The sequence below is a fragment of the Streptomyces sp. NPDC021096 genome (assembly GCF_040641275.1).
Lineage (GTDB): Bacteria > Actinomycetota > Actinomycetes > Streptomycetales > Streptomycetaceae > Streptomyces.
Map to the genome: position 1 here is coordinate 1 of NZ_JBFADG010000018.1, position 57,671 is coordinate 57,671.

The 57,671-nt window shown below is 72.2% G+C and carries 48 protein-coding genes (1 of these 48 running past the window's edge); 18 read left to right on the forward strand and 30 right to left on the reverse strand.

Translation table 11 applies throughout. From position 1 onward, the window contains the following. The first annotated feature begins 114 nt into the window (after positions 1-114). Entirely contained in the window at positions 115-318 is a 204-nt protein-coding gene (locus AB0G59_RS21195; protein WP_360913746.1) for a hypothetical protein, read from the forward strand. A 187-nt stretch (positions 319-505) separates the two neighbouring features. Here the strand turns inward: AB0G59_RS21195 and AB0G59_RS21200 are convergent, their stop codons facing one another. Beyond that, the gene (locus tag AB0G59_RS21200; protein ID WP_360913748.1) at positions 506-1,435 is read right to left on the reverse strand and encodes a hypothetical protein; all 930 of its coding nucleotides are present in this window, start codon (positions 1,433-1,435) and stop codon (positions 506-508) included. Positions 1,436-1,677: 242 nt separating this feature from the next. Between AB0G59_RS21200 and AB0G59_RS21205 the strand changes: the two genes are divergently transcribed. The 3 genes from AB0G59_RS21205 (at position 1,678) to AB0G59_RS21215 (ending at position 7,429) form a co-directional block, all read left to right on the forward strand. Beyond that, the gene (locus AB0G59_RS21205) at positions 1,678-4,074 is read left to right on the forward strand and encodes a phosphoketolase family protein (RefSeq protein ID WP_360913750.1); all 2,397 of its coding nucleotides are present in this window, start codon (positions 1,678-1,680) and stop codon (positions 4,072-4,074) included. Positions 4,075-4,230: 156 nt separating this feature from the next. Then, on the forward strand, positions 4,231-5,172 hold the full coding sequence (locus tag AB0G59_RS21210; protein WP_360913752.1) for a hypothetical protein: 942 nt from the start codon (positions 4,231-4,233) through the stop codon (positions 5,170-5,172). Positions 5,173-5,416: 244 nt separating this feature from the next. Then, entirely contained in the window at positions 5,417-7,429 is a 2,013-nt protein-coding gene (locus tag AB0G59_RS21215; RefSeq protein WP_360913754.1) for a TerD family protein, read from the forward strand. Positions 7,430-7,485: 56 nt separating this feature from the next. Here AB0G59_RS21215 and AB0G59_RS21220 read toward each other — a convergent pair whose 3' ends face one another. From AB0G59_RS21220 to AB0G59_RS21285, 14 genes are all read right to left on the reverse strand, one after another. After that, a complete protein-coding gene (locus AB0G59_RS21220; RefSeq protein ID WP_360913756.1) occupies positions 7,486-8,292 on the reverse strand; it encodes a hypothetical protein in 807 nt (268 codons plus the stop codon). A 53-nt stretch (positions 8,293-8,345) separates the two neighbouring features. Further along, the gene (locus tag AB0G59_RS21225; protein ID WP_071966284.1) at positions 8,346-9,353 is read right to left on the reverse strand and encodes a glutathione synthase; all 1,008 of its coding nucleotides are present in this window, start codon (positions 9,351-9,353) and stop codon (positions 8,346-8,348) included. A 44-nt stretch (positions 9,354-9,397) separates the two neighbouring features. After that, positions 9,398-10,579 carry a hypothetical protein gene (locus tag AB0G59_RS21230; protein WP_360913759.1) on the reverse strand — a complete coding sequence of 394 codons (1,182 nt, stop codon included), beginning with the start codon at positions 10,577-10,579 and terminating at the stop codon, positions 9,398-9,400. Between the two features lie 61 nt (positions 10,580-10,640). Further along, on the reverse strand, positions 10,641-11,660 hold the full coding sequence (locus tag AB0G59_RS21235) for a TauD/TfdA family dioxygenase (RefSeq protein ID WP_360913761.1): 1,020 nt from the start codon (positions 11,658-11,660) through the stop codon (positions 10,641-10,643). A gap of 19 nt (positions 11,661-11,679) precedes the next feature. Continuing rightward, positions 11,680-12,795, reverse strand: a complete 1,116-nt coding sequence (locus tag AB0G59_RS21240) for an aspartate kinase (protein WP_360913763.1) — start codon at positions 12,793-12,795, stop codon at positions 11,680-11,682. Continuing rightward, positions 12,792-13,835: an aspartate-semialdehyde dehydrogenase gene (locus tag AB0G59_RS21245; RefSeq protein ID WP_360913765.1), complete on the reverse strand. Its 1,044-nt coding sequence runs from the start codon at positions 13,833-13,835 to the stop codon at positions 12,792-12,794. The genes AB0G59_RS21240 and AB0G59_RS21245 overlap by 4 nt, the downstream gene beginning before the upstream one ends. Before the next feature lie 70 nt (positions 13,836-13,905). After that, positions 13,906-14,601: an HAD-IA family hydrolase gene (locus tag AB0G59_RS21250; protein WP_360913767.1), complete on the reverse strand. Its 696-nt coding sequence runs from the start codon at positions 14,599-14,601 to the stop codon at positions 13,906-13,908. Positions 14,602-14,662: 61 nt separating this feature from the next. After that, positions 14,663-15,889, reverse strand: a complete 1,227-nt coding sequence (locus AB0G59_RS21255; RefSeq protein WP_360913770.1) for an MFS transporter — start codon at positions 15,887-15,889, stop codon at positions 14,663-14,665. Between the two features lie 4 nt (positions 15,890-15,893). Then, on the reverse strand, positions 15,894-17,324 hold the full coding sequence (locus tag AB0G59_RS21260) for a diaminobutyrate--2-oxoglutarate transaminase family protein (protein WP_360913773.1): 1,431 nt from the start codon (positions 17,322-17,324) through the stop codon (positions 15,894-15,896). Continuing rightward, on the reverse strand, positions 17,321-18,565 hold the full coding sequence (locus AB0G59_RS21265) for an MFS transporter (protein WP_360913775.1): 1,245 nt from the start codon (positions 18,563-18,565) through the stop codon (positions 17,321-17,323). The genes AB0G59_RS21260 and AB0G59_RS21265 overlap by 4 nt, the downstream gene beginning before the upstream one ends. Then, positions 18,543-19,793, reverse strand: coding sequence for an ATP-grasp domain-containing protein (locus AB0G59_RS21270; protein ID WP_360913777.1), 1,251 nt, complete (start codon positions 19,791-19,793; stop codon positions 18,543-18,545). Before AB0G59_RS21270 ends, AB0G59_RS21265 begins: the two co-directional genes overlap by 23 nt. Then, positions 19,786-21,024 (reverse strand): ATP-grasp domain-containing protein, encoded by a 1,239-nt coding sequence (locus tag AB0G59_RS21275; RefSeq protein WP_360913779.1) that lies wholly within the window; start codon positions 21,022-21,024, stop codon positions 19,786-19,788. Before AB0G59_RS21275 ends, AB0G59_RS21270 begins: the two co-directional genes overlap by 8 nt. Continuing rightward, the gene (locus tag AB0G59_RS21280) at positions 21,021-22,049 is read right to left on the reverse strand and encodes a pyridoxal-phosphate dependent enzyme (RefSeq protein ID WP_360913781.1); all 1,029 of its coding nucleotides are present in this window, start codon (positions 22,047-22,049) and stop codon (positions 21,021-21,023) included. Before AB0G59_RS21280 ends, AB0G59_RS21275 begins: the two co-directional genes overlap by 4 nt. A 210-nt stretch (positions 22,050-22,259) precedes the next feature. Continuing rightward, entirely contained in the window at positions 22,260-23,402 is a 1,143-nt protein-coding gene (locus AB0G59_RS21285; RefSeq protein WP_360913783.1) for a hypothetical protein, read from the reverse strand. A gap of 256 nt (positions 23,403-23,658) precedes the next feature. On the opposite strand from AB0G59_RS21285, the gene AB0G59_RS21290 reads away from it, so the two are divergent. The 5 genes from AB0G59_RS21290 to AB0G59_RS21310 all read left to right on the forward strand — a co-directional run bounded on the left by AB0G59_RS21290 (position 23,659) and on the right by AB0G59_RS21310 (position 29,463). Then, positions 23,659-24,156: a cobalamin-dependent protein gene (locus tag AB0G59_RS21290; protein ID WP_360913785.1), complete on the forward strand. Its 498-nt coding sequence runs from the start codon at positions 23,659-23,661 to the stop codon at positions 24,154-24,156. Then, on the forward strand, positions 24,153-25,433 hold the full coding sequence (locus tag AB0G59_RS21295) for a methylaspartate mutase (protein ID WP_360913787.1): 1,281 nt from the start codon (positions 24,153-24,155) through the stop codon (positions 25,431-25,433). The genes AB0G59_RS21290 and AB0G59_RS21295 overlap by 4 nt, the downstream gene beginning before the upstream one ends. Positions 25,434-25,517: 84 nt before the next feature. Continuing rightward, complete coding sequence (locus tag AB0G59_RS21300) at positions 25,518-27,512, forward strand: FAD/NAD(P)-binding protein (protein ID WP_360913789.1); 1,995 nt, start codon at positions 25,518-25,520, stop codon at positions 27,510-27,512. 36 nt (positions 27,513-27,548) lie between these two features. Further along, on the forward strand, positions 27,549-29,303 hold the full coding sequence (locus AB0G59_RS21305) for an AMP-binding protein (RefSeq protein ID WP_360913791.1): 1,755 nt from the start codon (positions 27,549-27,551) through the stop codon (positions 29,301-29,303). Then, the gene (locus tag AB0G59_RS21310) at positions 29,245-29,463 is read left to right on the forward strand and encodes a (2Fe-2S)-binding protein (protein WP_360913792.1); all 219 of its coding nucleotides are present in this window, start codon (positions 29,245-29,247) and stop codon (positions 29,461-29,463) included. The genes AB0G59_RS21305 and AB0G59_RS21310 overlap by 59 nt, the downstream gene beginning before the upstream one ends. Positions 29,464-29,520: 57 nt before the next feature. Here AB0G59_RS21310 and AB0G59_RS21315 read toward each other — a convergent pair whose 3' ends face one another. From AB0G59_RS21315 to AB0G59_RS21325, 3 genes are all read right to left on the reverse strand, one after another. Next, positions 29,521-30,468 carry a DMT family transporter gene (locus tag AB0G59_RS21315; protein ID WP_360913794.1) on the reverse strand — a complete coding sequence of 316 codons (948 nt, stop codon included), beginning with the start codon at positions 30,466-30,468 and terminating at the stop codon, positions 29,521-29,523. Positions 30,469-30,627: 159 nt separating this feature from the next. Continuing rightward, the gene (locus AB0G59_RS21320) at positions 30,628-31,224 is read right to left on the reverse strand and encodes an XRE family transcriptional regulator (RefSeq protein ID WP_071966272.1); all 597 of its coding nucleotides are present in this window, start codon (positions 31,222-31,224) and stop codon (positions 30,628-30,630) included. Positions 31,225-31,269: 45 nt separating this feature from the next. Further along, on the reverse strand, positions 31,270-32,292 hold the full coding sequence (locus AB0G59_RS21325; RefSeq protein WP_360913797.1) for a LuxR C-terminal-related transcriptional regulator: 1,023 nt from the start codon (positions 32,290-32,292) through the stop codon (positions 31,270-31,272). Positions 32,293-32,624: 332 nt separating this feature from the next. On the opposite strand from AB0G59_RS21325, the gene AB0G59_RS21330 reads away from it, so the two are divergent. After that, the gene (locus AB0G59_RS21330) at positions 32,625-33,500 is read left to right on the forward strand and encodes a DUF3626 domain-containing protein (RefSeq protein ID WP_360913799.1); all 876 of its coding nucleotides are present in this window, start codon (positions 32,625-32,627) and stop codon (positions 33,498-33,500) included. On the opposite strand, the gene AB0G59_RS21335 is transcribed toward AB0G59_RS21330, so the two are convergent. The 9 genes from AB0G59_RS21335 to AB0G59_RS21375 form a co-directional block, all read right to left on the reverse strand. Beyond that, on the reverse strand, positions 33,407-35,644 hold the full coding sequence (locus AB0G59_RS21335; RefSeq protein WP_360913801.1) for a peptidase domain-containing ABC transporter: 2,238 nt from the start codon (positions 35,642-35,644) through the stop codon (positions 33,407-33,409). The genes AB0G59_RS21330 and AB0G59_RS21335 overlap by 94 nt on opposite strands. A gap of 6 nt (positions 35,645-35,650) precedes the next feature. Then, on the reverse strand, positions 35,651-36,172 hold the full coding sequence (locus AB0G59_RS21340) for a hypothetical protein (protein ID WP_360913803.1): 522 nt from the start codon (positions 36,170-36,172) through the stop codon (positions 35,651-35,653). Further along, complete coding sequence (locus AB0G59_RS21345) at positions 36,169-39,435, reverse strand: type 2 lanthipeptide synthetase LanM family protein (protein WP_360913805.1); 3,267 nt, start codon at positions 39,433-39,435, stop codon at positions 36,169-36,171. Before AB0G59_RS21345 ends, AB0G59_RS21340 begins: the two co-directional genes overlap by 4 nt. A gap of 85 nt (positions 39,436-39,520) precedes the next feature. Then, positions 39,521-39,784, reverse strand: coding sequence for a mersacidin/lichenicidin family type 2 lantibiotic (locus tag AB0G59_RS21350; protein ID WP_360913807.1), 264 nt, complete (start codon positions 39,782-39,784; stop codon positions 39,521-39,523). A gap of 21 nt (positions 39,785-39,805) precedes the next feature. Further along, on the reverse strand, positions 39,806-40,072 hold the full coding sequence (locus AB0G59_RS21355) for a mersacidin/lichenicidin family type 2 lantibiotic (protein WP_360913809.1): 267 nt from the start codon (positions 40,070-40,072) through the stop codon (positions 39,806-39,808). A gap of 210 nt (positions 40,073-40,282) precedes the next feature. After that, positions 40,283-41,743 carry an ATP-binding cassette domain-containing protein gene (locus AB0G59_RS21360; protein WP_360913811.1) on the reverse strand — a complete coding sequence of 487 codons (1,461 nt, stop codon included), beginning with the start codon at positions 41,741-41,743 and terminating at the stop codon, positions 40,283-40,285. A gap of 65 nt (positions 41,744-41,808) precedes the next feature. Next, positions 41,809-42,654, reverse strand: coding sequence for an ABC transporter permease subunit (locus AB0G59_RS21365; RefSeq protein ID WP_360913813.1), 846 nt, complete (start codon positions 42,652-42,654; stop codon positions 41,809-41,811). After that, positions 42,651-43,541, reverse strand: coding sequence for an ABC transporter permease (locus tag AB0G59_RS21370; protein WP_360913917.1), 891 nt, complete (start codon positions 43,539-43,541; stop codon positions 42,651-42,653). The genes AB0G59_RS21365 and AB0G59_RS21370 overlap by 4 nt, the downstream gene beginning before the upstream one ends. A 119-nt stretch (positions 43,542-43,660) precedes the next feature. Next, the gene (locus AB0G59_RS21375; RefSeq protein WP_360913815.1) at positions 43,661-45,211 is read right to left on the reverse strand and encodes an ABC transporter substrate-binding protein; all 1,551 of its coding nucleotides are present in this window, start codon (positions 45,209-45,211) and stop codon (positions 43,661-43,663) included. A gap of 425 nt (positions 45,212-45,636) precedes the next feature. On the opposite strand from AB0G59_RS21375, the gene AB0G59_RS21380 reads away from it, so the two are divergent. From AB0G59_RS21380 to AB0G59_RS21410, 7 genes are all read left to right on the forward strand, one after another. Beyond that, positions 45,637-46,725, forward strand: a complete 1,089-nt coding sequence (locus AB0G59_RS21380) for a TauD/TfdA family dioxygenase (RefSeq protein WP_360913817.1) — start codon at positions 45,637-45,639, stop codon at positions 46,723-46,725. After that, positions 46,722-47,747, forward strand: a complete 1,026-nt coding sequence (locus tag AB0G59_RS21385; protein ID WP_360913819.1) for an ornithine cyclodeaminase family protein — start codon at positions 46,722-46,724, stop codon at positions 47,745-47,747. Before AB0G59_RS21380 ends, AB0G59_RS21385 begins: the two co-directional genes overlap by 4 nt. Beyond that, positions 47,738-49,111: a Y4yA family PLP-dependent enzyme gene (locus tag AB0G59_RS21390; RefSeq protein ID WP_360913821.1), complete on the forward strand. Its 1,374-nt coding sequence runs from the start codon at positions 47,738-47,740 to the stop codon at positions 49,109-49,111. The genes AB0G59_RS21385 and AB0G59_RS21390 overlap by 10 nt, the downstream gene beginning before the upstream one ends. A gap of 43 nt (positions 49,112-49,154) precedes the next feature. Further along, positions 49,155-50,180 carry a cysteine synthase family protein gene (locus AB0G59_RS21395; protein WP_360913823.1) on the forward strand — a complete coding sequence of 342 codons (1,026 nt, stop codon included), beginning with the start codon at positions 49,155-49,157 and terminating at the stop codon, positions 50,178-50,180. Next, positions 50,180-51,583: an MATE family efflux transporter gene (locus AB0G59_RS21400; protein ID WP_360913825.1), complete on the forward strand. Its 1,404-nt coding sequence runs from the start codon at positions 50,180-50,182 to the stop codon at positions 51,581-51,583. The genes AB0G59_RS21395 and AB0G59_RS21400 overlap by 1 nt, the downstream gene beginning before the upstream one ends. Before the next feature lie 78 nt (positions 51,584-51,661). Then, a complete protein-coding gene (locus tag AB0G59_RS21405) occupies positions 51,662-52,597 on the forward strand; it encodes a hypothetical protein (RefSeq protein WP_360913827.1) in 936 nt (311 codons plus the stop codon). A gap of 54 nt (positions 52,598-52,651) precedes the next feature. Further along, positions 52,652-53,143: a DUF6328 family protein gene (locus AB0G59_RS21410; RefSeq protein WP_360913829.1), complete on the forward strand. Its 492-nt coding sequence runs from the start codon at positions 52,652-52,654 to the stop codon at positions 53,141-53,143. A 29-nt stretch (positions 53,144-53,172) separates the two neighbouring features. On the opposite strand, the gene AB0G59_RS21415 is transcribed toward AB0G59_RS21410, so the two are convergent. The 3 genes from AB0G59_RS21415 to AB0G59_RS21425 all read right to left on the reverse strand — a co-directional run bounded on the left by AB0G59_RS21415 (position 53,173) and on the right by AB0G59_RS21425 (position 55,932). After that, complete coding sequence (locus tag AB0G59_RS21415) at positions 53,173-53,607, reverse strand: hypothetical protein (protein WP_360913831.1); 435 nt, start codon at positions 53,605-53,607, stop codon at positions 53,173-53,175. A 297-nt stretch (positions 53,608-53,904) separates the two neighbouring features. After that, positions 53,905-54,528 carry a PAS domain-containing protein gene (locus AB0G59_RS21420; protein WP_360913919.1) on the reverse strand — a complete coding sequence of 208 codons (624 nt, stop codon included), beginning with the start codon at positions 54,526-54,528 and terminating at the stop codon, positions 53,905-53,907. Positions 54,529-54,897: 369 nt separating this feature from the next. Then, positions 54,898-55,932: a GDP-mannose 4,6-dehydratase gene (locus tag AB0G59_RS21425; RefSeq protein ID WP_360913833.1), complete on the reverse strand. Its 1,035-nt coding sequence runs from the start codon at positions 55,930-55,932 to the stop codon at positions 54,898-54,900. A 206-nt stretch (positions 55,933-56,138) separates the two neighbouring features. On the opposite strand from AB0G59_RS21425, the gene AB0G59_RS21430 reads away from it, so the two are divergent. Next, positions 56,139-57,671, forward strand: partial view of an ABC transporter ATP-binding protein gene (locus AB0G59_RS21430; RefSeq protein ID WP_360913835.1) — the 5' portion only. 210 nt of this gene lie beyond the right edge of the window; the window shows 1,533 of its 1,743 coding nt (coding positions 1-1,533); the start codon lies at positions 56,139-56,141; its stop codon lies beyond the right edge, outside the window.

A 57,671-nucleotide genomic window follows, 5' to 3' on the forward strand; every position in this document is an offset into this window, starting at 1 on the left:
CCGAGCAGGCACGACCTGGCGACGCCGCGGGAGGCTGCGACTACGGCCGACCGGCGGGTCTTGGCTCACTCCGGGGGCTCTCCGGTACCGCGTCCGTTCCCGAAGGGAGCCCCCGTGATCGCTGTCGCCCTCCTCCTGCCCCCCGCGCTGCTGTGCCTGGTGCTCGCGCTGGACCAGTACGAGGAGCGCCTACTGAAGAAAGGATCCGGCAGGCCACGGCACGCGCTGCCCGTCCGGCACCTGCGTGCCGTGCCCGGCCCGCCGTCGCGCGAGCCGCCCCCGCCCGGCGACTCGGGCCGTGACGCCGATGCGGCCTGAGCCGGCGCCGCGAATTTCAGCCCGTCCGGCGCTTGAGGACCGGGGTCCGGGGCGGAGCCCCGGGAAACTGGGGGCACCTCCCAGCGGTAGCTGGGGGAGAAAGGGCGGGGCCGGGGCTCACTTCTCCCCGCGCGGCGGCCACGGGCGGCACTGATCCGCCGGACACGGCCCGGCCGGGGGCACCGGCTCAGCCCCCGTCGTCGTCCGCCTCCGCCGCGGCCCTGGCCTCCGCCTCCGCCGTCTCGGCCGCGCGCCGTGCCGCCTGCCACGCACGGTCCGCCCCGCGCAGCCGGACGTGGACCTCGCGCACGGCCTCGCGGGCGGCACGCCCGCGGTCCTCGGCGGCGGCCACCTCGGCGGCCAGTTCCTCCAGCCGCTGCCGCGCCGCGCCCTCGGCTTCCTCCGCCCGTTCCGCCTCCGCCCTGACGCGGGTCAGTTCCTCCTCGCGGGCGCGCAGTTCCTCACCGGCCCGCTCCGCCTTCCGTCGCGCACGGTCGAGGCCTTCCCGCCGCTGTTCGCGCCGACGGCGTTCGCGGGCCTCGGCCAGATCGGTGACACGTGCCCCGCCGCCCCGCTCGCGCGCCGGCCCGGGTGCGGAGGGCGTGGGCGGCGCCGCGAGGCGGTCCGCGGCGTCCGGGGCCAGCCCGGGGAAACCGGTCACCGCCGCCAGTGGTCTGGTCAGCCGGCCGGTGGCCCACTCCTGTGCCGCACCGGGATCCGCCAGGACGGCGTGGAGGGTCTCCTCGACCTCGCGCAGCACGTCCTCGCCGACGGGGTGCCCGGCCTCGTCCGCGAGCAGGCCGGCCTGCCGGGAGAGGGAGGCCACGAGGGTCCTCTGTGCGCGGCCGAGCTCACGCAGCCGACCGCCGTCCAGGGTCCGGTGGGCGTCCCGCAGCCCCTCGCCGAGGCTGATCAGCGCACCGGCCTCGTCCGGTCTCTCCCGTGCCAGGAGATTGCTCACCCACGCCGCGAGCGTGGGCCGGCGCAGCGCCTTGACGCGGCGGGCCAGTTCCCGGTCGCCGGCCCGTACGGCCTCGGCCGCCCGCCGGTCGCGGGCGGCCGTGAACTCCTCCGGCCGCAGCCGGAAGAGCTCGTCGGTCACGCTCTCCAGGTCCATGGCCCTTCCATCGGGTCCGTCCGGGCCCCGTACCGCCCGGCACCGACGAGTCTCCCGCCCCCGCCCCGCCCGCGCACGACGGCCGGGGCCCATCGGTCCCCCGTCGGGCCCCGTCGGTCCCCTGGCGGCGGGACCACGGCCGGGGCAGGCTGGGGTGAAGCGACGGCCAGCGGGAAGGCGTGGTGACTGCGGAGCCGCGCATCAGGTCGCGGAAACGGTCCCCGAGCGTTGCGGAGGCAGTCATGCGGGACGTCACGACACCGGCCCGGGCCTCGGCCACCGGTCTCACCGACGAGGAGCTGCGGGAGCTGGACGCCCACTGGCGTGCCGCGAACTACTTGGCCGTGGGGCAGATCTACCTGCTCGCCAACCCCCTGCTGACGCAGCCGCTCCACCCCGAGCACATCAAGCCCCGCCTGCTCGGCCACTGGGGCACCTCGCCCGGCCTCAACCTCGTCCACACCCACCTCAACCGGGTCATCAAGGCGCGGGGGCTGGACGCCCTGTGCGTCTGGGGTCCCGGGCACGGCGGGCCGGCGGTGCTGGCGAACTCCTGGCTGGAGGGGTCGTACTCCGAGACGTACCCCGACGTCAGCAGGGACGCGGCGGGCATGGAGCGGCTGTTCCGGCAGTTCTCCTTCCCCGGCGGCGTGCCCAGCCACGTCGCTCCCGAGACGCCCGGCTCGATCCACGAGGGCGGGGAGCTGGGCTACTCCCTCTCCCACGCCTACGGGGCCGCCTTCGACAACCCCGGCCTCCTCGTCGCCTGCGTCGTCGGCGACGGAGAGGCCGAGACCGGTCCGCTGGCGACGTCCTGGCACTCCAACAAGTTCCTCGACCCGGTCCACGACGGCGCCGTCCTGCCGATCCTCCACCTCAACGGCTACAAGATCGCCAACCCGGCGGTCCTCGCCCGCCTCCCCGAGGCCGAGCTGGACGAGCTGCTGCGCGGCTACGGCCACGAACCCCTGCACGTGACGGGCGACGACCCGGGAACCGTCCACCGGGCGATGGCCGCCGCCCTGGACACGGCCCTGGACCGCATCGCCGGCATCCAGCGCGCCGCCCGGCGGGCCGATGTCACCGAGCGCCCGCGCTGGCCCGTGATCGTGCTGCGTACGCCCAAAGGCTGGACCGGGCCCCGAGAGGTCGACGGTCTCCCGGTCGAGGGCACGTGGCGCGCCCATCAGGTGCCGCTGGCGGCCGTGCGCGACAATCCCGAGCACCTGCGCCAGCTGGAGGCGTGGCTGCGCTCGTACCGGCCGGAAGGGCTCTTCGACGAGCAGGGCCGGCCGCGGCCCGAGGTGCTGGCCTGCGTTCCGGACGGCGCCCGCAGGCTGGGGGCGACGCCGCACGCCAACGGCGGTCTGCTGCTGCGCGACCTGCCGCTTCCGCCGCTGGAGCGCTTCGCCGTGCCGGTCGACAAGCCCGGCGCGAGCCTGCACGAGCCCACCGCCGTCCTGGGCGGGCTGCTCGAGAACGTCATGGAGGCGACCGGCGAGCGCCGCGACTTCCGGCTCGTCGGCCCGGACGAGACCGCCTCCAACCGCCTCCAGGCCGTCTACCGGGCCAGCGGCAAGGCCTGGCAGGCCACGACCCTCACCACCGACGAGCACCTCGACCGGCACGGACGCGTCATGGAGATCCTCTCCGAGCACACCTGCCAGGGCTGGCTGGAGGGATACCTCCTCACCGGCCGGCACGGCCTGTTCTCCTGCTACGAGGCGTTCGTGCACATCGTCGACTCCATGGTCAACCAGCACGTCAAATGGCTGCGCGTCTCCCGCCGGCTGCCCTGGCGCCGTCCCATCGCCTCCCTCAACTACCTCCTCACCTCCCACGTCTGGCGTCAGGACCACAACGGCTTCTCCCACCAGGACCCCGGCTTCATCGACCACATCCTCAACAAGAGCCCCGAAGCCGTACGGGTCTATCTGCCGCCGGACGCCAACACCCTGCTGTCCGTCGCCGACCACGCGCTGCGCAGCCGCGACTACGTCAACGTCATCGTCGCCGGCAAGCAGCCCTGCTTCGACTGGCTCGACCTGGACCGGGCCCGCGCCCACTGCGCCCGCGGCGCCGGCATCTGGCCCTGGGCCGGCACCGAGAACGGCGGCCGGGAACCCGACGTCGTCCTCGCCTGCGCGGGCGACGTCCCCACCCAGGAGGTCCTGGCCGCCGCCCAGCTCGTCCGCCGGCACCTGCCGGACCTCACCCTGCGCGTCGTCAACGTCGTCGACCTGGCCCGGCTCCTGCCGGCCGGCGAACACCCCCATGGCATGACCGACGCCGAATACGACGCCCTGTTCACCCCCGACAAGCCGGTGATCTTCGCCTACCACGGCTACCCCTGGCTCATCCACCGCCTCGCCTACCGCCGCACCGGCCACGCCCACCTGCACGTACGCGGCTACAAGGAGATCGGCACCACGACCACGCCCTTCGACATGGTCGTCCGCAACGACCTCGACCGCTACCGCCTCGTCATGGACGTCATCGACCGCGTCCCCACCCTCGCCGTCCGCGCCGCGCCCGTACGCCAGGCCATGGAGGACGCCCGCACCCGCCACCACGCCTGGATCCGGGAGCACGGCACCGACATGCCGGAGGTAGCGGACTGGTCGTGGGCCGGCACATGAACTCCTGACGGCGGCTGGCCGGAACCGATCGGCATTGTTCCGAACATGTCTGCGTTTCGTCTCGGACCGGCAACGGGCTGAGTCCACCGACGACCGGTCGCCGTACCCCCTGGCGACCGTCCCGGCCGACCGGGACCGAATGACCTGGGGGAAACCATGTTTCACAAGCGCGTTGCCGTAGTGGCCGCCCTCGCCGCGGCCGGCGCCCTCACGCTGACGGCGTGCGGCTCGAACGACGACGCCGCAGGCAGTGGCGGTGCCACCTCGTCGCCCGCCGCGTCCGGCCCCGGCGCCAAGGCCGTCGCCGGGGAGGGCGACCGGGCGGGCGTGGGCGACCTGACCTTCCTCAGCGGCTCCGCCAAGCAGCACGGCGCCCAGGCCGGCACCGGCGACTGGGCCACCGCCGCGGGCGCACAGGCCTCGACGCCCGCGGCCCGCTCATGGGTCCAGCTCTCCGCGTCGAAGGCGGGCGCGCTGAACCCCGTCGTCGTCAACGGGGCCGGGTTCACCCTCTACCGCTTCGACAAGGACACCGCCTCACCCTCGAAGTCCACCTGCGACGGCGCCTGCGCGACCACGTGGCCGCCGGTGCTCGTCGCGCCCGGCAGCAAGATCTTCACCGAGGGGGTGAAGAAGTCCGCGGTGGGCGTGATCAAGCGGGCCGACGGTACGCACCAGGTCACCGTAGGGGGCTGGCCGGTCTACCGGTTCAGCAAGGACACCAGGCCCGGTGACACCAACGGCCAGGGCGTCGGCGGCACATGGTTCGGCGTGACACCCGACGGCAAGAAGGCCGGCCAGGGCTCCGCCAACCGCCCGCCCGCCTCCGAGGCCGGCCGCCCGCCGGCGTCACCGGCCAGCAGCGTGGTCCTCTTCGACGACAAGAACTTCGCGGACAACGGCGCCCAGGGCCTGGCGGGCAAGGGCTGCCAGAACGTCTTCCGCGACGACGTCGCCTCCTCCCTCACCACCACCGGAACCCTCAAGATCTGGTCCGAGGCCAATTGCAAGGGCAAGTCCAAGGTCGTCAACGGCGACGTCGCGGACCTGGCCACCATCGGCTTCGACAACACCATCTCGTCGGTCTTCTTCGGCTGACCCCAACCCAGACCACCCGCCGAGCACCCGGCCGGTGAGGCCTGGGGCCCACACGCCCCTCCCCCACCGGCCACGCCCGCGCGCTTGACCGGCACTTTCTTCAAGCGTTCCGGCCGCTGGCACCCCCTGCGACGCTAGGGTTCCCCTCATGCGGACGGACTAGCGCCGCATCTCAGTTCATCACGTGACAGCCGCCCGCCCGCGCGCCGAGGCGGCTGCGCATCTGGGGGGATCCATGCATGAGATGACCAAGGGAGCCAACGTCGGCCTGGCAGCGCTGAGCGAGGACGCCGGAGCCGTGATCGTGAGCCTGAGTTGGAGCAGCGCGGACGGGGACGGCGACGCGGACGTGTCGGTGCTGCTGCTGGACGACAACGGCAAGGTACGCGGCGACGAGGACTTCTTCTTCTACAACAACCCGGCCTCGCCCGACGGCAGCGTCCAGCTTCTGGGCAAGACGCCGACCGCCAACGGCAGCGAAGACCGGATCAGCCTCGACCTGACCGCCGTGCCGCAGGATGTGGAGCGCATCGTCATAGCGGCGAGCCAGTACGGCGGTGCCCGCTTCGGCGATTTGGACGACCTGCGGATGACGATCGCCGACCGGACCGGCGAGACGTTGCTCGGCTTCTCCATCCACGACGCCGGCGCGGAGACCGCCTTCATTTTCGGCGAGCTCTACCGCAGGGCCGCGGAGTGGAAGTTCCGGGCGGTCGGGCAGGGGTATCGCAGCGGCCTGGCGGGCCTGGCGACGGACTTCGGCATCAACGTCGTCGAGGAGAGCGACGAGCAAGTCGCCGACGACCTCACGGCGCAGCCCACACCGCAAGAGGCCGAGGCGAAGCAGCTCCTGGCGGCGGACGCCGCACCGGCACAGGCCGCTTCCGAACCGGCAGCTGGTCAGGACGCCGGGACCGCACCGACAACACCACGGGCCCGCGGCCCCCGTACGGCCAAGAAGAAGATCACGCTGCCGAAGGCGGCCAAGAAGACACTCGCCGAGAACGACTCCTGGAAGGAAGCCCGGCTCTTCCCCGTTCCGTCGCTCAAGAGCGACCGGGAACGCGAGATGCGGGCCACCTCCGTCCTCCTGTCGGTGATGGCACAGGTACCGGAGTTCGGACGCCGGCTCACCGCGGCCTTCGGCGCACCCGCAGGCCGCATGCAGACGTTCACCGAGGTCTCGCTGCCGCACGGCGACTCCCCCCTGCGTCCGGACGGTGTGATCCGGGTGGAGCGTGCGGGCAAGCTGTGGACGGCGCTGGTCGAGACGAAGACGAACGGCAACGCGCTCAAGTCCGAGCAGATCCAGGGCTACATGGACATAGCCGCCCGACGGGGCTACGAAGCCGTCATCACCTTGTCCAACGACGTGGCCCTGGAGGGCAGTCCGCTGGTCGAGGTGAAGATCGACGGCCGCCGCAAGCACAAGGTCACGCTGTGGCACCTGTCCTGGGTGGAAGTGGCCCACCAGGCGCAAATGCTGATACGGCACGAGGGCGTCGGCAATGCCACGCATGCCTGGTTGCTGCAGGAGTTGCTCCATTACCTCCAGCACGAGAACTCCGGCTGCCACGGCTTCCAGAACATGGGCCCCGCCTGGGTGCCGGTGCGCAACAGCATCGACGCGGAAACGCTCTGCCAGGGTGACCAGCGGGCGGTGGATGTCGTCGAAAGCTGGGAACGGCTCATCCGGCAGGTCTGCCTGCGGCTGGGCGGTGAGATCGGCCAGAAGGTCCTGCCCGTCCAGCGCGCCAAGCGCGGCACCGACCCGCACTCCCGACGCGCCGAGCTCGCCGACCGGCTGTGCGAGGAGGGCCGGCTGTCCGCCGCGCTGCGTATCGACGGCACGCCCGGCGTCCTCGCCGTCACCGCCGACCTGCGCACGGGAAGGCTGCGGACGTCGGTCGAGGTGCCGGCACCCGAGCAGGGCTATCCCCTCGCCTGGGCCAAGCGCCTGATCCGTCAGCTCGCCGAAGCACCGGCTGATCTCCACGTCGAAACCCTGGTCGAGGGCGCGAGCGGACCGCGCGGCACCCTGGAACGGCTGCGTCCCGAACCGGCCGACCTCCTGCCTAAGGACGGCGCCCGGATAGCCGGCTTCCGGCTGTCGCTGTTCAAGAGCATGGGAAGCACGCGGGGCAGCGCCGAGTCCGGCTTCATCCGCAGCGTCGACGACGCCGTGGACCGCTTCTACGCGGCCGTGGTCACCCATCTGACGCAGCTCGAGCGCCGCCCGCGTTCCGCCGTGTCATGACTCCGTCGGCCGGGTGCCCCAGCGGGTCATCCGGCCGAACGCGCCGACGCGGGTCGCTACCCCTCCGCCTCCCCGAACCGTGCCAACGCCAGCGCCCCCGCGATCGAGGCCGCGAAGCCCGTGGCGGCCAGGGGGGCGAAGCCGGGGCGGGTGGTGTCGCCGAGCCAGAGGACGCCGAAGAGGGCGGGCCAGACGGTTTCGCCGATCACCATGGCCGCCGTGGCCGCCGTGACCGAGCCGGAGCGCAGGGCCTCGATCAGCAGGAGGTAGCCGCCGAGGCCGGAGACGACCACGGCGTAGGTGGTCGGGGCGGTGAGGATCGCGGGGAGGGCGAGGTCCGGCAGGAGGCGGACGGCTACGGCGACCAGGCCGAAGCTCAGGCCCGCCAGGCCGCCCAGGAGGGCCGCGCGGTGGTGGTGGACGCGGTGGGTGGCCGCCCGGCCCAGCAGGGCCAGGGCGAGGGAGGCGCCGAGGGCGACCAGGCGCAGCTGTTCGTCGCCGGTGCCCCTGCCCTCGCGGCCCGCGGCGATCGCCAGGAGGGCGAGGCCGGCGCAGACCGCGGCGACGGCGCACCACTCCGCGGGGCGCAGTCTGATGCCCAGGACGGCCGCCCCGACCACCGCGGTGACCGCCAGGGACGAGGCCAGCGCCGCCTCCACCACGAACAGCGGTACCGAGCGCAGGGCCGCCAGCTCGGCCACGAAGCCCAGGGTGTCCAGGGCGACGCCGGCCAGGAACGGCCACTGGCGCAGGGCCGGCATCAGCGCTCCGGCGGCGGTCCTGCGGGCCCCCATCGCCTGCAGAACCGTCGCCGCGCCCATGCAGATCGCCGCACAGAACGCCAGCACCACGCCCGAGACCATGCGCCCACCGTAAGGGCCGGGCCCCGCGTTTCCCGGGATTTGCCTGCGGGCCCCTACCGCAGCTTTCCGGCGGTGCGCAGGGCGGCCAGTACCGTATTGACGGCCTCGGAGGACCGGTCCTCTCCGGTGGCGCGCTGGTGGTAGTTCAGGCCGCCCGGATTCTCCATGTTGACCTCGATCACGTACGGGAAGGCGAGGTCGATGCCCACGTAGAAAATGCCGTAGCCCATCATCTGCTTTCCGAGGCGGCGGACGAACTCGTCCTCCTCCGGGGTGAGTTCGAGCGGCTCGTACCGGGCGCCGACGGTGGCGTTGGCGCGGTTGTCGTTCTCGCGGGGGAAGCGGAGAAAGCCGGACACGGGAGTGTCGCCCGCGAGGATCACGCGCTTCTCGTTGGTGCGGATGTTGGGGATGTACTCCTGGACCGCGGCGTAGCGCTTGGCCATGCCGATGATGTCGCGGCCGTAACTGACGTAGCGGGAGTTGGCGTTGCCGGTCGCGGAGCTCAGCAGCGCCGAGCTGTTGCGGTCCTTTCCGTTGACGACGTAGACGTCCGCGCCGCAGCCCTCGTTGGTCGGCTTGACGACCCAGGAGCGGTCGGTGTCGGACTCGACGAGCCCGTTCAGGACGTCGTAGTCGTTCGAGACGTACGACACGGGCAGGTGCTCGGCAGGCACGATGGCACCGAGGTTGATCTTCGAATTGAGGTAGAACAGCGCGGAGGCGTCGTTGACGAACGGCACCCGCTGGTTGAGCAGCCACAGCAGCTGGAAGTAGTCGGTCTTCGCCTCGGGGTGCGTGCCCGCCAGCGCCCACACCAGGTCGAAGTCCTCGGCGGAGGCATAGGACTCGCTCAGCGTCGGGAAGTCGCCGCCGGCGGTGAATTCCTCGGACAGCTTCATCCGGTCGCACACGACGACGGAGTCGTGCACGCAGAGCGTGTCGATGTCGCCGATGTACACCTCATGGCCCTCGCGGTACAGGGCGCTGGGGATGATCGAGTGGTTGTCGAGCTTGAATTTGTACGCTTCCGACACCAGGACCAGGATTTTGTAGGGCAACGAACTCACCTTTCTCAGTCAAAGAAGGGGCGTCAGAAGGGGCGTCAGGAGGCCGGGATCTCTTCCAGGTTCTCCATGAGCCAGGCCTCCGCCTCGTACAGGCGCTCCTCCACCTGTGCGCTGTCGGCGCCGCGCACGATGACGAAGCACAGGTGCGACGCGCTGTAGAACGTCACCGCGTCGGGCGCGAGCTGCTCGTTCACCTCGTAGTGGTGCACCCAGTCGAACGGCGGCCTGCCGGGCGCCCGCACCGGGCGGCCCTGCGGCAGGATGGAGACCGAGCCGTGCACCTCGGCCGGGGGCTCGGCCGGCGGCGGGTCGACGGGCAGGCCGCACGACTGGCGCAGCACGGCGGTGTGCAGGTCCACGCCATAGGTGGCGCGGGTGAGGGCGGGGATGCGGTCGCCGCCGACGCGCGAGGCGATCTCGCACAGCACCAGCTCGTCCTCGGGGGTGTGGAACACCTCGAGGTGGTACGCGCTGGCCTCGGGGGTGTCGAAGGCTTCGAGGACGCGGTCGAAGAACTCCTCGAGCCTGCGGGCGAACTTCTCCTCCGGCCGCAGCTGCAGGGAGCCGTTGTTGTGGCCGGAGAAGACCCCGAGGCAGCTGCGCAGATAGCGGGAGGAGGCCACGAAGCGGTAGCCGTCGGCCAGCACCGCGTCGACGTGGTACATCTGCCCCTCGATGAACTCCTCGACCATGAGGTCCTCGCGCCAGAGCCGGCGGCTGAAGGCGAGGAGGTCGTCCTCGCCCCGCAGGACGACGATGTCGCGCGAACCGCCCTGCTTCACCGGCTTGACGACGACCGGGTAGTCGCATTCCTCGATGAAGTCGGTGAGGTCGGTGAACGCCTCGAGGCGGGCGAAGCGGGCCGTGGCGACGGTGCGGCTCGCGACCTCCTTCATGACCACCTTGTCGCGGAAGGACAGGGCGCTGGCCGAGGACTGGCCGGGGATGCCGAGGTCCTCCCGCATGCGGGCGCAGCGTTCGAGGTCGTACTCGTTGTCCGTGATGATGTGGGTGAACGGCTTCTCGCGCGCCAGCCGGCGGATCATCAGTTCGGCGTACGGGACGGCCTCGCAGTCCTTGACGTATTCGTATCGGCCCAGGCCTTCGGTGTTCCGCAGCTCGTGGTGGCTGAAGACCTGCAGGTGCCCGGCCGCGTCGGGGAACATGGCGGGGTAGTCGAGCTTGGGGCCGTAGTTGATCACTGCGACGTTGGTCATGGGCGTCGGCCTCGCATGGGGGTGAAGGGGGGGTCGTAGGGGGACTGCCAGGACGTGGAGGTCAGTGGAGGCGCCGGATGCCGGGGGTGGCCCGGTAGCGGATGTCCCACTGGTTGCGGCGCACATAGGTCCGCTGCAGCCAGCGATCCTGCCCGTCGTAGCGCGCGGTGAACCGCGAACGGGCGTGCAGGCCCTTGCGGTTGTTGATCAGCAGTGCCTCTCCGGGGCGCAGGAACACCTCGTGGGCGACTTCCCGGCAGGCGGCCTGGAGGCGGTCGAGGGCGGACCGCGCCTCGTCGGTCATCGCGTGGACGCCGTTGGCGGCCGCGGAGACCTCGGGGCAGGCCTCGGGGCCGCTGATCATGGGTACGGGCTCGGAGAGCACCTCGGCCCCGCCCGCGACGTCACGGACGTAGCTGCCGGGGGCGTTCATGCGGAAGACGGGGCTGCGCAGCGTGCGCAGGGTCCGCTCGTCGACGGCGCGGCAGATGTCACGGGCGTCGGCGTAGTACGTGCCGGCCACTCCGTCGTGGTCGGCGCGCAGGCAGCTGAGGACGAGGAAGTCGGGGCTGGCGAGGTCGTAGCGGCCCCGCTCGTCGTGGACGATGTCGTTGTGGAAGTTGAGGAAGACGGAGGACCCCTGGTTGGTCTGGGTCATGGCGCCGCCCTCGACGGGGATGACGTCGTGCACCAGCCGGCCGTTCTTCTCGGTGGTGAAGCCGACCGGCTCCCCGAGCAGGCCGCTCAGTCCGAGCAGCACTCCCTCGGCCACGAAGGTCTTCTTGTCCGGGCTGGGGTTGCCGTCGCCCGGGGTCGCGGGCAGGTGCTCGTCGACGGGCGCGTTGCGGACGTAGCCGACGCCGGGGGTGTCGGGGTGCCGGCCGAAGTCCAGGATCCGCTGGAGGGTCCCGGTGGGCAGCTGGGCGAAGATCTGCAGGTAGCGGGCCATCGACCAGTCGATGTCGCGCGCCGGGTCGGGGGCGGCGGCCAGTTCCGCGCCGAGGCGGTCGCGGACGTCGTCCGGCAGGTCGATCCCGATGAGGGTGGGGTCCGCGGCAACCGCGGAGGCGGAGGCAGTCACGTGCGTACTCCTGCTGCAGTCAGAGGGTCGAAAGGGCGGTGGTGGAGGCGGGGACGGCGAGGTTGTCGTGGAGCTTCTGGGCGAGCCGTACCGCCTCGTCCTCGTCGGCGGCGATGTGGACGACCGGGCGGCCGCCCCTGATCTCGGTCACGGGGATGCCGACGGCCCGTCCGGGGACGAGGCCGTGGCGGCGCTGGGTCTCCTCCTGGTCCACGTAGCCGCCGATGACCGCGACGTGCGGGCCGTCCTCCAGCCGGACGGCGTCCACTCCGTCGGCGCGGAAGGCCTGGTGGGCCCGGTCGGCCGCCGTGTGGTCGGGGTAGCCGAGCACGGTGGAGCGGAGGTTGAGGACCACCGCGTCGGCCCGGGCGCCCGTGCCGCCGATGAGGGTGCCGGTGGTGAACGGCTCCTTGTTGTGCCGGCAGACGATGGTGACGCCGTGCTGTTCGGCGAGGCGTACGGAACGGCGGTGCAGCACCTTGGCGCCCTGCCGGGACATGGTGGCGGCGTCCTCGTAGGAGACGTGCTCCAGCAACCGGGTGCCGGTGACCTTGTTGGGGTCGCAGCTGTGGATGCCCTCGACGTCGGAGTGGATCTCGCAGTGGCCGGCGCCGAGGGCGACGGCCACGGCGACCGCCGACAGGTCGGAGCTGTTCTTGCCGAGCCAGGTGGGCCGGCCGCGGCCGTCGACGGCCTGCCCGCCGGGGACGACGACCACGTCGTGCCGGGCGAGCGCGTACCACAGGGGGTCGGGGTCGATGTGCTCCAGCCGGGCCCACATGAAGGTCTCGTCGGTGGTGAATCCGCTCTCGTGCCCGGCCAGCACGGTGGCGGACCGGCCGAGGCGGTGCAGGGCCGCGGTGAGCAGGTGGGCGCTGACGGTGTCGGCGAGGGTGAGCAGGCCGGCCACGCGGTCGTCCGAGGGGTGGGGGTCGACCTCGTGCAGCCGTCCGCGCAGCTTCTCGGTCTCCCCCGGCATGGCGCTGACCACGACGGCCAGCGGCCGTCCCTCGGCCTCGACGCGCGCGGACAGGGACCGGGCCAGCTCCCCGTAGGCGTCGGGAGAGGCGAAGCTCGAACCGCCGAACTTCAGCACGGCGGGCACGGCCGGGACGGCGGGTACGGCGCGGCTCACAGCACCCCCCGCTCGGTGAGGGCTTCGGCGATCTGGATGGCGTTCAGGGCCGCGCCGATGCGCAGGTTGTCGGAGACGAGCCACAGCCAGAAGCCGCGGGGGTTGTGCGGGGCGACGCGGATGCGGCCGACGTGGACGTGGTCGGGGTCGCCGGCGGTGCGCGGGGTGGGAAAGCCGCCGATGGCGTCCCGGTCGTGGACGGTGACCTCGCTCTGCGCGGCGAGCAGCCGGACGAGCTCGTCGCGGTCGACGACGTCGGCGCACTCGATCCAGGCGGCTTCGGAGTGGCTGTTGACCACGGGGACGCGGACGCAGGTGGTGGTCACGTCGAGGTGGGGAACGCCGAGGATCTTGCGGGACTCCTGGAGCATCTTCTGCTCCTCCAGGGTGAATCCGCTCTCCAGCAGCTCGTCGATGAAGGGGATGACGTTGAAGGCGAGGGTGGGGGTGAACTCCTCGGCGGGGGCCTGGCCCCCGGGGTTGTCCAGGGTGACGCGGCTGGCCTCGTGCAGCTCGGCTATGCCCGAGTGGCCGCGTCCGGAGGCGGCCTGATAGGTGCTCACCACGGCCTGCCGGATGCCCCACCGGTCCTCGATGGGCCGCAGGAGCCGTACCAGGGGGATGGTGGAGCAGTTGGGGTTGGCGATGATGCCGCTGTCCGGGCGCCGGTCGAGTTCGTGCGCGTTGACCTGCGGGACGACCAGGGGCGTGGCGGGGTCCATCCGGAAGGCGTTGGTGTTGTCGATGACCAGGGCCCCCTGCGCCACGGCCGAGGGCGCCCACTTCCTGCTGACCGAGCCGCCCGCGGAGAAGAAGGCGAGGTCGACGGTGGAGAAGTCGAAGGTGTCCAGGGCCGCCACCGTGCAGGAGCGGCCGTCGACGGTCAGTTCGCGGCCGGCCGAGCGTGCGGAGGCGACGAGGTGGATCTCCCGGTAGGGGAAGCCGCGCTCCTCGATGAGCTCGATCAAGGTGGTGCCGACGGCACCGGTGGCGCCGACCAGGGCGATGCGGGGGGCGGTCTCGCTGGGGGTGAGGGGCATGTCCTTCTTTCCCATCCGTTCTGGTGGTGGCCCGGGGGTCCGGGGCGGGTGCGGGCGGGCACCCGCTCTGTCACAGCAGGTGCGGCAGGAGCCGGCGCAGGGCGTCGGGCCGCTCGGTGACGGGCAGGGGGTCCACGAAGTGGACGGGCGAGCCCAGGGCGGCCGCGCCGGCGTCGGCCACGCGGTCGTCGCCGACCATCGCCACGTCCGCGCCGCTGAGGCCCAGGTGGTCGTAGGCGATCCGGAACAGGCGCGGGTCGGGCTTTTGGATCTCGTGCTCGAAGGAGAGCACGAAGGCGTCGACGTAGGCGTCCATGCCGTGGTGGCGGAAGATGGGCCGCAGGTCGTAGCCGATGTTGCTCACGACGACCACGCCCACGCCGTTGCCGTGGAGCGTGCTCAGCACCTCCCGGGTGTCCGGGTAGGGCTGCCAGGCGGGGGCGGTCATGTGGCGCTCGTAGAGGGCGTCGATCAGCTCGGGCCAGGGCAGCCCGGCGGCGCGCAGGAGTCCGGTGTACGCGGCCCGGTGCCGTACGACGTCCAGGTCCCGCTCCTGCCACAGGCGCATCAGCTCGGGGCCGGCGTCCGTGGGGGCGGGGCCGCCGGGGACGGCGCCGAAGTCCCGCAGCCGCCCGGCCCACAGGAGCACGTCGTCCTCGCCGACGGCCAGGTGGGCGTCCCCGGCGACGGCGCGCAGCCAGCTCTCCGCGTCCTCGAGGTGGAAGAGCGTGCTGGAGAAGTCGAACATGCATCCTTTGACGGCCATGCGGCCTCCTTCGTTCGTGGCGCGGTGTGCGTCGCGCTCGCGTGGGCGGGGTGCCGGGCGGTCAGGCCGCGGCCCGGGTCCGGCCGCGGTGGATCAGGTGGCCGAGCAGCGCCGCGACGGCGGCCAGCGCGGCGATCGTGGTCAGGGCCGTCGGCAGCCCGAAGCCCTCGGTGAGGAACCCGATGGACGGCGGGCCGAGCAGGATGCCGGTGTAGCCGAGGGTCGAGGCCACCGCGACGCCCTGGGAGCCGCCGAGGGAACCGGCGCTGCCGACCGCGATGGGGAAGACGTTGGCCAGTCCCAGTCCGGTCAGCCCGTAGCCCAGGAAGACCAGCCACAGGTTCGGGGCCAGGGCGCCCAGCAGCATGCCCGCCGCCGCGAGGAGGCCGCCGGCGACCAGGACGGGGGTGTCGCCGAGGCGTTCCAGGAGCCAGGTGCCCGACGCCCGGGTGAGGGTCATCAGCAGGGCGAACATGGCGTACCCGGCCGCGGCCACGCCCGGTCCGGTGTGGAGGTCCTCGCTCAGGTGCAGCGAGCCCCAGTCGGCCAGTGCGCCCTCGCCGTAGGCCGTGCACAGCGTGATCAGTCCGTAGACGGTGACGAACAGCCGCACCCGGCCCGCCGGCGGCCGGCCGCGGCCCGGCGCCGCGCCTGCCCGGTCGCGGTGCGGGCCGCCGCCGGCCGTGGGTGCGGGCGTGCGCAGCAGTACGCGGCCCGCGCCGGCGGTGACGAGGAGTCCGATCGCCGTCAGGAGCAGCAGGTGCGGCAGTGGGCCCAGGTGCGGGGCGAGGATTCCGCCGAGGCCGGCGCCCACCAGTCCGCCCGCGCTGAAGGCGGCGTGGAACGAGGGGAGGATCGGGCGGCGGACGGCCTCGGCCAGGTCCACGGCCGCCGCGTTGAAGGCGACGTTGAGCCCTCCGTAGGCGGCGCCGAAGAGCAGGAGGACGAGGCCGAGTTGCAGGGCGGAGTGGGTCAGCGGGGGCAGGGCGATCGACAGCGACAGCAGGGCCGCCGTCACCACCGTCACCGGGTGGTTGCCGTAGCGCCGGCACAGCCGCCCGGTCAGCAGCATCGTGGTGACCGAGCCCACCGACACCCCCAGCAGGGCCAGCCCGAGCGCCCCGGCCGAGGCGTCGATCTGTTCCTTGATGGCGGGGATGCGCACGACCCATCCGGCGAACAGGAAGCCGTCGAGGGCGAAGAAGAGGCTGATCGCCAGGCGCAGCCCGGCCACGGGCGGGGGGTTGGTGGCCGGGCTTGTCCGGCCGGTGTCCGTGAGCTGGTCCATGGGCTCAGCCGTTTCCGTGGGGCGTTTCGGTGGTGAGGGCGGCGGCGAGGGCCTGGTGCAGGATCCGTCCGGCGATGTCGATCTCTTCGGCGGTGCAGTTCAGGGGCGGCAGCAGGCGCACCACGCCGTCGTCGCGGCCGCCCAGCTCGAGGATCAGCCCGCGCCGCAGGGCCTCTTTCTGGACGCGCAGGGCCAGGGCGCAGGCGGGGCGGCCGGTGGCGGGGTCGGCGAGCTCCACGCCGGCCATGAGGCCCAGGCCGCGGACGTCCAGGACGCGGTCGGTCACCTCGCGCAGGCCCTGGAGGTGGCGCATGAGCTGTTCGGCGCGGGCGCGTACGTTGGCCAGGACGCCGTCGCGCCGGACGACCTTCATGGTCGCCACGCCGGCGGCGAACGCGGCCTGGTTGCCGCGGAAGGTGCCGCTGTGCGATCCGGGCAGCCAGACGTCCAGCCGCTCGTCGTAGAGGATGACCGCGGCCGGCAGGCCCAGGCCGGACAGGGCCTTGGAGGCGACGACGACGTCGGGCTCGATGCCGTACTGCTCGAAGGCGAACCAGGTTCCGGTGCGGCCGCAGCCGCTCTGGACCTCGTCGACGATCAGCGGGATGTCCAGGGCGCGGGTGATCTCGCGCAGGCGCCGGACGAACTCCTTGTCGGCCGGAATCACTCCGCCTTCGCCCTGGACGAGTTCCAGGATGACCGCGGCCGGGAGCGGGATGCCGCCGTTGGGGTCGGTGAGGGAACGCTCGAGGTAGCCGGCGCAGTTGACGGCGCACGAGCCCCGTTCCATGCCCAGCGGGCAGCGGTGGCAGCTGGAGTACGGGAAGAAGTGCACCCCGGGCATGCGGCCGCGGACGGGGGCCTTCTGCTCGACGAGTCCGGTCACGGAGAGGGTGGCCAGGGTGCTGCCGTGGAAGCCGCCCTGGAAGGAGATCACCTCTTCGCGGCCGGTGGCCGTCTTGCACAGCTTCAGGGCCGCCTCGACGGCGTTGGCCCCGGTCGGCCCACAGAAGTGGATCTTCGTGCGGTCGCGCATCGCGTCGGGGAGCATGCCGAGCGTCAGGTCGGTGAACTCGTCCTTGACCGGCGTGGGGAAGTCCAGGCCGTGGACGAGTTCGTCGAGCTGGCGGTGGGCCGCGGCGAGCGGCTCGGGCGGGTTGTGGCCCAGCGAGAGGACCCCGGCCCCGGTGAGGAAGTCCAGGAAGACGTTGCCGTCGAGGTCCTCGACGAAGCTGCCCGCCCCGCGCCGGATGGCGATGGGCAGCTTGCGCGGGTAGGTGCGGGCGTTGGACTCGCGCCGGCTCTGCCGGTCGAGGAGTTCGGCGCTGCGCGGCCCGGGGAGGGGGCCGCTGACGGAGGGTTCCCGGTAGGCGGGGGCCGCGTCGGGGTGGCCGGCCCGGGGGGCGGTCACGGGGAGGTCGGCGGTCTGGGTCACGGTCCACTCCACTCGGACGGGGTTTCGGTGAGCGCCGGGACGGCGGCCCGGCGGCGGGCCGGGCGGGCGCGGGTCACCAGGACGACGAGGGCCGCGGCGAGCAGGCCCTGCAGGGCGGCGTAGAGCCAGAAGTCCTCGGCACCGCCGTCGGACTGGGCGAACGCGTACAGCTGGCCGCCGACGACTCCGCTGGTGAAGGAGCCGATGCCCAGCGCCAGGCGCTGGCTGCCGATGGCGAGCGTCGGGCGGCCGGGGACGGCCCGGAGGGCCTCGAGCTCGTTCTTGAGGAAGATGACGCCCTCGCCGACGCTGATGAGCACTGTGCCCACGAGGATGAAGAGCACCCCGGGCTGGGAGAAGGCCAGCAGCCCGAGGACGAGGGCGGGGAAGGCGATGAGGGCGGCGGTGGAGTAGCGCACCTGGCCGATCCACCGCGCGGCCGGGGGCTGTCCGAGGATGACCAGCGCGCTGTTGAGCACGAGGGCCAGGCTGTAGACGAACGTCGGGTGGCCGGAGGTGATGAAGACGCCCAGGTAGTTCTGGAAGAACCAGAAGATGTAGGCGGTCATCAGGGCGACCAGGGCGGGCGGGGTGAGGAACGCCTTCACCCAGTCGCCCTTGCGGTCCTCGCCGGTGGGTGCGGCGGCGCCGTCCCGCGGCAGCATCACCGCGTGCATCAGCGTCAGCGCCGTGAACATCACGGTCACCACCGCGAACACCAGGAACGGCATCCGCACGATGAGCAGCCCGGAGACCAGGGTGCCCAGGGCCATCCCGGTGCTCAGGGCCGAGTTGTTCACCGACAGCAGCACCGGTCGGTGTTCGTCGGCCACTTGGCCCACGAGGTAGGCCTTGTTGGCGGGCGAGTACAGGGCGTCGCCGCAGGCGGTGAGCAGCACCGCGGCGACGGCCAGCTTCGGCGCGGACAGGCCCGCCGTGAACAGGGCGAAGCCGCCGGTACGGATGGTGAGCCCGATGAGCATGGCCTTCTTGAGGCCGATCCGCTCGGCGACGAGGCCGCCGCCGAGGGCACCGGAGAACTGCAGGATGGACGTCGCGCCCAGCAGCAGCCCGACGAAGCCCATCGACATCCCCAGGCGCTCGTGCAGCAGGATGGCCAGGAAGGGCAGGACCATGAAGCTGGCGAGCGGCATGAAGAAGGAGGTGGCGAGCAGGAAGCGCAGGCTCAGGGGGAGGCCGGCCAGCCCCGCCCAGAGCTCAGAACGACGGGTGCCAGACATCGCCGTCCTCGAACTCGACCCAGTACGTGCGCGTGATCTCCCGCTTCGTCCGCTCCGCCGCGGCGTGGTCCGCCACGCGCAGCCAGATCAGCCCGGGCCGCTTGGTGTTGGCGGCGACGGGCAGCGGTATCTCGCCGGGCCGGATGGCGATCTCGAAGTCCTCCACTCCCTCGACGGCGCGCAGGAGTTCGGCGTCGGCGGTGCGGCGGACCCGCTTCGACGGCGGGATGAGCGAGACGACCATGCCCACCGCGGTGGTCGGCGGCAGGTGGGGCGAGGTCACGCTCTCGCCCCCGGGCAGCAGGCTGCGCAGGACGGTGGCGATCTCGTCGACGCCGCCGGCGTGTTCGACCATCTTGAAGATGCGGTAGCCGCCGATGCGGGTCTGGGACTCGATGATCACCGGTCGCCCGTCGGGGGCCACCTTGACCTCGGTGTGGGTCAGTCCCCAGGTGTGCCCGATGGCGTCGAGGAAGGCCCGTACCGTGCGGCTGATGTTCTCGGTGTGGCGGTCGTAGGGGGCCGGCGGCGGCACCGTGATCTCGGTGATCGCGATGTTGGGGTGGCGGGCGAGGCGGCACAGCGAGATCCCGGCGATGGCGTGCCGGCCGTCGAGGGTCACGGTCTCGACGCTGTAGAGCTCGTCGCCCTCGACGAGCTCCTCGGCCAGGTAGGAGCCCTGGAGCCAGAAGCGGGCGTCGTCGAGCGTGTGCCGCAGTTCGTCGGGGGTGGTGAGCTGGCGTACGCCGACGCTTCCGGAGCCGGCGACGGGCTTGACGATCAGCGGGAGCCCGTAGCGGGCGTGGAACTTCTCCAGGTCCTCGGCGCTCTCGACCCGGGCCCAGCCGAGCGCGAGGTGCGGGTGGTCGGCGAGGATGTCGCGCATCCGGTCCTTGTAACGGGTGGCCGCGACGGAGGCCAGGGGGATGCCCCGGATGCCGAGGGCGTCGGCGATGACGGCGGAGCTCTCCATGCCGAACTCGCCGAACGAGATGCTGGCGTCGAGCGGATGCCGGTCGTGGATGTGGTGGGCGGCCTCCAGGCAGGCGACGACCTGCTCGGCGGGGATCGCCCGCACGTACCGGCAGCGGCCGAGGACGTCCATGTCCTGCGGGGAGAAGTCGGCGGTGTTGCCGATGAAGCTGACGTCGAAGCCCAGGGACAGGGCCGTCTCCACGACTCCGGCCCAGCCGCTGAGGACGAGGAGGTGGGGGGCGCGCTCAGACACGGTCGCCCTCCATCCGTACGCGCAGTTCGCCGGCGGCGGACAGCACGTTCTGCAGGGCGAGTTCGGAGGTGGCGCCCGTGGCGAACACCACGGCGACGCAGCCGTCCTGGTGGGTGACGGTGCGCACGGTGGCGCCGGGGGGCATCGCCGCGTAGAGGGCGGGGGCGCCCGGGTGGCCGGCCAGCATCTCCTGTCCCCGGCACTCGAGGAAGACGCCCGTGCGCGGGGCGTAGAGCCGTGCGTGGGCGGCGGCGTGGCGGGGGGTGAGCGGGGCGTCCATGAGGGCGGGGCGCCGGCGCAGCGCGAGGTCGACGAACGTCTCGTAGAGGTTGACGCCCATGGTCCGCGAGATCTCCTCGCCGACCAGGCCGCCGCCGAGCCGGGGGTTGATCTCGACGACCTCGAAGCCGTCGTCGGTCAGGATGAACTCGGTGTGGGCGAAGCCCTCGGTGTACCCGACGGCCTTGAGGACCTGCTCGATCCACTGCTCGGCGTCCGCCGCCAGGGCCGGGGGCAGCGCGACGGGGAAGGCGAGCGCCTCCTCGCGGAAGACGGGGGGCGCGGAGAGGACGCGGCTGCTGACGCCGAGCACCCGGGTGCGGCCCTCCCAGGTGAGGGTCTCGACGCTGTAGAGCGGTCCCAGGAAGTAGGGCTCGACGGTCAGTTGTCCGCGCAGCGTGGAGCGCCGGGCCTCGTGCAGCACGGTGGTGAGCTCGTCGGGGGTACAGGCCATCCAGACGTGCTTGCTGCCCGTGCCGGCGCCGTCCTTGACGATCAGGGGCAGGCCGACCCGGGCGGCGACGGCGGCGGCGTCGTCCCCGGCGGCGAGGGGGGAGCCGTCGGCGCGGGAGAGCCCGTGCTCGTACAGGCGCCGGCGCAGCCGGGTCTTGTCGCGGACCAGGCGTACGCAGGCGGGGTCCTGTCCGGCGAGGCCCAGTTCCTCGCGGACGGCGAGGGAGACCAGGCTCCAGGTGTCGGTGGTGCTGATCAGGCCCGCCACGTCGCCGATCCCCCGGATCGTGGCGACGACCTCCGCCACGTCGTGGGTGTTCACGTCGTGGACGACCAGGTGGGGGCTGTCCAGCGTGGACATCTCGTGCGTGTACTCCGGCCGGTCACAGGTCAGGAGGTGGACGGTCAGTCCCTCTTCCGCGGCCGCGGTCACGAGCCGGCCCAGTCCGAACTGCAGCCACTCCAGGGCGATGAGGTTCCGGCCCGAGGGCGTGTTCACGAGGGGTTCTCCTTGCTGACGGGGTGGAAGGGCCGGCGGCCCCAGTCCATGACCGACCAGGGGAAGGCCAGTTGGTCCAGGGAGTCGATGCACCGGGGCGCCAGTTCCTCGACGCGCGCCTCGCCCTGGGGCCGGGAGTAGACGGTGTCGGTGTAGCGGTGTCCGGTGTCCGCGGCGATGAAGAGGCAGGGGCGGCCGGGGTCGCGGGCGGCCTCCCAGCGGGCGGCGAGGTAGTTGCAGCCCGAGGACATCCCGGCGTAGAGGGCGTGCCGGCGGAACAGGTCGGTCGTGGCGGTGACCGCGCTGTCGTAGCCGACCCAGTGCACCCGGTCGTAGAGCTCGTAGCGCACGTTGCGCATGACGATGGGGCTGCCGATGCCGGAGATGCTGGCGACCGGGTCCTCGACGGGGTCGCTGCCGAAGGTGACGCTCTCGAAGGGCTGGACGCCCACGAGTTCGACGTCGTCGTTGAGTTCGCGCAGGTAGGTGGTCAGGCCGCCGGTGGAGGCGCCGGTGCCGACGCCGCCGACGAGGGTGAGGGGCTCGCCGCCGAACTCCTTCTGCAGCATCTCGGCGCACTCGCGGTAGCCGAGGTAGTGCACCTCGTCGTGGTACTGCTGCATCCAGTGGACGTTGTGCTCGGTGTCGAGGATCTGGGCGACGCGCCTGAGCCGGGCGCCCTGGTCCATCTTGTCGACCATCGGCCCCGGGGGGATCTCGACCCGGTCGACCTGGGCGCCGAGCATCTCGAACTGCCGGCGCACGTGGTCGTCGAGCTTGGTCGAGCAGACGATGCGGCACTTCATGCCGTACTTGTGGCAGGCCAGTGCGAGCGAGTATCCGTAGGTGCCGCTGGAGCTGTCCATGAGCGTGTCGCCGGGCTGGACGACGCCGGTCGCCAGGAGGTGCCGGACGGCTTCGAGCGCCGAGTAGATCTTCATCATCTCGAAGCGCAGGACATACATGTTGCGGTCCAGCCGGACCACATCCGGCTGCTTCATCGCGTCCGCGATGTGATCAAACACGTCCCCATCCTGTTCTGTCGAAAAAGCACTGACCGACGTTTCCCGGAAAACACGGAAGCGGAATTCACCATGGATTCCGCCGGACCGTGCACAAGAGAAAATGGGGGTCTCCCGTGCACGGTTCCGGGGAATTCACCCCGTTCGCACGGGGCGGTGACGCGGCCGGCGCCGGGGGAACGCCGGCCGCGCCCGCTTTAAAGGGGCCGCCGGTCAGGCGGCCGCGGGAACCGCGGCGGATTCGGCGGCGATTCCGAAGGTACGGTGCGCGGTACGGGTGGTGAGGAAACGGATGTCCTCGTCGGACAGGCCGTTGGCCTTGGCGTTGGCGATGTGCAGGGCCAGCGGCTGCGAGCCGGCGGCTACGACGCCGTTCTCCTCGTACCACAGGCCGTTGTCGCCGGTGTGGTGCAGCGGACGGCCGCCGAGCCGGGCGGAGTCGCACCGGTCGGTCATGATCATCGCGTTGCGCGGGCCCATCAGCTGGACGGCGCGGGTGGCCAGGGCCAGGTCCACGTGCTCGCCGTCGAAGTTGATGCAGGCGGCGATGCGGCAGTTGACCGCCTGCCGGATGATGGCGCCGGGCACGGGGCCGGCCATCTCGCTGATGTTGTCGAGCGTCCAGTTGGGCACGTCGTAGGACTCGATGATCCGGTCGCGCTCCTTGCGGGCCCGCTCCGTGCGGAAGGCGTGCCGTATGTTCAGCGGCATGTCGTTGAAGAGGTGGTCGGTCGTCACCCGCACCCCGGTGCCGTTCCACTCCGACCGGTAGGCCGTCTCCACGATCGCGTCGACGGTGTCCGCGCTGCGCTGCGGGTCGTCGCGGGTGAAGTGGCCGAGCGCCGGGCGCACTCCGTGGGCCAGCAGCGTCGGCACGATCCAGGAGAAGTCGCTGGTGCGCAGGTTCGCATCATCCTGCAGGACGGACTCCGGGGAGTAGGCGTCGGGCGAGACGACCGTGTAGACCAGGCCGTGGTCGCCCAGGGCCGCCAGCCGCTCCCACTCCTGCCGGCTCGGCGCCCACACGGTGGAGGTGGGGGTGCCGCCGCGGTGCGACAGGAGCGGGCCCTCGAGCGCCACTCCCGGCACGTGCGCAAGCAGCCCGTCCTTGCGCATGCTCGCGTAGCGGCGCATGAAGTCCTCGAACTCGGCGAGGCGGTCGCGGTGCAGGTACATCGTCGGCAGGGCGAGCACGCCCTCGCTCTCACACCACTTGTCGAGGCGGGTCAGGTCCACGCGGGTGAAGTCGGAGAAGTCCACGTCCCCGAATCCATGGCAGTGCACCTCCACCGGACGCATGCCGTTCGCGTCCGCCTCGAACGGCTTCACACCGGGTGCTGCTTCTGTCGAACTCATCGTTCAAAGCTCCCTCTTCGGTCGGTGTCGACTCGATTCTGAGCCGCCCGCGGGTTCCGTATCCAGACCGGATCATGGTCATGAAGCTGCATTGCAGCTTGCTGAAGGAGCGGAGAGCAGGGGCTTCGGGCATATCCTCACGTTGCCGGACCACGGGATTTGCCCAGCGGTGAACTCACCGCCCGCCCGGGGCACTTCGGCCACTCATCCGCACGCAGCACCGCCTACCCCCTTCATTCCACGGGAGCGAACCTGCATGTCTTCTTCTGCGGTCATATCCGACCGGGAATTCACCCTGTCCAGCCGGGGGCTCCGCGTCCTCGTCTCGAGCGTTTCCTCCGATTCCCACACCTGGAATCTGGTGTACCTCCAGCTGCTGCTGGAGGAGATGGGCCACCAGGTGCACAACGTCGGCGCCTGTGTGCCGGACGACCTCCTGATGCGGGAGTGCCGCCGCCACCGCCCCGATCTGGTGGTCGTCAGCAGCGTCAACGGCCACGGCTTCCTCGACGGGCGCCGCCTGGTCACCCGGCTGCGCCGGGAGGCGGACCTCGCCGACCTGCCCGTCGTCATCGGCGGCAAGCTCGGCACCGAGGGCGCGGCCGGCGGAACGTACGGGCCCGAACTCCTGGCCGCCGGCTTCACCGCCGTCTTCGAGGGCGACGCGGCCATCGAGGACTTCCGGGCGTACGTGGGCCCGCGGGGCCCGCTCGCGCCGGCGGCGCCGCCGGCCCTGGCGGGAGCGGCCGCGTGAGAAGCGCCCCTGTCGGCGAGAGGGCCTTCGTGCCGGCCGCGCCGCCCTTCGGCGCGGCGGTCGCGGCGGCCAAGGCGGCGGGCGAACTGGTCGTACAGCCCCGGATGGGCTTTCCCACCCGGCCGGCCATGCGGCGCGGCCTGGAGGCCGTCCGGGACGTGCCGGTGCGCACCGTCGGCACCGTCACGCTGGACAGCTACACCAGGGTCGGCGACCACGACTCCGCGCGGCGCGCGCTCGAGGGCGGCGAGAGCCTCAACGGCTACCCCCTCGTCGCGCACGGGCCCGACGCCAACCGGGAGTTGACCGCCGGCCTGGGCGGGCGGCACTTCGCCGTCCAGGTGCGGCACGGCTCCTCGCTGCCGCTGGACATCTTCCACGTCCTGCTCGACTCCGGGCTCGACGCCACCGAGGGCGGCCCGGTCTCGTACTGCCTGCCCTACAGCCGCACGCCGCTGGCACGGTCGGTGGACGCCTGGGCGCGCTGCTGCGAACTGCTGGCCGCCCGCTCGCCGTCCGCCCACCTCGAGAGCTTCGGCGGCTGTCTGCTCGGCCAGCTGTGCCCGCCGGGCCTGCTGGTGGCGATGACCGTGCTGGAAGGCATGTTCTTCGAGCAGCACGGGCTGCGCGACATCTCCCTCAGCTACGCCCAGCAGACCGACTTCGACCAGGACGTGGCGGCCGTCGCGGCGCTGCGCCGGCTGGCCGGGGAACTGCTGACCGAGTCCTCCTGGCACATCGTCCTCTACACCTACATGGGCGTCTTCCCCCGGACCGAGGAGGGCGCGCTGGGCCTGCTGCGGCACAGCGCCTCGCTGGCCGCCCGCACCGGTGTGGAGCGCCTGATCGTCAAGACCCCCGCGGAGGCCCACCGGATCCCCACCGTCGAGGACAACGTCCTGGCGCTGCGGGAGGCGGCCCGGGCCGCGCGGCAGGCCGGCGCACCGTCGGGCGAGGCGCCCGACGACGGGGTGTACGAGGAGGCCCGGACGCTGGTGGAGGCGGTGCTCGAGCTCCACCCGGACGTGGGGCGGGCGCTCACCACGGCCTTCGCCCGCGGCTATCTGGACGTCCCGTACTGCCTGCACGCGGACAACGCCCAGCGCTCGCGCAGCTACATCGACGGCGACGGCCGGCTGCGGTGGTTCTCGGTGGGCTCCATGCCGATCCGTGCCGCGGCGCCGCCCGGCAGCTCCCGGCTCCGCGCGGACGACCTCCTCGCCATGCTCTCCCACGTCCAGTCGGCGTTCGACTGCGCCGCGCTCGCCTGCGCCTGAGGCGGCCGTGCGCGCGTTCCCCTCCCTCCTCACCCCCCTCTCCTCTTGGTTCCCCCCATCGCACGTGGCACAAGGAGAATCGCAGTGAACATCCCCATACAGCCGCGCATCCCCTACACCGTGGCCGTGGTCGGCACGGGACCGCGGGGCATCTCCGTGCTGGAGCGCCTCGCCGTCCTCCTGCGCGACGGCGGCGGCGACCCGCACCCGGTCCACATCTACGCCGTCGACGCCGTGGAGGTCGGGGCCGGCCGCGTCTGGCGGACCGACCAGGACGACTGGTACACGATGAACACCGTCATCGGCCAGGTCACCATGTTCTCCGGCGAGCCCGACGGCGGCCGCCCGCGGCCCGGCGCCGGCCCCTCGCTCGGCCAGTGGCTGGAGGACTACGCGCCGGCCGACGAGCGCCGGCCGGAGCTCGGCCCCGACGACTTCGCCTCCCGCCGCGACTACGGGCGCTATCTGCGGTTCGTCTACCGCACCATCACCGACGAGCTGCCCTCCCACGTCCGTCTGATCCCCGTGCGGGCGCAGGTCACCGCGGTCCGGCCGGGGCCGCTGGGCGACTACGAGGTGACCCTGGACGACTCCCGCACGCTCACCGCGGACAAGGTCGTGCTGGCGACCGGGCATCCCCGCAACGAACCCGGGGACTTCGACCGGGCCATGCTGCGCTTCGCCGAGGGCCGGCCCACGGTGCGCTACCTGGGCGGCGACTCGGCCGCGGACATGGACCTCGAGGGCGCCGTGCGCCCCGGAGCCACCGTCGCGATCCGCGGGCTGGGGCTCTCCTTCTACGACGTCCTGCTGTCGCTGACCGTCGGCCGCGGCGGCGAGTTCGTCCGCGGCGAGGACGGCCGGCTGCGGTACGTGCCCGGCGGCCGCGAGCCCCGCGTCGTCGCCGGTTCCCGCAGCGGCCTGCCGATCCCGGTGCGCGGGCGCAACCAGAAGGACCCCGGCTACGTCCACCCGGCGCTGTTCCTGACCCAGGAGGCCGTCGCGGCGGCCCGCGCCCGTCGTCTGTCGGCCACCGGCAGCGCACTGCTCGACTTCGCCGAGGACATCCTCCCGCTGCTGCTCAAGGAGGTCGAGCACGTCTACCGCACCACCCATGTGCGGGCGCGCGCCGGGGCCGCGGCGGCAGAGGAGTTCGCCCGTCAGCACGCCGGGATGCTGGCGTGCGACGACGACACCTCCGTCCTGCTGAAGGAGGCGGGGCTCGAGGACGTCCCGGCGCTGGACCTGCGGGCGCTGGCCCGCCCCTTCACCGGCGAGGCCTTCCCCAGCCACGAGGCCTGGCACGAGCGCCTCTTCGCCGTCATGCGGCGCGACCTCGACGAGGCCGTGCTGGGCACGCTGGACGGCCCGCTAAAGGCGGCGCTGGACGCCCTGCGGGACCTGCGCGGCGTGGTGCGGTCGGCCATCGACTACGGCGGGCTGCTGCCCGAGTCCCACCGCGACGCGTTCCTGCGCGACTACGCGCCCGTCAACGCCCTGCTCTCCGCGGGCCCGCCGATGGTCCGTACCGAGCAGCTCATGGCGCTCATGGAGCAGGGCCTGGTCGAGATCGTGGGCCCGGACACCCGCTTCGCCGCCGACGGGGCGAGCGGCCGCTTCGTGGTCCACTCCCCCCAGGTGGCGGGCTCCGAGCGCACGGCCGAGGTGCTCATCGACGCGCGCATCCCCACCCCGGCGCTGCCGCGCGACAGCTCTCCCCTGACCCGTCAGCTCCTGGACGAGAAGGTGATCCGCGAGTTCGTCAACTCCGACGCCGCGTCCGGCACCGAGTACGCCACCGGCGGGCTCGACATCGTCCAGGGCTCCTTCCGGGTCCGCGACGGCGCGGGACGGGCGCACCCGGGCCTGTACGCGCTGGGCATTCCCACCGAGCACGTGCGCTGGTTCACCCAGATCGGCAACGGCCGCCCGGGCGTGGCCACCGACTTCATGAAGGTGGCGGACACCGTCGCCCGGGAGCTTCTCGCCCCGCTCGCCGCCGGGCAGGGCCCCCAGGAGCGCCGCACGCTCGCCGCGGAGGCCGTCCTCGTGGGCCACGACGCCCGTTCGCACGGCTAGACCGCACACCGTTCCCCACGAAAGGCACCACCTGCGATGACTGTCCATGACACCGATGCCACGCGCGCGTTCCGGGAGGCGCGCGACGTCCTGCTGAACCACCGCGACGACCTGGACGCGGCGCGCGGCGCCTTCCGGTGGCCGCGCCTGGAGCGCTTCAACTGGGCGCTCGACTGGTTCGACGTGGTGGCCCGCGGCAACTCCCGTCCCGCGCTGCGGGTCGTGGGACCCCAGGGCGACACGGACTTCTCCTACGACACCATGGCCCGCCGCAGCGACCAGGTCGCGTCCTGGCTCCAGGGGCTGGGCGTGCGCCGCAAGGACCCCCTGCTGCTCCTGCTCGACAACCGGGTCGAGCTGTGGGAGGTGATGCTCGCCGCCATCAAGCTGGGGGCGGTGATCGTCCCGACGTACACCACGACCACCCCGGCCGATCTCGCCGACCGCGTCGAACGGGCGGGCATCCGGCACGTCGTGGCCGCCGCCGATCTGGTGGAGCGCTTCGACGGAATCGCCGGCGACTTCACGCGCATCGCGGTCGGCGCGGAGCGGGCCGGCTGGCTGCCGTACACCGACTCCCTCGGTGCCGCACAGGAGTTCGTCCCGCAGGGGTGGTCGCTGGCCGAGGACCCGCTGTTCTGCTACTTCACCTCCGGCACCACCTCCCGGCCGAAGATGGTGGCGCACACCCACCTCAGCTACCCGGTCGGCCACCTGTCGGGGATGTACTGGAACGGGGTGCGCCCCGGCGACCTCCATCTGAACGTCTCGGCGCCGGGCTGGGCCAAGCACGCCTGGAGCTCGTTCTTCGTGCCGTGGAACGCCGAGGCCACGGTGGTGGCCCTGGCCGACCCGCGCCCGGGTCCCGCCACGGTCCTCCACGCGCTGCGCACCAGGGAGATCACCACGCTCTGCGCGCCGCCGACCGTGTGGCGCGGCATGGTCCAGCAGGGCCTGGGCGAGCGGCCCGAGCGGCTGAGGGAGGCCGCGGCCGTCGGCGAGTCGCTGGAGCCGGCGCTGTTCCACGCCGTGCACCGGGCCTGGGGCATGCCGGTCCGGGACGGCTTCGGCCAGACCGAGACGACCGCCCAGATCGGCAACCCCCCGGGCCGGGAGATCCGGCCGGGGCGCATGGGGTGGGCCCTGCCGGGCTACGACCTGGTGCTGATCGACCGGGAGACGGGGCTGGAGGTGCCCGACGGCACCCCCGGCGAGCTGTGCGTCCGGCTGTCGCCACGCCCCGCCGGCATGATGACGGGCTACGCGGGCGACGCCGAGCGCACCGCCCGGGCCTTCGAGAACGGCGTCTACCACACGGGCGACCTGGTGGTGCGCAACGACGACGGCAGCTTCAGCTACATCAGCCGCACCGACGACATGTTCAAGTCGTTCGACCACCGGATCTCGCCGCTGGAGCTCGAACGCGCCCTGCTGCACAGTCCGTTGGTCGCCGACGCCGCGGTCGTGGCGATCCCGCACCCGGTGGGGCTGTGGGAGCCGAAGGCGTTCGTCGTGCCGGCCCAGGACCATGCGCCGGACGCCGTCGGCGCCGAGGCCGTCTTCCGCTGTGCGGTCGAGGAGCTGCCCCGCGAGAAGTGGGTGCGCGTCCTGGAGTTCGTCGACGACCTGCCGCTGACGCCCTCCGGCAAGATCCGCCGGGCCGAGCTCCGGGACCGCCCGGAGACGCCGGGCATGGTCCACCGGCTGCCGAACACCTGGGAAGGGGACAGTGATGGAGAAGCACATGGAGGAGTCGGGCCCGCTGCTGTGCCTGTGCGCGCGGGTCACTGAGGGCGAGGTCGTCGCGGCTGTCGAGCGCGGCGCGCTCGACCTGCCGGCCGTTCGCGAGGCCACCGGTGCGAACACCGGGTGCGGCGACTGCGCCGACGACGTCGAGGACGTGATAGCCGACCACCAGGAGCGGACCGCCCTGCGCACCGCGCCCCACTGATCGCGGTCGGCATGACGGGAAGGGAGAGCCGGGCCGAAGGCCCGGCTCTCCGGGCGTTCAGCGGCGGACACGGTTGGCGAGGAGGGTGCCGGCCGTGGCCAGGACGAGCCCGCCGAGGGTGAGCGGGCCGAGGTGCTGCCCCAGCACCAGGGCACCGAGCCCGGCCGTGCTCATCGGGACCAGGTAGAATAGGCTGCTGACCTGGCTCGTGCCGTGACGCTGCAACAGGTGGTAGAGCAGGCCCACTCCGACGATGGAGTTGATCAGCGCGCTCCACAGCAGCACCGGCCAGTAGGAGGCGGTGAGCTCCACGTCCCAGCCCTCGGCGAGGAGGGCGGGTACGAGCACCACCGCCGAGGCGGCCAGCAGTTGGACGGCGTTGCCGATCACCGGCTCCATCTGTCCGCAGAACCGTTTCTGGTAGACGGTGCCGACGGAGATGCCCAGCAGCCCCAGGGCGAGGAAGCCCAGGCCCAGCAGATAGCCGCCGGACAGCTCGATCCCCTCGGCGACCGCCAGGGCCACACCGCCGAGGCCGAGGACGAGGCCGAGGTACTGGCCCGCCGTGACCCGCTCGTGCAGCAGCGGGACGGCCAGCAGCGAAGCGGTCAGCGGGTAGAGGGCGATGATCAGGGCCGCGAGCCCGGAGGGCACGCCGAGGTCCATGCCCACGTAGATGCTGGAGAACTGCACGCCCTGGACGAGCACTCCGGCGACGGCCAGGTGCGCCAGCCGGCGCCCCCTGGGCAGCCGTTCGCGGCGCAGGGCGGCGATGGCCAGCAGGACCAGGCCCGCGATGGCGAAGCGTAACGCCGCGAAGGTGTAGGGCGCCGCGTGGCGCAGGCCGAGCTTGCCGGAGATGAAGCCCGAGCTCCAGACCACCACGAGCGCCACGCGCGCGGGCAGATCGGCCGCGCGCGCCGCGGGCTTTCCTGCGGGGACCGGCGTGCCGCTGGGGGCCGCGGGCCGCTGGGAACTCTTGACGGGCGGGTTCGGACTCGTCACCGGTGACACTCCCCTTCGTGTTCAATAAAAAGCACTGTAGAGCAAAATATCGTTCAGAGCGAGAGTCTCCGGCCCGGGAAGCGGGACCCGGAGGCGGACAGCGAAAAGCCCCACGGACCGTTGTCCGTGGGGCAGTTGGAAGGTCGGATGCCGAGGCGGTCAGTAGAGGGAGGAGAACAGGATGGCCACCAGCTGGGCCGGCTCGTCGGTGTCGTTGCGGAAGCTGTGCGGGTGGCCGGCCGACCACTGGATGCAGTCCCCGGTGCGCAGCACGTGGTCCAGCCCGTTGTAACGGGCCACCAGCGTGCCCCGGGTCACCATGATGAGGTCGGAGCCCTCGTGCTGAAGGTCCTCGGAGAGGCCGCAGTGCGGTTCGAAGTCCCCGGTGACCACCTGGTATCCGAACTGCGGCGAGCGCAGCACGCGGTAGACGACGCCCGGGGCCCGGTTGAGGACCTCCTGCTTCTCCCGGGGGAAGAGCGAGGGGGTGGCGCGCCCCCGGGAGAAGCCCAGGAACGAGCCGACGTCATGGTCGAAGACCTTGGCGAGGCGGCCGAGCCGCTCCAGGGCGATGTCGGTCTCACCCCGCTCCAGCGCGGCCAGGAAGGACACCGACAGCCCGCACTCCGCGGCCACTTGGCGCAGGGACATGCCCTTGTGCGTCCGCAGCCGGTGCAGCACTTCGCCCGGTGGCGGGAAACCGAGTTCCGGATCCCGCGAGACAGTGGTATCGGTGGAGGGGTCCGGGTCAGCCATGACCGCATCCTAGATGCTGGCGCCCACCCCTCCAACGCGGGCCCACTACCCTTGCCCGAGGAGGCCGGACTGGGCGATGAGGACGCCCAGCTGGCACCGGCTGCGCGCCCCGAGCTCCTGGTAGATCTTGGCGACGTGGCTGCGGCAGGTGCGCACGCTCACCCCGATGCGGCGGGCGATGGCCTCGTCGGTCTCCCCCTCCGCGAGGAGCTGGATGATCGACATCCGGACACTGGAGATCAACTCGCTGACGTCGGCGGCGCGGTTGTGGCTCTCGAACGGCCTGGCGTTCACCCAGGCGCGCTCGAAGACCCCCAGCAGGAAGCCGACGACGCCGGGCTGACGGATGACCACCGCCACGTCGCGATTGCCGTCGGCGGGGATGATGGCGACCTCGCGGTCAAAGATGATCATTTGCTCGAAGGAGTCGCCGAGCGTCCGCACCTCTCCCCCGGCGGCCACGATCCGCTCGACGTGCTTCCTGGTGGGGCCGTCGAAGCGGGTGGCGTGCTGGAACAGGGTCCGCGTCCTGACGCGGCGGGCGAGCATCGACTCGGGCGGCTCCCATGCGATCTGCAGGACGTCGGCGGCGCTGCGGCCGCCTCCGGGGCGCGCGATCAGCACCTCGGAGCGGCAGTCCTCCGAGGCCGCGGCGATTTCGGCGGCGATGGCGTCGGCGCCGGCGATCGTCTGGAACGGCTCCGCGAGGCGCGCCTCGCGCAGCGCCTGCTCGTGCAGCTCCTGAAAGACCGCCAGCTCCGCACGGATCTCCTCCGACTCCCGCTCCATCCGCGCGATCTGCGAGTGCAGCGGCGCCAGCCTGCGGGAGGCCGCCGTGCGGGGCGCGACGGGCACGAGCGCGTTGGGGTCGCCGGCCAGGGGCCGCAGCAACTCCCCCTCCACCAGCAGCCGCACCGCCCGGGCCATCCGGGAGTCGTCCCAGTCGAGCTTTTCGGCCGCCTGCGACACGCACAGGACCTGGAACCGTATCGCTAACTGGTAGAGCTCTTCGAGATCCTCGGTCTCCCGTAACGGGTCGGGGCACCGGGTCTTGAGATCTGCCTGCATCAATCCCCCTTTTAACATCCAACGGCATTCCTGCGCGGGGCAAGCGCTCCGCGCGACGCTCAAGGAAAGGGCCGCCCCGCCCGCCGCAGGGCCGGACCACTGGGCCGTTACTTATACTGGCCGATCGTCCGTAATATCGCACAGTACTGACCGGCCAGTCAACGGTGGCGAACGGGGGCGCCAGGAAGGGGGGTTGCCTGTTCATTCTGGCGGACGCTCGTTTCGGCGGCGTTCAACTGCCGTCCCACTTCGGGCAGTTGATCCGGCGTTTTCGCAGGACGGGGCAAGACCCGCCGGAAGGGCCGCCGGCAAGCCACTAACATGCACATGCCATGGAACGAGCCCTGCGGCATGTCGCCTCGCTGTCGTCCGGCGCCCCGGTGGACCCGGCGCTGCGCGTCACCCTCAACTTCCACCCCGACCGGCACGTGCGCGGCACACCGATCCTGCGGGCGCTGGCCGAGGACGGCGTCTACCGCTCGCAGTTCGTCACGGGGACGGGCAACGGCGGGCTGACCGCACACCCCGGCGGTGACCGGTGGCGCTGGGAGAGCCGGATCTTCGCCGGCGCCTACGACACCGCGCCCGCCCACGAGCGGCCCGTCTACGGTGCGCTGAACTTCCGCCGCAAGCCGGCCGGCGGGGCGCCGCGGTTCGGCTCCGCGCACTTCCGGCTGGCCGCGGGGGCGCTCGCCCGGACGACGTTCTGCTACCCGGACAGCGTCTTCGAGCCGTCGGCCTTCGGCGTCGCGGACCGCATGTCCCTCGTCGAGCTCGCCCGGGCCGACGACAAGGACGCCCTGGACGACTACATCGAGGCGCAGGTGCACGGGCCGGTCGTGCTGGGCCGCGACGTGGAGGCCCTGGTCCTGGACCCGAGCCATCGCGGCACGGCCGTGGAGGCCGCCGCCCGCCGCCTGCCCTGCCCCGTGGAATGGCACCCCGGCTTCCGCCTCACCGTCGAGGAGCTCCGGCGGCACCCGGACTACCGCGGCCGGGAGTACGTCGCCCTGGGCGCGGAGATGGCCCGGGACGGTCACCTCGATCCCCGGATCGTCGGCGACGCCGCGCGCAGCGGACTGCACGACCCCCAGGCCGTGAAGCGGGTGTGGCACTACGTGGCGCGCTTCGGGGCACCACCCGACGACACGGCGGGGACAGCACCGGTCGACGGTGCCGGGAGCTGTCCTTCGACCAGCTCGGCGTAGTGGCCGCGCAGGGCCAGCAGTTCCGCGTGCGTTCCCGTCTCGGCGACGGCCCCGTCCTCAAGCACCACGATGAGGTCCGCGTTGATGACGGTGCTCAGCCGGTGGGCGATGACCACCCGGGTGCAGTCCAGGCGCGACAGCACATCGTCGACCCGCTGTTCCGTGACGGCGTCGAGATGGCTGGTGGCCTCGTCCAGGACCAGCAGCGCCGGCTCGCGCACCAGCGCCCTGGCCAGCGCCAGGCGCTGGCGCTGGCCGCCCGACAGCCCGCCGCCGCCTTCCGTCAGGACCGTTTCATAGCCCATGGGCATGGCCGTGATCTCGTCGTGGATCCGGGCGTGCCGGGCGGCCCGGACGATGTCCTCGAGGGAGGCTTCCTCATGGCCGAAGGCGATGTTCTCCCGTACGGAGCAGGCGAACAGCGCGGGCTCCTGGGTGACCACGCCGCACTGCCGGCGCAGCCCGCCGTAGTCGAGCTCGACGAGCGGTCGCCCGTCGAAGCGCACCTCTCCCTCGGTGGGTACGTGCAGTCCGAGGACCAGCCGGGCCAGAGTGGTCTTCCCCGAGCCCGTGCGTCCCACGAGCGCCACCTTCGCACCGGCCGGCAGGGTGAGGTTCACGTCGCGGACCGCCCAGGGGCCGTCCCCGCCGTAGCGCAGACCGGCACCGGCCAGCTCCACCCTTCCCGTGATCCGTCCCGGTGAACGCACCGCCGTCCTGTCCTGCTCGACCTCTTCGTCGAGGACGTCCCGGAGCCGGTCGACGGTGACGGCCACGGACTGCAGTTGGCGGGCCGCACCGATCAGGGTGGCCATCGGGCCGAGCAAGGAGTTCGTCAGCGCGTTGAGGGCGAGCATCGAGCCGACGGACATCCGCCCCGCCATGACCTCGCGAACGCCGATCAGCAGCAGGAGGATCGGCGCACCGATCCGGAACGTGCCCATGGTGGCTTCCAGGACGGAGTCGAGCCGGCGGCGCCGGAAGGCGGCCCGGAGCTGCCGTTCGAACAGGGCCGACCATCGTGCGTACGCCTGCCGCTCCACACCCATGGCCTTGACCGTCTCGATGCCGGCCAGGACCTCGACCGCACAGCTCTGCGCCTCCGCCTGCGCGCCGATGTCGCGTTGCGCCAGGCCGCGCAGCGTGCGGAAGTTCGCCAGCATGATCAAGAGCTGGGCGAGGCCGAGGCCGAGCACCACCCAGCCGTACAGCGGGGCGACGATCAGGAACAGGGTGACGTACGCGAACACGAACGCGCCGTCCAGGACGAAGGAGACGGTCTGCCCGGTGACGACCTCGCGGATGAGGGCGTTGCTGGAGAGTCTCATGAGCAGGTCGCCGCTGCCGCGCAGCACGAAGTACCGGTAGGGCAGGTCCAGCAGGTGGCCGAAGAACCGCCGCATGAGAGCGCCGTCCATGCGGTTCTCGAAGTGGTTGAGCACGGTCCCGCGCGTGTACGTGGCCGTCGCGTGGGTCAGCAGGAACAACAGGCTGCCCGCGACGACCGCGCCGAGCAGGTCGTCCTGGCCGTAGCCGAGCACCTCGTCCACCAGGAATTTGGTGACGGCCGAGGGGATGAGCAGCAGGACCTGCAGAAGGAGTGAAGCGAGCAGGACGGCGCACAGCATGCCGCGGGAGACCGACAGCAGGCTGCGGGCGAAGCGGAACGACTCGGTCCGACGGTGGGAGCGGCGCGGCCGGAAGTCCTCGGCCGGGGCGAACTCGAGGACGACGCCGGTGAAGCCCTCCGAGAACTCCTCCAGCGGGACGACCCTGCGCCCGGAAGCCGGGTCGACCACCACGGCCCTCGTGCCGTCCCAGTGCTCGAGCACGAGGTAGTGGTTGAAGTTCCAGTGGACGATCGCCGGCCCGCGCACCTCCTTCAAGGCGTCGAGGTCGACGCTGAGCGCCCGCACCCGCATCCCCCACCGGCGGGCGAGCCGCACGAGCTGCAGCGCGTTCGCGCCGTCCCGGCCGACGTGCAGCGCTTCCCGGCATTCGGCGACCTTGGTGTGGCGTCCATGGGCGCTCAGGATCATCGCCAGACAGGCGGCGCCGCATTCCGCCGCACTCATCTGCAGCAGTACCGGTACCCGGGGGCGGGTCTTCGTTCCGTGCGACGGGCGCAGGCCGGACAGCCGCACCGGCAATCACTCCCCACGACTCAGCAGGACGGTCAGCAAGGGCGGGTGCGAGGTCTCGATCGCCACGCGCTCCACCGGGGAACGGCCGGGGTCCGCGGCCGTCGCGGGGGGCCTCCCGCGGTCCAGCACCACCACGACCACCGGAGTCGGGGTGTCCGGCGGGATTCCCCGCTCGGCCAGAGCCCCGGCGGTCTCGACGCGCTCGGCCGCGGTGACCGTCGGCTTCCCGGTCGTGTGGTGTCCCCGCACGATCCTGGCCGGCCGCCCGAGCAGGCGCCGTGCCGGCACCGAGGCCGGCACCAGGCAGCGGATGGTCCTCGCGTCCGCCGCCACCACGGTCGCGTTCACATGGCGGGGCACCCGGACCGTGGCCGCGGCGAGGGCCACGGCCACCGCGAGGACGGTCAGCGCGATCGCGGGCCAGCGGGGGACGCGCAGCGGCCCGCCCGTGGCAGGATGCCGCCGGCCGCCGGCATGGGCCGCGAGTGCCTCCGCCCGGAAGCGCACGCGTGAGGCGCCCTCCGTCACGGCCGCTCCGGGCCTTCGAGCAGCAGTACCGAGGGCACCGCGCCGGGCTTCGCGAACCGCAGCAGGTTGTAGCCGATGCCGGCCAGCCCTGCCATCAGGCCGGGGGTCTCCACGCCCAGGGGGACACCGCACAGCGGGCCCTCCTGGGCGATGCCGGCCAGCAGACCCGCCGCGAGCAGGTCCACCTGTCCCGCGAGGGAGGCGTCACCGGTCACCTGCGCCGCCAGCAGCAGGGTTTCGAGGTTGCCGAGGTCTCCGTGACAGATGCTGTGGTTGCCCCGGCCGGTGAGCTTCTCGCCGGTGAAGCCGGCACCGAGCGTCGCCCGCACCGCATGGTCCAGGTCCTCGCGGAGCGGCGCGTCGTCGGGGAAGTGCCGGTGCAGCGCGGCACGCGCCATGCCGATGCCGGCCGCGCCGTGGCACCAGGCGACCATCGAATCGCCGGGGGCGGAGAGGTTCCGCAGATCGGGCCAGCTCCCCCCGGCCGGATCGAAGGTGGCCCTCTCGAAGCGCAAGGCGCCCCGGATCACGTCGGCGTGGTCGTTCCGGCCGGTCACCGCGTCGAGCCGGGCCAGGGCGACGGCGATTCCCGACGCCCCGTGGGAGAAGCCGGTCAGCGGCCCGTCCGGATTGATCGAGCAGGGCCATGCGATGCCGTCGCCCACCCTCTCGCCGGCCCCCACCAGGTGTCCGGCGAGGAGGCGGGCCACTTCGAGCGTCTCCCGGTCCGGCCGCACGGAGTGCAGGGCCAGCACCGACAGCAGGGCGCCGGCCGAGCCGGAGACGATGTCCAGGGCCCGGTCGGCGGGGGCGAGCGTGCGCAGGTGCGGGATCGCCAGGGCGGCGGTGTCCAGCAGGTCCGGCCGGTTCCAGAGCGCACCGAGGTGGCTCAGCGCGTACACCGGACCGCCCAGCTCCGCGCACGCCCCCATGCCGAGCAGGCGGATCGTGTCCTCGTCCATCTCCCGGAGCCGGGCGAACTGCTCGGCCAGCACCCGGGCGCCGGCCTCGGCGGCCGCGCGGTACCCCGCCTCGCCGGTGTGCTCGGCCAAGTGGGCCAGGAACAGGGAGATCCCGGAGATCCCGTTGTACAGGTCGACGGACGCCGGCCCGACCTGCCACATCTTCTCCTGCACCAGGGTCAGGCCCAGCCAGCAGATCCTGTCCTCGTCCACGACCGCCAGCTCCAGGAGCCGGTCGCCGATGCGGCGGGCGGCGTCGGTGAACGCCTCCTCGGGCGCGGGAGCGGTCGCGGCGGCCACTTCGTAGCCGGGCCAGTGCGCACCGGTGGTGCCCATGGCGAGCCCGGTGAGCGAGGCCCGCAGGAACCAGGTCTGCCGCGCCAGGTGTTCCTCCGAGAGGGCCTCGATCCGGGCGCGGGCGCGGTCCATGCCGCTGTGTTCCAGTACCTCGGGGATGAGCGTTCCGTTGCCCGCCAGGAGGTCCCGCGACGAGGCGGCCGCGGAGAAGATGGGGATGTCGCCCGCGCTGAGCTGCGCCAGCTCCGCGGCCGAGACGGCGGTGTTGCGCACGGGTGAGTGTTCCTCGCCCCACAGCAGGCTGTAGAAGCGGTCGCGGTCGAGTCCGTCGCGCAGCAGATCGGGGTGGTAACCCTCCTGCAGGATGCGTCCGTAGACGCGGGTGCCGCGGAGCACGACGCGTACCTGGTCGGTCGCGAACGCGTCGATGGGGCCGCCCGGCGCGAGCAGGGCCTCGCGGTGCGCCAGCAGCAGCCGGTAGGTCCGCCGGAACCCGGCGATGATCTCGTCCTGGTAGTCCAGGGCCGTGAACGCGTCGTCGGCGAGGCTGGGCATGTTCTGCGCGCCCTTCAGCTCCAGGCGTCGGCGGACGAGGCGCATCCGGTCGGTGCCGGGGTCGCTCCAGGTGGGCACCGGCGTGGGAGTGAGCTGCCCGGACGGGCTGGACAGGCCGCTCAGGTCGAGGCCGTCGGCCTGTTCGTCCTCGAACGAGATGATCGGCGTGGGCAACAGGCCCACACTCAGCACGGACTCGCTCATGGCGTGGACGGCGTGCGGGGGGACGTACGGGGGGATCTGCTGGTCGGGGGTGCGTGGGTGGAACAGCGCCTCCAGGTCGACCAGGACGGGGTGCTCGCCGGACGCGATCAGGTTCTCGTAGTGGAAGTCCGTCGCGGCGAGGCAGTACAGCACCGCCAGGTAGGCGCCCTGCCGCTCGTAGAAGCGTGCGACCTCCGTCCGGTCGGCGCAGCCGGACGCCGTCACGAACTCGGTCCAGCCGTGGTCGACACGGTCGACGATCCACAGCGGCCGCAGGCCGGGCTCCACGCCGCGGTCGTCGAGCCATCGCAGCAGCGCCTGGAAGTGGACGTCGACCGACAGGGACCGAGGTTTGTAGACCACCTTCCGGCCGTCCGAGAAGTGCACGATCCCCACGGACCGGCCGCCCCGGTGGGAGTCGCCGGCGTCGAAGGCGACGTGGCTCACCTGTCCCGGCGAGGGCGCGTCGTCGAAGTGGGCGAGCAGGTCGGGGAGGTCGACGAGCAGCCGCCGGGCGAACTCGGTGCGCGCGGCGACCCAGTTGTCGACGACGCGGACGAGGTCGCGGGCCAGCACCGGGTACTCCCGCAGCAGGCCGAGCGCGTACGCGGGGTCCCGCAGTCTCCTGAGGAAGTCGCGGTAGCGCTCGCAGGGCGAGTCGCCCTGGAGCCCGCCCTCGACGCGCAGGACGTTGAGCTCGAGCACCATGGTGCGGCTCAGCACGCCCAGGAGTGTGTTGCCGGGCGGCAGGCAGAGCTGCTCGGCGAACGGCTCGTAGGCGATGTGGCCGGTCGGGAACTGCTGGAGGAGGCGTACCAGTTCGGCCCGGATTCTTTTCTTTCCGTCCTCGACGAGAGGGGCGGCGAGCGCGGCGAAGCCTTCGTCTTCCAGTGACTCGTCACGCTCATCGGCCTCGGCCCAGGCGCGTTCGATGGCGCGAACGTAGTCGGGCCTCCCGTCGGACCGGGCGGCGACCGATTCCGGGGTCTCGCCGAGGAGCTCCACGAGGCCGGGCTCGTCCAGGCCGAGGGCGGCCAGCCAGTCGGCCAGCTGCCCGGGGGTGAAGGTGAAGAACTTCTCCGCCTTCCAGTTGTCCAGCCGTCGCCGCCCCCGGGACCGGTCCACGACGGGATCGTGCCCGCCGCGGCCGAGGCGCTCCTCCAGTGAGGCCGCGAGGTGCCAGGCCGGTGCGTCGACGTCGACGTCGACGAGGGTCTGGTGGCGTACCGCGCTGTCGTTGGTCAAGGTGAGTCCTCCCCCGGGGAACCGACGTGCTCACGTTCGCGAGGAGATGGTGTTCGAGCCGGTGTCGGCGCGAACACCACCTCACTTACTTACAAGCGGCGCCGCTGCAGGTGTAACAGGCCTGCGTCATGCGGCAGCAGGTGTCACGGCCGGCACAGTTGGTGTTGGTGCTCGTTCCGCCGCAGCACCCCGCGGTGTTGTTCTGTTCGGTACTGGCGCCGAGCACACCGACCAGTGCTTCGTCGGTGAGCTCCACCGGCCCGCACGGGTGCTCCGGCAGGGCGCGCGTCTGGTCGGCTGAGAGGGAGGACCGGTACTCGGGGTCCTTCCAGAAACGGACGACGTCCATGGCCTTGTCCTTTCGACGCCGCTACGCGGGGCAGCAGCCCGACGTGCCGCCACTGGCGCATGTGCCGTTGCAGACCGTCTTGTTGACGGTCATGCAGCCGTAGGCGCTGGTGGCGCAGATCGAAATGGTGACGGCACACGGCAACCCGGTCGTGCCCCCGCCGAGTTCCATGAGGTCCTGGTCGTCCAGCTCGACGACTCCGGCCGGGTTGGCAGGGAGTGCGGCACGTTCTTCGGCGGTCAGGGATTCCCGGTAGGCGGCGTCCTTCCACGCCCTGGCGATGTTCACACGTCTCCCCCAATCGAGCATATTGTGTGAAAAGCTACCTCTTCCGGCGAGTCGCATGGTGCGGGGCGAAGCTGCCGATACCCTCTGCTTTGCGACTCGGCACCCGAAACTAGGCCGCGCCGATGACCCACTTCTACCGAGTCATTGCCGAATGGCCGAATCACCCATACCAGTAGGTGAATTGGCTGGTTTCAGGCCGTTCGGAAGCCCTCAGCTCGTCGCCGGTATCAGGAGCCGGGTGGGTCCGCTCCCGGCGACCCGGCCGGCTTCGAGGATGTGGACCGTGTCGGTGTACGCGCCGACGAGGTGGAGTTCATGGCTGACGAGGACGAGCGTCAGCCGGCGTTCGGCTTTCAGCCGGGTGAGGAGTTCCATCACGGTGGTGGCCGTGTCGGCGTCGAGGGCGGAGGTGACCTCGTCGCAGAGCAGGACGTCGGGGCCGGGGGCCAGCGCCCGGGCGATGGAGACCCGTTGGCGTTGTCCGCCGGAGAGTTCGTGGGGGTAGCGGCGGGCGAAACCGGCGGGCAGGCCCACGTCGTCCAGGAGCTCGGCGACCCGGTCGGCGACGTCCCCCTTCGGTGCCGCCCGGTGGAGGCGGAGCGGACGCGTGAGGGTGGCCCCGACGGTGCGGGCGGGGTTGAGGGCGCCGAGCGGGTTCTGGGGGACCAGTTGGATGCGGCGCTGCTGGGTGCGGTCGCGGCGGCGGGCCACGGCCGGCAGGGGGCGGCCGTCCAGCGTGAGGGTGCCGGCATCCGGCCGCTGCAGGCCCGCGAGGACGCGCAGCAAGGTGGTCTTTCCGGAACCCGAGGGGCCGACGACGCCGGTGGCGCTGCCGGGAGCCGCCGAGAAGCCGACGCCGGCCAGGGCCCGGTATGAGCGCCCCTGCTGGGTGAAGGTCACATCGAGGCCGTCGGCGGCCAGGCCGGAGCCCGCGGCGACGGATAGGGGGCGGACGTCGGTCGCCGTCGCGGGGACGGCCGGCCGTGGCCGCGGGCGGGCCGTCGTGCCGAGGTCGACGACGTCGTCGGAGCAGCGGGCGACGAGTTCCGGGTCGTGGCAGGCGAGGACGACCGCGATCCGGCGGGTGGTGGCCAGATGGCGCAGGAGGTCGCCGATGTCGTCGCGCAGGGCGGTGTCGAGCCCCGCGGTGGGTTCGTCCAGCAGGAGGACGTCGGGCCGGCGGGCGAGGGCGCGGGCCAGGGCCACTCTGCGCTGCTGCCCGCCGGAGAGGGTTCCCGGGCGGCAGTCGGCCAGCCCGTCGTCGACCGGCAGTCGGCACTCGGCGAGCAGGTCCCGGACGGCCCGGGCCGAGGGGTCGTCGGCGGTCTCGGCGACGATGCGGCGCACGCGCATGCGGGGGTCGAGGGCGGAGGCGGGGTCCTGGCCGACGTAGGCGACGTGGTGGCGGCGCAGCCGACGCAGCCGCTCGGCGGGGAGGGCGAGGACGTCGTGGCCGAGGACGTCGACGGTGCCCGAGGTGACGCGGGCGCCGGCGGGCAGGTCGCCGATGACGGCGCGCAGCAGCGTGGACTTGCCCGAGCCGGAGGGGCCGGTGAGGGCGGTGACGCGGCCGCGCCGGAGGGTGAGGCTGGTCCTGGCCAGCAGGACGGGCCCGTCGGGGACGCGTATCTCGAGGTCGGTGACGCCGACCACTGTCGGGGTGCCGGTCATGGCCGCGGGGGGTTCCGCTGCCGGTCGGGGCGTGGGGGCCGGTCGCCGCTCGGGGCCGTCGGGGGTCATCGGGTGCCCGCCGTCGCGCGGCGTGCGGTGGGGGCGAGGGCGTCGGCCGCGAGGCCGACGCCGACGGCCAGGAAGCCGATGGCGATGCTGGGCGCGACGACGGCCCAGGGGTTGAGGAGGGCGCCGGGGGCGTTCTCGCGGATCATCAGCGCCCAGTCGGCGGCGGGTGGCTGGGGTCCGAGCTGGAGGAACCCGGCCATGGAGATGACGTAGACGGCGGCGACGAAGCGCAGGCCGAACAGGGCCAGGACCGTGGCGCGCAGGTTGGGCAGGATCTCGCGCAGCGCCAGGTGCCACAGCCGTTCGCCGCTCGCGGTGGCCGCCTCGATGAATCCGCAGGCGGCGACGGGTGCGGCCGCGCTCGCGACGACGCGCACCGCGTACGGCACGCCCAGCCCGGTGGCGGCGGCCATGACCGCGAGGCGTCCGCCGCCGGGCCAGGCCAGGGCGAGCAGCATCATGCCCAGCACCGGCGGCAGGAGGATGGCGATGTCCGCGCTGCGCTCGACGAGCCGGCCCAGGGTGGGGGTGAGGACGGCGAAGCAGCCCAGCACGGTGGCCAGGGCGGTGACGGCGACGGCGACGGCCAGGGCGCCGCCGATCAGTGGGCCGCCGCCGTGCAGCATCCGGCTCAGGACGTCGCGGCCGAGCTGGTCGCCGCCCAGCGGCGCGGCCGCGCCGGGCGGGGCGTAGGGGGCGGTGACGGGGAGGTCGACGGGGTGCGGGGCGATCAGCGGGCCGAGCAGGGCGAGCAGCGTCAGCAGGAGTCCGGGGGCCACCGCGAGGAGCACGCGGGTCCGGGGCCGCCGGGGGCGGGGCGGGGGCAGGGCTGCGGAGCTCACGGGTGTGCTCCCAGGGTCCGGGCGCGGATGAGGTCGGCGCAGAGCAGGACGAGGCTGATGACGGCTCCGGTGCAGGCCACGACCCCGGCGATGACCGGGGTGTCGCGGTCGGCGACGGCACCGGCCAGGACGGTGCCCAGGCCGGGGAAGTTGAAGAGGGTCTCGACGACGACCGCGCCCCCCAGCAGCATGCCGGTGGAGGTGGCGGCTCCGGTGGCGATGGCGGGCCAGGCGCCGGGCAGGGCGTGGCGCAGCAGTACGCGCCGGGGGGACAGGCCGTCGAGCCGGGCGGCCGTCACGTGCGGGGCCGCGGCCTGGTCGGCCAGGGCGCCGCGGACGATGCGGGCGTTCCAGCCGGCCTGGGGGATGACGAGGGCCAGGACGGGCATGACCAGCATCGTCCAGGAGGCGGGTGCGCCGTCGGGGGTGGTGAGCGTGACGGCGGGCAGCCAGCCGGCCCATAGGGACAGGACCAGCAACAGGCCGACGGCGACGACGAATTCGGGCAGGGCGAGGGTGATGCCGGAGGTGAAGGCGACGACGCGGTCCACCGCGCCGCCCGGGCGCGCCGCGGCCCAGCAGCCGAGGACGAGGGCGGCCGCGAGGGTGACCGCGAAGGCGGTGCCGCCGAGGAGGAGGGTGTTGGGGAAGGGGGCGGCGAGCAGGTCGGTGACGCGCTCTCCGCGCGCGGAGGTGCCCAGGTCGCCGGAGGGAAGGGCGGTCATCCAGTCCCCGAACCGCTGCCACAGCGGCCGGTCCAGGCCGAGCAGATGACGGCGGGCCGCGACGTCCGCGGCGCTCTCGCCGCGCTCGGCGGTGGCACTCGCCGCGTCGCCGGGCAGTACCTCGATCGCGCCGAAGACGACGGTGAGCAGCACGCACAGCATCAGGGCCCGCTTGGCGAGCACCACGCCGGCGCGGGCGGCGGCCGTCGCGGCGCGGCGCGGGGCCGAGGCCGCCGCCCCCGCGGGGGTGGCGGCCTCGGTCCGCTGCGTCGCCGTCCCGCTCAACGCGACAGCCAGACGTTCTCGAGCTGGACCCGTCCGTAGCCGGGCAGCCTGGGCAGGTTGCGCACCCTGGGTGCGGCGAGGTCGATGCCGTCGGCCATGCCCCACAGCAGATAGCCGGACTTCTCGTGCTCGATCCGCTGGAGTTCGCGCAGGGCGGTGGTGCGGGCCTTGTCGTCGGCGGTGCCGACGACCTTGCGGTACGTGGCGTCGAACGTCGGCTCCGACCAGCCGGCTTCGTTCTGTCCGGCGCCGGTGGTCATGGTCTTGGAGGCGAAGAACACCACGGAGTCGTTGGTGCCCCAGTAGTTGGTGTAGAAGGTGCCCTTGAGCCAGGTCTTGTCGTAGAAGGCGCCGGACTCCTGCTTGACGACCTTGATCTTGACGTCGGCCTCGCGGGCCTGGGTGGCGAACAGGGTCGCGGACTCGGCCAGGCCCGGGACGTCCTCGGTGGTGATGAGCTCGTAGGTCCTGGAGAGGTCGAAGCCGGCCTCGGTGAGGAGCTTCTTCGCCTTGGCGAGGTCGCGGGCCCGCTGGGGGATGTCCTTGGCGTAGCCGGGGTCGCCGGTGCCGAGGATGTCGTTGGCGACGGTGCCGTAGCCGGAGAGCACCTGTTTGACCATGGCCTCCCGGTCGACGAGGAGCTTCATGGCCTCGCGGACCCTGGCGTCGGCGAACGGGCCGTCGGCGGTGCGCATGACGATGGGCATGGCCATGTCGTTGGGGCGGCGGACGAGCTGGATGTCCTTGCGGGAGGCGGCGGTACGGGCCGCGACGGCGCCCACGTTGGAGGCGAGGTCGATCTGGCCGCCCAGCAGGGCGTTGGCCATGCCCTGGGGGCTTTCGAACATGGTCACTTCGATGGCGTCGAGGTGGACCGGTCCGCCATGCCACTTGTCGTTGCGTATCAGGCGGGCGTTGCCGCCCCGGTACCAGTCGAGCTTGAACGGGCCCGTGCCGGGGGCCTTGGCCACCTCCTTGTCGGGGGTGTCCTTCTTGAGGACGAACGTGGCCAGGCGGGTGAGCAGGGGCAGGGCGGCGTTGGGTTCGTCGGAGACCAGGACGACGGTGTCCCTGCCGTCGGCGGTGATGCTGTCGGCCTTGATGCCCGGCAACCGGCCCGCACCGGCGGGGGTGTTGCGCAGTCTGCGCAGCGACCACGCCACGTCGTCGGCGGTGACCGGCGAACCGTCGTGGAAGGCGGCGCCCTTGGCGATCGTGAAGCGCCAGGTCCTGAGGTCGGCGGAGGACTTCCAGCCGGACGCGAGGCGGCCGACGGTGTTGTCCTTGAGGCCCGGTGCGGTGAGGGTGTCGTAGGCGAGGGCGATGATCAGGTAGTCGCTCTCGTTGCCCTGGACCCCGTGCGGGTCACGGGTGGTGGCCGAAGTCCGGCCAAGGGCACCGATGCGCAGGGTGCCGCCCTTCTTCGGCTTGCCGTCCGTGGCCGCCGGGGAGGTCGCCTTGTCATTGCCGTTGCCACAGGCGGCGAGCAGCGCGGCCACGCCGATGCCGGCACCCGCCCACATTGCCTGCCGCCTGGTCAGTTTCACGTCATTCCTTGTTCCACGTCGCAGTGGGGTCACTTAGGTTTGCCTACCCTGCTTTCGCTCACCTCCGCAAGCATCCGGACAGGATGTACGCATATCCGCGCAATACAAAACAGCACCACCCGGGCGGAGTTGGCGAATCGGAAGTAAGGGACGACCGATCGGTAAGGTTTGCCTTACCTAATTCCGGTGGTACGTTATTGGCCAGCCGCCCATGTCGGCCGAGTCCCCTCTTGCACTGTCGGCTCAGGGCTCAACCATGCAGCCCCATGAGCCCCTTTGCCCTCTCGCCTTCTCCACTTCGCGCTTCGGGCCGTGCGCGCTCCGGATGCTCATCTGACGCTCCATCAGCAACCGCACGCGACCCGGGGATCCGCACCACCCGCAAGACACCCGTTACGCCCCTCAACGAAACGGATGACTTCGCCATGTCCACGGGAGCCGCCCCCCTCCGCCAGCTCGACTCCGCCGCGGCCGGTGAACTGCGCCGGACCGCCGAAGAGGTCCTGACCGCCTCGGGAACCTCCGCCGCCTCGCCCGAAGTCCTGCGCCACGTGGCCCGCGCCGCCATGGGCCTCAGCGACGGCGTCCGCCACCACTGCCGTCCCGTCGACACCGCCGAGGGACTGTTCGTCCTGAGCGGACTTCAGATCGACGACGCGGCGATCGGCCCCACGCCGGCCGACTGGGCCACGGCGGACGACAGCGCCGCGGTCCATGACGTCGCCCTCCTGCTGCTGGCCACCCTCATGGGCAACCCCATCGCCTGGGAAGGACAGCAGGACGGGCGGTTCGTCCACAACATCGTCCCGTCGCCCGGCCACGAGCAGGCCCAGACCGGATCCAGCAGCACGGTGCTGCTCAGCCCGCACACCGAGGACGCCTTCCACCCGGGCCGCGCCCACGTGCTGATGCTCGGCTGCATGCGCAACCACGACAAGGTCGCCACCACGGCCGCCAGCATCCGCGAAGTGCGCCTGACGCGGGCCGACATCGCCGAACTCTCACGTCCCGCCCTGCCGATCCTCCCCGACGACACCTACTTCCAGACCCACGGCCTCGTCTGGCAGCCCCAGCCCGTGCCCACCGTGTGGGCGGGCGAGGCCGGCCTCACCCTGCGCTTCGACCCGGCCTACACCCCGCTGGAGGAGGCCTCCCCCGGCTACCGCGCGGCCTACGCCCGACTGGAGCGCGAACTCACCCGCGTCTCCCGGGCGGTGACCCTCGCCCCGGGAGAAGTGCTGGTCGTCGACAACGACCTGGTCGTGCACGGACGCGTCCCGTTCCAGGCCCGCTACGACGGCACCGACCGCTGGCTCAAGCGCGCCTCCGTGCGCATCCCCGGGCGCCGCACCCGCCCACCGGCCGAAACCGGCGAGCACGGCTACGGGCAGAAGGCCGTCGAGGCCTACTCCCCCTTCCCCAGCGCCGGCCGCCCCGGCCCCGCCCGCCGCCGCACCGAGCGTTCGGCGCACCTGACCACGGCGTCCCGCCTCTCCAGCGAGGAACTGATATGACCCACACCGCCCCGCCCCCCGCCGCCCCCCGCACACCCGCCGACGGCACCGCCGTACGCGCCCTGTCCACCAGCGACCTGGCCGGTATCGAGATATCCCTGGCCGACGTCGTCGAGACGGTCGAGAACGCCTACCGCACCCTCGCCGCGGGCCTGTCCGACAACCCCCGCAAACTGACCGTCAAACCGCGCGACGGCCACTCCGTCTCGTACGCCATGCTCGGCCGCGACGGCTCCCGCGACGTCGTCGCCATCAAGACCTCGTACAAGCACGGCCTGGACAAGGGGCGCGAGGAGCAGCACTACTACACCGCCCTCACCCTCTACGACGACGTCACCGGCCTGCCCGTGGCGATGATGGACTGCGGCCGCATCGGCTCCCTGCGCACCCCGGCCGTCTCCGCCCTGCTGGCCCGCGAGTGCGCCGCCCCCGGAGCCCGCAGCGCGCTGGTGATCGGCACCGGCACGCAAGGACGGCTGGCGCTGCCGTTCCTGCTGACCACCCTGCCGGAACTGGACCGGCTGATGCTCTTCGGCACCCACCGGGAGGGAATCGCTGCCGTACGGGACCGGCTGCGGGCCCACTTCCCCGGCCGCGACGTGGAGGTCGTCACCGACGTGCGGGCCGCCGCCGCGGAGGCCGACGTCATCGTGGCCACCGCCGGCCCCCACACCCCCGCCGCCGTCGAGGCCGACGTGCTCAGGCCCGGCGCGCTGGCGATCCTCGTCGGCCACGGCCTCGCCCCCTCCACCCTCCACCGCGCCGACCGCGTCGTGGCCACCAGCGAGGCCCAGATGAACGTCACCGGCACCGACATGGCCGACGCCGACGGCCGGCTCCCCGCCGTCGACACCGAGTTCCCGCCGGTCCTCGCCGGCACCGCGGCCGGCCGCACCACCCCGCACGAGCGCGTCTTCGCCTACAACAGCGGCCTGGTCGTCACCGACATCGCCCTCGGCCACCGCTTCGCCCAGCTCGCCATCGAGCAGGGCCTGGGAACGCGGGTGCCACTGTGGCAGTGACCGGCGCTCCCCCGCCCACCCTCCCGGCGTATGCCGACCCCCGGACAGACGCCGTGCTCGACAGCGGGCTGCTCCACGAGCTGGCCCACGCCTTCGGCGGCCCCTTCCACTTCCTGCTCCCGCAGCGCTTCGACGCCAACCTCGCCGCCTTCCGCGCGGCGCTGGCCGACGCCGGGGTGAACGGACAGGTGTACTACGCGAAGAAGGCCAACAAGGCGGCCGTCTGGATGGAGCGCTGCGCCGCCGGCGGGGCCGGGGCCGACGTCGCCAGTTCCGGCGAACTCCGCGAGGCCCTGGGCCACGGAGTGCGCGGCGAGGACATCGTGGTCACCGGCCCGGCCAAGCACGAGGAACTGCTGCGCGTCGCGGTCCTGCAGGGCGCCCTGATCTCGGTCGACTCCCTCGACGAACTCGACCGCCTCCTCGCCCTGGCCCGGACGGGCACGGTCCGCCCGGCCCGGCTGCTGCTGCGCCGGCTCCCCCCGGCGCAGCCGCACAGCCGCTTCGGCATGACCGCACCCGAGCTCCAAGCGGCACTGACGAGGTGCGTACGGGCCGGCGACGCCGTCCGGATGGAGGGATTCTGCTTCCACCTCTGCGGCTACGCCGTCCAGCCGCGCGCCGACCTCGCCGGACACCTCGTCGACCTCTGCCTCAAGGCCCGCGCCGCGGGACTGCGGGCCGACCGGATCGGCATCGGCGGCGGTTTCGCCGTCGACTACGCGGCGGCCGGCGACTGGCACGCCTTCCTCGCGGCCCAGCACCCCGGCCACTACCACGCCCGCAAGACCTTCTCGGCCGCCGATTTCTACCCGTACCACTCACCGGTCGCCGGAGCCGGCGCCCTCCGCGCTGTCCTGGCGGCCGTTCCCACGGGCGGCCGGGACCGTCTCGGCGACCGGCTCCGGGGGACCGGGACCCTCCTGCTGCTGGAGCCCGGCCGCGCGCTGCTGGACCGGGCCGGCGCCTCCGTCTTCCGCGTCCGGGGCGTCAAGGACCGCGACAGCTACGCCATCCTCACCGTCGACGGGACGAGCCTGAGCGTGTCGGAGCAGTGGTTCAACAGCGAATACCTCCCCGACCCCGTGCTGGTCACCCCGGCCGGCCGCGCCCGGGGCCGGGGCGTCCACCCCGCGTGCGTAGGGGGTGCGTCCTGCCTGGAGACGGACCTGCTCACCTGGCGCAAGATCCCCTTCCCCGCCCGCCCCGCGCCGGGCGACCTGCTGGTCTACCCCAACACGGCGGGCTACCAGATGGACTCCAACGAGTCCCCGTTCCACGAACTGCCGCTGCCGCCCAAGGTCGTCGTGGAACCCCGTGAAGGCCGGCCGCGCTGGCGCCTGGACCGCCACTCCGCCCGCTGACCCCTTCTCCCCGCCGCTTCCCGCCTGTCACAGGAGCCCTCCCATGTACGAGGCACTGACGCGCCCCGCCGTGGTCTCCCGCATCTCCGACCTCATCGGCCGCACCCCGCTGTTCGAGCTGTGCCGCACCGGCAACGGCAGCCGTCTGCTCCTGAAGCTGGAGATGTACAACCCCACCGGCAGCGCGAAGATCCGCATGGCGCGCCAGATGGTCCTCGACGCCGAGGACCGCGGCGCGCTGCGCCCCGGCGGCCGCATCATCGAGTCCACCTCCGGCAACACCGGCCTCGGCCTGGCCGTCATCGCCGCCGAGCGCGGCTACGCCTTCACCGCCGTCGTCGACCACCACGCCTGCGCCGACAAGCTGCGCGTCATGCGGGCGCTGGGCACCGAACTCGTCCACGTCGCCGACGACGGCACCGGGGAGCTCGCCACGGCCGCCCGCGAGGAACTCGCCGAGGACATGGCCCACGGCCGGGACAACACCTTCTTCACCGAGCAGCACAACAACCCCAGCAACGGCGTCGGCTACCACCTCCTCGCCCATGAACTCCACCAGGCCCTCGGCGCAGGCCTCGACATCCTCATCGCCGCCGTCGGCACCGGCGGCGCGCTGTGCGGCACCGCACGGGAGCTGCGCAGGCTCGTCCCCGGTGTGCGGACCATCGGCGTCGAGCCCAAGGGGTCGATCGCCTTCGGCGGCCCCGCCCACGACTACTACCAGTCCGGCACCGGCACCCCCGAAGGCGCCACGATCGGCGCGCTGGTCGACTTCGACCTGATCGACGAGGGCGTGAAGGTCGGCGACGTCGAGGCGTTCGCCACCGCCCGCGCCGTCGCCCGTACGGGCCTGCTCATCGGCGGGTCCGCGGGCGGCGTCGTATACGAGGCGCTGACGCGCTTGCCGTCGCTGCCGCCTGCGACCACGATGGTCGCGCTCGTCAACGACGGCGGCGAGAAGTACCTGGACACCGTCTTCGACGACGACTGGATGACCGCCCGGAACTTGCTCGACCCCGCCGTGGAGCGCGAGGTCGACGAGACCCTCTCCAAGCTCCGCACGATCTGATGCCCATCCCGCAGCCGACCGCCCTCCTGCGCGACAGCCGCGCGCTGGCTGTCCTCGCCGTCCCCCTCGTCCTCATCCAGCTCGCCCAGGTGGCCCTGACCACCACCGACACGGTGATGATGGGCCTGCTGGGCACCCGGGACCTGGCGGCGGGCGGCCTGGCCATCGTCATCTTCAACCAGCTCCGCACCATGGGCGTCGGCCTCGTCACCTCCGTGGGCAACCGCATCGCGGCGGCCGCCGCCCGGGCCGAGCTCGCGGACCACGCCGCCGCGCAGGCCGACGAGGAGGTCCGCCGGATCGTCCGCGCGAGCATGGCGGTGGCCACGCTCGCCGGCCTGGCCGGGGCCGTCCTCATGCTCCTCATCGGCCAGAGCCTCACCCGGCTCGGCCAGGAGGCCGCCGTCGCCGCCCGCGCGCAGACGATGCTGCTGGCGCTGGCCCCCGGCCTGCTGCCGTGCCTGTGGTTCCAGGCGGTCCGCCAGTTCACCGTCGGCATGCGCCGCCCCCAGGCCCTGCTGCGGATCACCCTCGCCTCCGTCGCGGTCAACGCCGGCCTCAACTGGCTGCTGATCCACGGCACCTGGGGCCTGCCCGAGCTGGGCCTGCCCGGCATCGGCGTGGCCACCTCGGCGGTCCACCTCCTCTCCTTCCTCGCCCTGTACGCCTCGGCGAAGAGGGACCGGGTCCTCGCCCCGCTGCTCGGCCTCGACGTCCTCAGGGCCGACCGCGCCACGATGCGCGAGCTGCTGCGCCTGGGCGTGCCCATCGCCGCCACCTACGGTTCGGAAGCCGGATTCTTCTCCGTCACGGCCCTGATGGCCGGCTCCTTCGGCAGCGCGGCCCTGGCCGCCCACACCGCCGTCAACCAGCTCGTCTACATCGTCTTCCAGGTCGCCGTCGGCCTCTCCCACGCCGCCTCCATCAACGTCAGCCGCGAGCTCGCCCTCGGCCGTATCGACGCCGCCCGGCGCATCAAGAACACGGCCCTGGCCTGCGCCGCCGTCGTCATGACCACCGTCGCCGCGGTGTACGTCACCCTGCCCGGCCTCGTGCTGCGCCCGTTCTTCGACGCCGGCGGCACCGGCGACGCCCGGGCCGTGGACATCGCGACGCGGCTGCTGCTGGTCATCGCCGTGCTCCAGTTCTTCGACTGCGCCCAGAACATCGGCGTCGGCCTCCTGCGCGGCCTCGACGACACCCGGAGCGGCTTCCGCATCACCCTCGTCGGCTACTGGGCCGTCGGACTGCCCGCCGCCGGGCTCCTGGGCTACGGCGCGGGCCTCGACACCCTCGGCATCTGGCTGGGCCTGCTCACCGGCCTCGCCACCACCGCGATCCTGCTCCTGCGCCGCTACGGCGCCGGCCTGCGCGCCCACCCCGCGGGCCAGGTCGCCCTCTAGGCGGCTCAATTGGGCACTGTGCCGCCCGCCCGCTCCCCCACATGATGAGACGTGCCTCGCCGCACGGAAGAGCCGCGAGTGCAGAACGTGCCGGGAGAGCTGGGAGAGCCGGGAGGTTCGATGATGCACCGCTCGATGTCCCGCCGTACCGCCCTGAGATCCGCCGTGGGCACCGCCCTCGCCGCCGGGGGACTCACCCTGGGCGGCACGGTGCCCGCGGCCGCCGCGGCGCGCGCCGCGGGCGCCCCCGCCACCGCGGCAGGTGGCGTCTTCCGCGATGTCCGCGACTTCCACGGCAGCTGGGAAGGGGCGTACGACGGGCGCAGGGCCCATCTGACGATCGCCGTGGCGCAGGAGCCGCCCGCCATGCTCGCCACCGTCTACTTCACCTTCACCGACCTGGACCGGGACGAGACGTACACCGGCAGCCGCCGGAACGTCCCCCCGGGCACCCGGGCCATCGCCGCCATCACGCTGGGCGGCCCCGCCCTCCTGTCCTGGCCCACCCTCCTCATCCACACCCGGGACACCGACATCCTGTCCGGCACCGCCGATCCGGGCGGGCGCCGGCATCCGATGGTGTTCTACCGCTCCACCGCGGCCCCCTCCCGCGTGCACAACAGGCCGTTCCGGGGCTTCGACGACTGGTGCGGGCTCCCCGTGGGACAGGGCCGCTACCTCGGCAGCCTCGACGGGCGCGGCGCGCGGCTGGACGTCGACTGCTCGTACGCGGGCAGCGAGCGCCGGATGACGTTCCGGCTCGGCGACCTCGAGCGGCGGATCGAGTGGTACGCCCGGCTGACCGAGTCCGAGGTCCGGCGCTGGAGCCACGACCGGCAGCGCAACCCGCTGGCGGGGGTGTGGATGAAGCCGTACTGGGAGCGGCGGGAGCCGCTGTGGATCGACTCCCTGTACTGGCACGGCCACAACGCGGCCTATGTGACGGGCGAGAGCACCCGGCAGGGCGGCCCCTGCGGCATGTCCTTCATCCGCCGGACGCCCTTGCCCGGTTAGCCTCGGAGCCCGGTAGGCGCGTCCGTACCGGGCGGACGTGAAGGACGGGACGGTATGGCGTCGGGCAAGGCACTGCGCGAAGGCCGGGACGAATCGCCCGAGGAGCGGGCCGACCGGCGCTGGAACGAGCTGCTGCAGGAGGTGCGGGTCGCCCAGACCGGCGTCCAGATCCTCTTCGGTTTCCTGCTGACCGTCGTGTTCACGCCGCAGTTCCCGATGCTGGGGTCGACGGACAAGGCGATCTATGTGGTCACCGTGCTCCTCGGCGCCGCCACCACCGGTGCCCTCGTGGGTCCCGTCTCCTTCCACCGGCTCGTCACCGGGCACCGGCTGAAGCCCCAGACCGTCACCTGGGCGTCGCGCCTGACGCTGCTGGGAGTGGTGCTGCTGCTGGCGACCGTGGCCTCGGCCCTCACCCTCATCCTGCGCATCGCCATGCGCAACGCGGCCGTGCCGTGGGTGGTGGGCGGGCTCGTCACCTGGCTCGTGCTGTGCTGGTTCGGCCTGCCGCTGTGGGCCCGCCACCGTTACGCGGCCAAGGGCTGACGGGCCCTCGGGTCCCCCGTCCGGTCGCCTCAGCCGCCGGCGGGGGCCTCGACCTCCTTGATGTCGGATATGAGCTTGCTGCTCGTGTCCGACTGGACGCTCAGGTGGGTGTACGTGGGCTTCTTCTCGTCACCCCACGTGAGCCTCACCCGCGTCCAGGTGTGCCCGGCCCCGCTGTTGTCGTACGTGACCCGCCAGGCCCGCGGGGCGTTCTGGGCCAGGAAGACCCCGTCGGCGTCGTTGCCGCGCTCCCAGGCCGCCAGGCGGTCGCGGAACTCCCCGGTGAGGAAGTGCGACCGCAGGGCGTCGGCCAGGACCGTGTCGGGCGTGCCGCTGCGGGCGTCGACGTAGGCGCCGTAGAAGGCGGCCACGCGGTCCGTCGCCGAGGACGGGCTCCCCTCGTGCACCGGGGGGACGGTCGCGTCCGGTCCTTCGGACGCGGTGGACGTGGTACGGGTTCGCATGGGTAACCCCCATCGCCGTGTGCCGCGGACGGCACGGGCTTCGCTGCTTCACCGTGTACAGCGGGCAGGTTCCCGGAAGAGTTCCTTCCGAACCCCCGTGCCGCGGGGGATCTTCCGCAGGGCGGTGGACCGGCACCGCGGCGGGGTGTGCCGCGCGGCCGCCCCGTATCGGGTCCACGGGCCGTTCATTTTCCCGGCCGACGATTCCGCTTGCCGATGGGTTCTTGAATTCCGATCGAGCCGGTGGAGCGGCACATAAAGTCTAGGTGTTTCCCTGGACTCCGTCGCGGTCGATGACTACTTGATGAATTCTTCGACGACCTTCGGCGGCCACATGCCGACCTTGAGCACGCCCATGGAGTAGGCACGGGAGACCAGGGCGGCGCGATTGGGGACTTTCAGTTTCCGGAGCAGGCCGGTGACGTGGTATTCGACGCCCTGCCGGCTGAGGTAAAGGCGTGAGGCGAGGGGGATGGTGGAGATGCCGGCGGCTATGCCCTCGAGGATGCGGGCGTCGATCTCGGTGAGGATCTTCTTGCGGTTGGTGACGACGCCGGCCTCTTCGGCGGTTGCCTGGGTCGGCGGCATCATGACGAGGATCGCGGCGTCGCCGGGGGTGCCGCCGCGCACCGAGACGGCCGTCAGGGTACTGGAGAACGCCGAGTCCTCGCGGGACTCCTCCTGCCGCAGGGCGACCACGTGCGTGGCGAACCGCTGGCGCCTGCCCTCGACGAGGCCGGAGAACTGCCGCAGCAGCGGCTGCTGGACGCTGGGGTGCACCAGCTCCTGGAACCTGCGTCCGCAGACGTCCTCGGAGGTGGCTCCGAACTGGCGGAAGAACTCATGGTTCGCCTGCCGGATCGTCAGAGCGGGGTCCAGGTATGCCATACACATGCCCGGCTGCTCGAACTGCGGACGCATGCCGGCCTGGTCATCTGCAAGTACGGAAGTGGCCACGAGACTGCCAACCTTTCGGATCCCGCTAAACGTTCGGAACCGCGCGCTAGTAATGCGTCAAGAATTGCGATTTCCGGGCCTCGAACCGAATGGCCCGGTTTCTGACCAACTGATTGGAACAGTAGATAGTTCCGCGGAGGCGAGTCAACGACATCCCGACCCGACGCGGCTAAACCTGCGGTTTGCCCTTCCGGATGGTTCGGTTGACCGGCCTTGCGGTTTCGGTACTTCGGTTCGGTCGGGTTCGGACCAGTCGGAGGGGGCGGGAACACGCCAGTGGCCCGGCCGGGAAATCCCCGGCCGGGCCACTGGTACGGCTGCTGGCGTGCCGTCCTACCAGCTGGCGGCGAGCAGCAGGTCGCCGTACTGGTGCTCACGGGACGCCTGCTCCAGGTCGGACTCCACCATCATGCGCATCAGTTGCGGGAAGTCGACGGTCGGTTCCCAGCCGAGTTCGGTCCGTACACGACGGGTGTCGGCGCACAGGACCTCCACCTCGGCGGGGCGGACGAGGGCCGGATCGATGACGACGTAGTCCGTCCAGTCCAGGCCCACGCACTCGAAGGCGTAGCGGACCGCGTCGCGCACCGAGTGCATCTGCCCGGTGCCCACGACGTAGTCGGTCGGCTCGTCCTGCTGGAGCATGAGGTGCATGGCGCGTACGTAGTCGCCGGCGAAGCCCCAGTCGCGCACGGCGTCGAGGTTTCCGAGGTCCAGCCGCTTCTGGTAGCCGAGCTTGATGCGGGCGGCGGCCAGCGAGATCTTGCGGGTCACGAACTCGGCGCCGCGCCGGGGGGACTCGTGGTTGAAGAGCATCCCGGACACCGCGTACATGCCGAAGGACTCACGGTAGTTGCGGGTGATGTAGTGCCCGTAGGTCTTCGCGACGCCGTAGGGGCTGCGCGGGTGGAACAGGGTGGTCTCGCTCTGCGGGGTCTCGGCCGCCTTGCCGAACATCTCGGAGGAGGACGCCTGGTAGAAGCGGATCTGACCGGCGGTGCCCGCGTTGCGGGAGCCGTTGAGCCCGCTCACCATGCGGATGGCCTCGAGCATCCGCAGGACGCCCATGCCGTTGACCTCGGTGACCAGTTCGGACTGCTGCCATGACATGGGCACGAAGGAGATCGCGCCGAGGTTGTAGACCTCGTCGGGCTGTACCGTGTCCACGGCGGACACGAGGCTCGCCTGGTCCATGAGGTCGCCGTCGACGAAGGACAGGTCGGAGACAAGGCGGCTGACGCGCGACTTCCTCGGATTCGCCTGCCCCCTGATCAGCCCCCAGACCTGGTACCCCTGCGACAACAGGTGTTCGGCAAGATAAGAACCGTCCTGTCCGGTGATACCAGTGATCAGTGCGCGCTTGGACATCCCATCGCCTTCCCTTCCTCTACCACGGACCGACCGCCCTCCGCTGTCCGGCCGATATTGCGAACGCACGCTCGCAGTCGGCTCGGAACGATGTCAACAAAATCCTGATAGACTAGGGAATTTGCGGATTTCGTGGCCGGTTCCGGTCGGTGGCAGCCGGGGAACACTAGGGATTCCCCAGCCCGTTGTGCGCTGGACTCGTCAGCGTGCTGATCAGACTGCTGCGTGCCCGTCTACGGCCCTACGGCCGCGCCGTCGCTCTTCTTCTCGCCCTGCAACTGGTGCAGATCATGGGCGTGTTGGTGCTGCCGACCCTGGGCGCGGCGGTGATCGACAACGGCGTGCTCAAGGCCGACGCCGGCTACGTCCGCGGCGTCGGCGCCTTCATGCTCGCCGTGGCGCTCGCGCAGGTGGCCGCCGCGATCGGCGCGGCGCTGCTGGCGTCCCGTACGGCGATGGGCCTGGGGCGGGACCTGCGCTCCGCGGTCTTCCGCCGGGTCCTGGACTTCTCGGCCCGCGAGCTGGGCCGCTTCGGCACCCCGTCGCTGATCACCCGGACCGTCAACGACGTGCAGCAGGTGCAGACGCTGGTCCTGCAGGCGCTCGGCGTCGCGGTGGCGGCGCCGGTGCTGTGCGTGGGCAGCGTGGTGCTGGCGCTGTCCCAGGATGTGCCGCTGTCGCTGCTGCTGGTGGCCCTCGTCGTGGTGATCTCGGCCGTCTTCGGGGTCGGGCTGAGCCGGATGGGCCCCTGGTACGACCGGATGCAGTCGCGGGTGGACCGCGTCAACCAGCTGCTGCGCGAGCAGATCACCGGGGTCCGCGTGGTGCGGGCCTTCGTCCGGGAGGCGCACGAGCGCGAGCGGTTCGCCCGCACCAACGCCGAGCTCGCGGCCCTGTCCCTGCGCGTGGCCCGGCTCATGGCCCTGCTGTTCCCGGTGATGACGCTGGTGATGAACGCGTTCATCGTGTTCCTGCTCTGGTTCGGCGGCCACCGCGTCGACGACGGCAGCATGCGGCTGGGCGCCCTGACCGCCTTCCTCGGCTATCTGGGCCTGATCGTGATGTCGGTCGTCCTGCTGACGCTGGTGTTCGTGGCCGCGCCGCGCGCGAAGACCTCGGCGCAGCGCATCCAGGAGGTGCTCGGGACCGAGCCGTCCGTCGTGGCGCCGCGGGAGCCCGTCGCTGCCCCGGTCCCCGGCGCGGCCGGCCATCTGGAGCTGCGGGCCGTGGAGTTCCGCTATCCCGGGGCGGAGGAGCCCGTGCTGAGCGACGTCGACCTGACGGCCCGGCCGGGCCAGACGGTCGCCATCCTGGGCAGCACCGGCAGCGGCAAGACGACGCTGCTGAACCTGGTCCTGCGGCAGTTCGACGCCACGGGGGGCACGGTGCTCGTCGACGGCGTCGACGTCCGCTCCTACGATCCCGGCGCGCTCTCCCGCGCGGTGGGCTTCGTACCGCAGAAGCCCCTGCTGTTCTCCGGCACCGTCGCGAGCAATCTGCGCTTCGGCGATCCGGACGCCACCGACGAGGAGCTGTGGCAGGCCCTGGAGACGGCCCAGGCCCGCGACTTCGTCGAGCGGATGCCGCAGGGCCTGGAGTCCGTCGTCGCCCAAGGCGGCACGAACCTCTCGGGCGGCCAGCGCCAGCGCCTGGCCATCGCGCGCACGCTGCTGCGCAAACCCGGCATCTACCTCTTCGACGACTGCCTCTCGGCGCTCGACTACACCACGGACGCCGCG

What these genes read in the sequence shown, in the direction of transcription:
- AB0G59_RS21360 (WP_360913811.1), bottom strand. Translation starts at nt 41,743, where the DNA reads ATGACCGGCACCCCGACAGTGGTCGGCGTCACCGACCTCGAGATACGC.
- AB0G59_RS21310 (WP_360913792.1), top strand. Translation starts at nt 29,245, where the DNA reads ATGGAGAAGCACATGGAGGAGTCGGGCCCGCTGCTGTGCCTGTGCGCG.
- AB0G59_RS21210 (WP_360913752.1), top strand. Translation starts at nt 4,231, where the DNA reads ATGTTTCACAAGCGCGTTGCCGTAGTGGCCGCCCTCGCCGCGGCCGGC.
- AB0G59_RS21245 (WP_360913765.1), bottom strand. Translation starts at nt 13,835, where the DNA reads ATGCCCCTCACCCCCAGCGAGACCGCCCCCCGCATCGCCCTGGTCGGC.
- AB0G59_RS21205 (WP_360913750.1), top strand. Translation starts at nt 1,678, where the DNA reads ATGCGGGACGTCACGACACCGGCCCGGGCCTCGGCCACCGGTCTCACC.
- AB0G59_RS21250 (WP_360913767.1), bottom strand. Translation starts at nt 14,601, where the DNA reads ATGGCCGTCAAAGGATGCATGTTCGACTTCTCCAGCACGCTCTTCCAC.
- AB0G59_RS21305 (WP_360913791.1), top strand. Translation starts at nt 27,549, where the DNA reads ATGACTGTCCATGACACCGATGCCACGCGCGCGTTCCGGGAGGCGCGC.
- AB0G59_RS21380 (WP_360913817.1), top strand. Translation starts at nt 45,637, where the DNA reads ATGTCCACGGGAGCCGCCCCCCTCCGCCAGCTCGACTCCGCCGCGGCC.
- AB0G59_RS21400 (WP_360913825.1), top strand. Translation starts at nt 50,180, where the DNA reads ATGCCCATCCCGCAGCCGACCGCCCTCCTGCGCGACAGCCGCGCGCTG.
- AB0G59_RS21385 (WP_360913819.1), top strand. Translation starts at nt 46,722, where the DNA reads ATGACCCACACCGCCCCGCCCCCCGCCGCCCCCCGCACACCCGCCGAC.
- AB0G59_RS21330 (WP_360913799.1), top strand. Translation starts at nt 32,625, where the DNA reads ATGGAACGAGCCCTGCGGCATGTCGCCTCGCTGTCGTCCGGCGCCCCG.
- AB0G59_RS21425 (WP_360913833.1), bottom strand. Translation starts at nt 55,932, where the DNA reads ATGTCCAAGCGCGCACTGATCACTGGTATCACCGGACAGGACGGTTCT.
- AB0G59_RS21415 (WP_360913831.1), bottom strand. Translation starts at nt 53,607, where the DNA reads ATGCGAACCCGTACCACGTCCACCGCGTCCGAAGGACCGGACGCGACC.
- AB0G59_RS21265 (WP_360913775.1), bottom strand. Translation starts at nt 18,565, where the DNA reads ATGTCTGGCACCCGTCGTTCTGAGCTCTGGGCGGGGCTGGCCGGCCTC.
- AB0G59_RS21410 (WP_360913829.1), top strand. Translation starts at nt 52,652, where the DNA reads ATGGCGTCGGGCAAGGCACTGCGCGAAGGCCGGGACGAATCGCCCGAG.
- AB0G59_RS21255 (WP_360913770.1), bottom strand. Translation starts at nt 15,889, where the DNA reads ATGGACCAGCTCACGGACACCGGCCGGACAAGCCCGGCCACCAACCCC.
- AB0G59_RS21395 (WP_360913823.1), top strand. Translation starts at nt 49,155, where the DNA reads ATGTACGAGGCACTGACGCGCCCCGCCGTGGTCTCCCGCATCTCCGAC.
- AB0G59_RS21285 (WP_360913783.1), bottom strand. Translation starts at nt 23,402, where the DNA reads ATGAGTTCGACAGAAGCAGCACCCGGTGTGAAGCCGTTCGAGGCGGAC.
- AB0G59_RS21350 (WP_360913807.1), bottom strand. Translation starts at nt 39,784, where the DNA reads ATGGACGTCGTCCGTTTCTGGAAGGACCCCGAGTACCGGTCCTCCCTC.
- AB0G59_RS21215 (WP_360913754.1), top strand. Translation starts at nt 5,417, where the DNA reads ATGACCAAGGGAGCCAACGTCGGCCTGGCAGCGCTGAGCGAGGACGCC.
- AB0G59_RS21370 (WP_360913917.1), bottom strand. Translation starts at nt 43,541, where the DNA reads ATGCTGTGCGTGCTGCTCACCGTCGTCTTCGGCGCGATCGAGGTACTG.
- AB0G59_RS21325 (WP_360913797.1), bottom strand. Translation starts at nt 32,292, where the DNA reads ATGCAGGCAGATCTCAAGACCCGGTGCCCCGACCCGTTACGGGAGACC.
- AB0G59_RS21420 (WP_360913919.1), bottom strand. Translation starts at nt 54,528, where the DNA reads ATGCGTCCGCAGTTCGAGCAGCCGGGCATGTGTATGGCATACCTGGAC.
- AB0G59_RS21200 (WP_360913748.1), bottom strand. Translation starts at nt 1,435, where the DNA reads ATGGACCTGGAGAGCGTGACCGACGAGCTCTTCCGGCTGCGGCCGGAG.
- AB0G59_RS21230 (WP_360913759.1), bottom strand. Translation starts at nt 10,579, where the DNA reads ATGACCAACGTCGCAGTGATCAACTACGGCCCCAAGCTCGACTACCCC.
- AB0G59_RS21320 (WP_071966272.1), bottom strand. Translation starts at nt 31,224, where the DNA reads ATGGCTGACCCGGACCCCTCCACCGATACCACTGTCTCGCGGGATCCG.
- AB0G59_RS21290 (WP_360913785.1), top strand. Translation starts at nt 23,659, where the DNA reads ATGTCTTCTTCTGCGGTCATATCCGACCGGGAATTCACCCTGTCCAGC.
- AB0G59_RS21220 (WP_360913756.1), bottom strand. Translation starts at nt 8,292, where the DNA reads ATGGTCTCGGGCGTGGTGCTGGCGTTCTGTGCGGCGATCTGCATGGGC.